Source organism: Phycicoccus mangrovi, assembly GCF_018729305.1.
Classification (GTDB): domain Bacteria; phylum Actinomycetota; class Actinomycetes; order Actinomycetales; family Dermatophilaceae; genus Phycicoccus; species Phycicoccus jejuensis.
This window is the reverse complement of the sequence record NZ_JAHHWP010000009.1, coordinates 56,804-112,537: the sequence shown is the minus strand read 5'-3', so window position 1 is coordinate 112,537 and position 55,734 is coordinate 56,804. Positions and strand designations below refer to the sequence as shown.

General features: G+C 72.8%; 59 protein-coding genes and 2 tRNA genes (2 of these 61 only partly in view). 46 read left to right on the top strand and 15 right to left on the bottom strand.

Annotated elements, in window-relative coordinates; genetic code table 11:
• The 23 genes from KMZ30_RS07325 to KMZ30_RS22020 form a co-directional block, all read left to right on the top strand.
• Positions 1-201, top strand: partial view of a phage portal protein gene (locus KMZ30_RS07325; RefSeq protein ID WP_215519958.1) — the 3' portion only. The gene continues 1,071 nt to the left of window position 1, outside the view; the window shows 201 of its 1,272 coding nt (coding positions 1,072-1,272); its start codon lies beyond the left edge, outside the window; the stop codon is at positions 199-201.
• Positions 201-899: an HK97 family phage prohead protease gene (locus KMZ30_RS07320; protein ID WP_215519957.1), complete on the top strand. Its 699-nt coding sequence runs from the start codon at positions 201-203 to the stop codon at positions 897-899. The genes KMZ30_RS07325 and KMZ30_RS07320 overlap by 1 nt, the downstream gene beginning before the upstream one ends.
• A 150-nt stretch (positions 900-1,049) precedes the next feature.
• Positions 1,050-2,462: a phage major capsid protein gene (locus KMZ30_RS07315; protein WP_215519956.1), complete on the top strand. Its 1,413-nt coding sequence runs from the start codon at positions 1,050-1,052 to the stop codon at positions 2,460-2,462.
• A gap of 83 nt (positions 2,463-2,545) precedes the next feature.
• Complete coding sequence (locus tag KMZ30_RS07310; RefSeq protein WP_215519955.1) at positions 2,546-2,866, top strand: hypothetical protein; 321 nt, start codon at positions 2,546-2,548, stop codon at positions 2,864-2,866.
• Positions 2,867-2,869: 3 nt separating this feature from the next.
• Positions 2,870-3,436, top strand: a complete 567-nt coding sequence (locus KMZ30_RS07305; protein ID WP_215519954.1) for a hypothetical protein — start codon at positions 2,870-2,872, stop codon at positions 3,434-3,436.
• Between the two features lie 20 nt (positions 3,437-3,456).
• Entirely contained in the window at positions 3,457-3,897 is a 441-nt protein-coding gene (locus KMZ30_RS07300; RefSeq protein ID WP_215519953.1) for a hypothetical protein, read from the top strand.
• An 11-nt stretch (positions 3,898-3,908) separates the two neighbouring features.
• Positions 3,909-4,127, top strand: coding sequence for a hypothetical protein (locus tag KMZ30_RS07295; protein WP_215519952.1), 219 nt, complete (start codon positions 3,909-3,911; stop codon positions 4,125-4,127).
• Positions 4,124-5,125: a phage tail tube protein gene (locus tag KMZ30_RS07290; RefSeq protein ID WP_215519951.1), complete on the top strand. Its 1,002-nt coding sequence runs from the start codon at positions 4,124-4,126 to the stop codon at positions 5,123-5,125. Before KMZ30_RS07295 ends, KMZ30_RS07290 begins: the two co-directional genes overlap by 4 nt.
• A 2-nt stretch (positions 5,126-5,127) precedes the next feature.
• Positions 5,128-5,568: a hypothetical protein gene (locus tag KMZ30_RS07285; protein ID WP_215519950.1), complete on the top strand. Its 441-nt coding sequence runs from the start codon at positions 5,128-5,130 to the stop codon at positions 5,566-5,568.
• Complete coding sequence (locus KMZ30_RS07280) at positions 5,565-6,050, top strand: hypothetical protein (protein ID WP_215519949.1); 486 nt, start codon at positions 5,565-5,567, stop codon at positions 6,048-6,050. Before KMZ30_RS07285 ends, KMZ30_RS07280 begins: the two co-directional genes overlap by 4 nt.
• A 138-nt stretch (positions 6,051-6,188) precedes the next feature.
• Positions 6,189-7,964 (top strand): phage tail tape measure protein, encoded by a 1,776-nt coding sequence (locus KMZ30_RS07275; protein ID WP_215519948.1) that lies wholly within the window; start codon positions 6,189-6,191, stop codon positions 7,962-7,964.
• A 2-nt stretch (positions 7,965-7,966) separates the two neighbouring features.
• Positions 7,967-10,858, top strand: coding sequence for a hypothetical protein (locus tag KMZ30_RS07270; RefSeq protein ID WP_215519947.1), 2,892 nt, complete (start codon positions 7,967-7,969; stop codon positions 10,856-10,858).
• A gap of 17 nt (positions 10,859-10,875) precedes the next feature.
• Positions 10,876-11,430 carry a hypothetical protein gene (locus tag KMZ30_RS07265; protein ID WP_215519946.1) on the top strand — a complete coding sequence of 185 codons (555 nt, stop codon included), beginning with the start codon at positions 10,876-10,878 and terminating at the stop codon, positions 11,428-11,430.
• Positions 11,430-11,783, top strand: coding sequence for a hypothetical protein (locus tag KMZ30_RS07260; protein ID WP_215519945.1), 354 nt, complete (start codon positions 11,430-11,432; stop codon positions 11,781-11,783). The genes KMZ30_RS07265 and KMZ30_RS07260 overlap by 1 nt, the downstream gene beginning before the upstream one ends.
• A gap of 2 nt (positions 11,784-11,785) precedes the next feature.
• On the top strand, positions 11,786-11,980 hold the full coding sequence (locus KMZ30_RS07255; protein ID WP_215519944.1) for a hypothetical protein: 195 nt from the start codon (positions 11,786-11,788) through the stop codon (positions 11,978-11,980).
• A 3-nt stretch (positions 11,981-11,983) separates the two neighbouring features.
• Entirely contained in the window at positions 11,984-12,358 is a 375-nt protein-coding gene (locus tag KMZ30_RS07250) for a phage tail fiber protein (protein ID WP_215519943.1), read from the top strand.
• A 1-nt stretch (position 12,359) separates the two neighbouring features.
• Positions 12,360-12,620, top strand: coding sequence for a hypothetical protein (locus tag KMZ30_RS07245; RefSeq protein WP_215519942.1), 261 nt, complete (start codon positions 12,360-12,362; stop codon positions 12,618-12,620).
• Complete coding sequence (locus tag KMZ30_RS07240; protein WP_215519941.1) at positions 12,617-13,510, top strand: glycoside hydrolase family 26 protein; 894 nt, start codon at positions 12,617-12,619, stop codon at positions 13,508-13,510. The genes KMZ30_RS07245 and KMZ30_RS07240 overlap by 4 nt, the downstream gene beginning before the upstream one ends.
• Before the next feature lie 10 nt (positions 13,511-13,520).
• The gene (locus KMZ30_RS07235; protein WP_215519940.1) at positions 13,521-14,981 is read left to right on the top strand and encodes a hypothetical protein; all 1,461 of its coding nucleotides are present in this window, start codon (positions 13,521-13,523) and stop codon (positions 14,979-14,981) included.
• Complete coding sequence (locus tag KMZ30_RS07230) at positions 14,978-15,262, top strand: hypothetical protein (RefSeq protein ID WP_215519939.1); 285 nt, start codon at positions 14,978-14,980, stop codon at positions 15,260-15,262. The genes KMZ30_RS07235 and KMZ30_RS07230 overlap by 4 nt, the downstream gene beginning before the upstream one ends.
• Positions 15,263-15,276: 14 nt before the next feature.
• On the top strand, positions 15,277-16,263 hold the full coding sequence (locus tag KMZ30_RS07225; protein WP_215519938.1) for a hypothetical protein: 987 nt from the start codon (positions 15,277-15,279) through the stop codon (positions 16,261-16,263).
• Positions 16,260-16,481, top strand: a complete 222-nt coding sequence (locus KMZ30_RS07220; protein ID WP_215519937.1) for a hypothetical protein — start codon at positions 16,260-16,262, stop codon at positions 16,479-16,481. The genes KMZ30_RS07225 and KMZ30_RS07220 overlap by 4 nt, the downstream gene beginning before the upstream one ends.
• 2 nt (positions 16,482-16,483) lie before the next feature.
• Positions 16,484-16,615, top strand: a complete 132-nt coding sequence (locus KMZ30_RS22020; protein ID WP_264319254.1) for a hypothetical protein — start codon at positions 16,484-16,486, stop codon at positions 16,613-16,615.
• A gap of 117 nt (positions 16,616-16,732) precedes the next feature.
• Here KMZ30_RS22020 and KMZ30_RS07215 read toward each other — a convergent pair whose 3' ends face one another.
• The 4 genes from KMZ30_RS07215 to KMZ30_RS07200 form a co-directional block, all read right to left on the bottom strand.
• Positions 16,733-17,110, bottom strand: coding sequence for a hypothetical protein (locus tag KMZ30_RS07215; protein ID WP_215519936.1), 378 nt, complete (start codon positions 17,108-17,110; stop codon positions 16,733-16,735).
• Positions 17,111-17,201: 91 nt separating this feature from the next.
• Positions 17,202-17,438, bottom strand: coding sequence for a hypothetical protein (locus tag KMZ30_RS07210; protein WP_215519935.1), 237 nt, complete (start codon positions 17,436-17,438; stop codon positions 17,202-17,204).
• A gap of 20 nt (positions 17,439-17,458) precedes the next feature.
• A complete protein-coding gene (locus tag KMZ30_RS07205) occupies positions 17,459-18,193 on the bottom strand; it encodes a hypothetical protein (protein WP_215519934.1) in 735 nt (244 codons plus the stop codon).
• 79 nt (positions 18,194-18,272) lie between these two features.
• Positions 18,273-18,343, bottom strand: a tRNA-Gly gene (locus tag KMZ30_RS07200).
• 96 nt (positions 18,344-18,439) lie between these two features.
• On the opposite strand from KMZ30_RS07200, the gene dcd reads away from it, so the two are divergent.
• The gene (gene dcd / locus KMZ30_RS07195; RefSeq protein WP_030527024.1) at positions 18,440-19,015 is read left to right on the top strand and encodes a dCTP deaminase; all 576 of its coding nucleotides are present in this window, start codon (positions 18,440-18,442) and stop codon (positions 19,013-19,015) included.
• A gap of 177 nt (positions 19,016-19,192) precedes the next feature.
• Positions 19,193-19,942 (top strand): alpha/beta hydrolase, encoded by a 750-nt coding sequence (locus KMZ30_RS07190; RefSeq protein WP_215511941.1) that lies wholly within the window; start codon positions 19,193-19,195, stop codon positions 19,940-19,942.
• Here KMZ30_RS07190 and KMZ30_RS07185 read toward each other — a convergent pair.
• Together KMZ30_RS07185 and KMZ30_RS07180 are read right to left on the bottom strand one after the other, a co-directional pair.
• Entirely contained in the window at positions 19,905-21,320 is a 1,416-nt protein-coding gene (locus tag KMZ30_RS07185; protein ID WP_308279611.1) for an MFS transporter, read from the bottom strand. The genes KMZ30_RS07190 and KMZ30_RS07185 overlap by 38 nt on opposite strands.
• Before the next feature lie 48 nt (positions 21,321-21,368).
• Positions 21,369-23,150, bottom strand: a complete 1,782-nt coding sequence (locus tag KMZ30_RS07180; RefSeq protein ID WP_215511943.1) for a chloride channel protein — start codon at positions 23,148-23,150, stop codon at positions 21,369-21,371.
• A gap of 26 nt (positions 23,151-23,176) precedes the next feature.
• On the opposite strand from KMZ30_RS07180, the gene KMZ30_RS07175 reads away from it, so the two are divergent.
• The 5 genes from KMZ30_RS07175 (at position 23,177) to KMZ30_RS07155 (ending at position 27,390) form a co-directional block, all read left to right on the top strand.
• Positions 23,177-23,695, top strand: coding sequence for a MarR family winged helix-turn-helix transcriptional regulator (locus KMZ30_RS07175; RefSeq protein WP_215511944.1), 519 nt, complete (start codon positions 23,177-23,179; stop codon positions 23,693-23,695).
• 85 nt (positions 23,696-23,780) lie between these two features.
• Positions 23,781-24,923: an ABC transporter ATP-binding protein gene (locus tag KMZ30_RS07170; RefSeq protein ID WP_215511945.1), complete on the top strand. Its 1,143-nt coding sequence runs from the start codon at positions 23,781-23,783 to the stop codon at positions 24,921-24,923.
• A 1-nt stretch (position 24,924) separates the two neighbouring features.
• A complete protein-coding gene (locus KMZ30_RS07165; protein WP_215511946.1) occupies positions 24,925-25,572 on the top strand; it encodes an ABC transporter permease in 648 nt (215 codons plus the stop codon).
• Positions 25,569-26,348, top strand: a complete 780-nt coding sequence (locus KMZ30_RS07160) for an ABC transporter permease (RefSeq protein ID WP_215511947.1) — start codon at positions 25,569-25,571, stop codon at positions 26,346-26,348. Before KMZ30_RS07165 ends, KMZ30_RS07160 begins: the two co-directional genes overlap by 4 nt.
• A 118-nt stretch (positions 26,349-26,466) precedes the next feature.
• Positions 26,467-27,390: an ABC transporter substrate-binding protein gene (locus tag KMZ30_RS07155; RefSeq protein ID WP_215511948.1), complete on the top strand. Its 924-nt coding sequence runs from the start codon at positions 26,467-26,469 to the stop codon at positions 27,388-27,390.
• Positions 27,391-27,764: 374 nt separating this feature from the next.
• Here KMZ30_RS07155 and KMZ30_RS22290 read toward each other — a convergent pair whose 3' ends face one another.
• Positions 27,765-31,682, bottom strand: a complete 3,918-nt coding sequence (locus KMZ30_RS22290; protein WP_215511949.1) for a heterodisulfide reductase-related iron-sulfur binding cluster — start codon at positions 31,680-31,682, stop codon at positions 27,765-27,767.
• Positions 31,683-31,887: 205 nt separating this feature from the next.
• Here KMZ30_RS22290 and cysK point away from each other — a divergent pair, with 205 nt between their 5' ends.
• Both cysK and cysE read left to right on the top strand, forming a co-directional pair.
• Positions 31,888-32,817: a cysteine synthase A gene (cysK, locus tag KMZ30_RS07145; protein WP_215511950.1), complete on the top strand. Its 930-nt coding sequence runs from the start codon at positions 31,888-31,890 to the stop codon at positions 32,815-32,817.
• A 1-nt stretch (position 32,818) separates the two neighbouring features.
• Positions 32,819-33,415 (top strand): serine O-acetyltransferase, encoded by a 597-nt coding sequence (gene cysE / locus KMZ30_RS07140; RefSeq protein ID WP_215511951.1) that lies wholly within the window; start codon positions 32,819-32,821, stop codon positions 33,413-33,415.
• A 31-nt stretch (positions 33,416-33,446) separates the two neighbouring features.
• Here cysE and KMZ30_RS07135 read toward each other — a convergent pair whose 3' ends face one another.
• Positions 33,447-35,723, bottom strand: coding sequence for a CHAT domain-containing protein (locus KMZ30_RS07135; protein WP_215519933.1), 2,277 nt, complete (start codon positions 35,721-35,723; stop codon positions 33,447-33,449).
• On the opposite strand from KMZ30_RS07135, the gene KMZ30_RS07130 reads away from it, so the two are divergent.
• Entirely contained in the window at positions 35,703-36,020 is a 318-nt protein-coding gene (locus KMZ30_RS07130; protein ID WP_215511953.1) for a hypothetical protein, read from the top strand. The genes KMZ30_RS07135 and KMZ30_RS07130 overlap by 21 nt on opposite strands.
• On the opposite strand, the gene KMZ30_RS07125 is transcribed toward KMZ30_RS07130, so the two are convergent.
• From KMZ30_RS07125 to KMZ30_RS07110, 4 genes are all read right to left on the bottom strand, one after another.
• Complete coding sequence (locus KMZ30_RS07125) at positions 35,998-36,501, bottom strand: carboxypeptidase regulatory-like domain-containing protein (RefSeq protein ID WP_215511954.1); 504 nt, start codon at positions 36,499-36,501, stop codon at positions 35,998-36,000. The genes KMZ30_RS07130 and KMZ30_RS07125 overlap by 23 nt on opposite strands.
• A complete protein-coding gene (locus KMZ30_RS07120; RefSeq protein WP_215511955.1) occupies positions 36,498-37,088 on the bottom strand; it encodes an RNA polymerase sigma factor in 591 nt (196 codons plus the stop codon). Before KMZ30_RS07120 ends, KMZ30_RS07125 begins: the two co-directional genes overlap by 4 nt.
• Complete coding sequence (locus tag KMZ30_RS07115; protein ID WP_215511956.1) at positions 37,088-38,674, bottom strand: S8/S53 family peptidase; 1,587 nt, start codon at positions 38,672-38,674, stop codon at positions 37,088-37,090. The genes KMZ30_RS07120 and KMZ30_RS07115 overlap by 1 nt, the downstream gene beginning before the upstream one ends.
• 503 nt (positions 38,675-39,177) lie before the next feature.
• Complete coding sequence (locus tag KMZ30_RS07110) at positions 39,178-39,543, bottom strand: protoporphyrinogen oxidase (protein ID WP_226901866.1); 366 nt, start codon at positions 39,541-39,543, stop codon at positions 39,178-39,180.
• Positions 39,544-39,700: 157 nt separating this feature from the next.
• Between KMZ30_RS07110 and KMZ30_RS07105 the strand changes: the two genes are divergently transcribed.
• The 4 genes from KMZ30_RS07105 to KMZ30_RS07090 all read left to right on the top strand — a co-directional run bounded on the left by KMZ30_RS07105 (position 39,701) and on the right by KMZ30_RS07090 (position 41,810).
• Positions 39,701-39,787: transfer RNA gene (locus tag KMZ30_RS07105), tRNA-Ser, on the top strand.
• A gap of 221 nt (positions 39,788-40,008) precedes the next feature.
• Positions 40,009-40,401 carry a cupin domain-containing protein gene (locus KMZ30_RS07100; RefSeq protein ID WP_308279612.1) on the top strand — a complete coding sequence of 131 codons (393 nt, stop codon included), beginning with the start codon at positions 40,009-40,011 and terminating at the stop codon, positions 40,399-40,401.
• The gene (locus KMZ30_RS07095; RefSeq protein ID WP_215511957.1) at positions 40,398-41,363 is read left to right on the top strand and encodes a DUF1206 domain-containing protein; all 966 of its coding nucleotides are present in this window, start codon (positions 40,398-40,400) and stop codon (positions 41,361-41,363) included. Before KMZ30_RS07100 ends, KMZ30_RS07095 begins: the two co-directional genes overlap by 4 nt.
• A gap of 30 nt (positions 41,364-41,393) precedes the next feature.
• Positions 41,394-41,810, top strand: coding sequence for a GNAT family N-acetyltransferase (locus tag KMZ30_RS07090; protein ID WP_215511958.1), 417 nt, complete (start codon positions 41,394-41,396; stop codon positions 41,808-41,810).
• A 30-nt stretch (positions 41,811-41,840) separates the two neighbouring features.
• On the opposite strand, the gene KMZ30_RS07085 is transcribed toward KMZ30_RS07090, so the two are convergent.
• The gene (locus KMZ30_RS07085; RefSeq protein ID WP_226905175.1) at positions 41,841-42,839 is read right to left on the bottom strand and encodes a LacI family DNA-binding transcriptional regulator; all 999 of its coding nucleotides are present in this window, start codon (positions 42,837-42,839) and stop codon (positions 41,841-41,843) included.
• A 167-nt stretch (positions 42,840-43,006) separates the two neighbouring features.
• Between KMZ30_RS07085 and KMZ30_RS07080 the strand changes: the two genes are divergently transcribed.
• The 5 genes from KMZ30_RS07080 to KMZ30_RS07060 all read left to right on the top strand — a co-directional run bounded on the left by KMZ30_RS07080 (position 43,007) and on the right by KMZ30_RS07060 (position 46,883).
• Positions 43,007-44,113, top strand: a complete 1,107-nt coding sequence (locus KMZ30_RS07080) for a substrate-binding domain-containing protein (RefSeq protein WP_215511960.1) — start codon at positions 43,007-43,009, stop codon at positions 44,111-44,113.
• A gap of 2 nt (positions 44,114-44,115) precedes the next feature.
• Entirely contained in the window at positions 44,116-45,138 is a 1,023-nt protein-coding gene (locus KMZ30_RS07075; protein ID WP_215511961.1) for an ABC transporter permease, read from the top strand.
• Positions 45,135-45,968, top strand: a complete 834-nt coding sequence (locus tag KMZ30_RS07070) for an ATP-binding cassette domain-containing protein (protein WP_215511962.1) — start codon at positions 45,135-45,137, stop codon at positions 45,966-45,968. The genes KMZ30_RS07075 and KMZ30_RS07070 overlap by 4 nt, the downstream gene beginning before the upstream one ends.
• 114 nt (positions 45,969-46,082) lie before the next feature.
• Positions 46,083-46,475 carry a universal stress protein gene (locus KMZ30_RS07065; RefSeq protein ID WP_215511963.1) on the top strand — a complete coding sequence of 131 codons (393 nt, stop codon included), beginning with the start codon at positions 46,083-46,085 and terminating at the stop codon, positions 46,473-46,475.
• Positions 46,476-46,679: 204 nt separating this feature from the next.
• On the top strand, positions 46,680-46,883 hold the full coding sequence (locus KMZ30_RS07060) for a cold-shock protein (protein WP_030527001.1): 204 nt from the start codon (positions 46,680-46,682) through the stop codon (positions 46,881-46,883).
• A 75-nt stretch (positions 46,884-46,958) separates the two neighbouring features.
• Here the strand turns inward: KMZ30_RS07060 and KMZ30_RS07055 are convergent, their stop codons facing one another.
• Positions 46,959-48,836 (bottom strand): penicillin-binding transpeptidase domain-containing protein, encoded by a 1,878-nt coding sequence (locus KMZ30_RS07055; protein ID WP_215511964.1) that lies wholly within the window; start codon positions 48,834-48,836, stop codon positions 46,959-46,961.
• 159 nt (positions 48,837-48,995) lie between these two features.
• On the opposite strand from KMZ30_RS07055, the gene KMZ30_RS07050 reads away from it, so the two are divergent.
• Both KMZ30_RS07050 and KMZ30_RS22285 read left to right on the top strand, forming a co-directional pair.
• Positions 48,996-50,447: an LCP family protein gene (locus KMZ30_RS07050; RefSeq protein ID WP_308279613.1), complete on the top strand. Its 1,452-nt coding sequence runs from the start codon at positions 48,996-48,998 to the stop codon at positions 50,445-50,447.
• Positions 50,448-50,622: 175 nt separating this feature from the next.
• A complete protein-coding gene (locus KMZ30_RS22285; protein ID WP_215511966.1) occupies positions 50,623-52,089 on the top strand; it encodes a mannitol dehydrogenase family protein in 1,467 nt (488 codons plus the stop codon).
• A 22-nt stretch (positions 52,090-52,111) separates the two neighbouring features.
• Here the strand turns inward: KMZ30_RS22285 and KMZ30_RS07040 are convergent, their stop codons facing one another.
• Positions 52,112-53,143: an AraC family transcriptional regulator gene (locus tag KMZ30_RS07040; RefSeq protein WP_308279614.1), complete on the bottom strand. Its 1,032-nt coding sequence runs from the start codon at positions 53,141-53,143 to the stop codon at positions 52,112-52,114.
• A 258-nt stretch (positions 53,144-53,401) separates the two neighbouring features.
• Between KMZ30_RS07040 and KMZ30_RS07035 the strand changes: the two genes are divergently transcribed.
• Positions 53,402-54,766 (top strand): ABC transporter substrate-binding protein, encoded by a 1,365-nt coding sequence (locus KMZ30_RS07035; RefSeq protein WP_215511967.1) that lies wholly within the window; start codon positions 53,402-53,404, stop codon positions 54,764-54,766.
• Positions 54,767-54,871: 105 nt separating this feature from the next.
• On the top strand, positions 54,872-55,734 hold the 5' portion of the coding sequence (locus KMZ30_RS07030) for a carbohydrate ABC transporter permease (protein WP_030526996.1). Its footprint extends 70 nt past the window's final position; 863 of the gene's 933 nt are visible here — the first part of the coding sequence; its start codon is at positions 54,872-54,874; its stop codon lies beyond the right edge, outside the window.

The following is a 55,734-nucleotide window of genomic DNA, read 5'->3' as shown; positions in this document are numbered from 1 at the left end:
CTCGCGCCGCTCACCGACGAGCAGCTCGCCAAGGAGGCGAAGGTCACCGGCGGCAACTCCAAGGAGTCCCTCGCCCGCACCCTCCAGCAGCTCTACCTCGCCGTCGGGAAGGTCATCACCACCGACGAGGCGCGCGTCATCGCGAACGAGATGGGCGCCAACCTCTCCGTCCCCGGTCCCGACTTCACAGGAGCGAAGTGATGAACCTCGAGATGATGGCCCGTGCTGCCGAGGCGCGCGCGGCAGGGGTGGAGCAGCGGTCGCACCGGCCGCGGCAGCGCCGCTCGTCCGAGCACGCGCTCGAGGGCGTCGCGCCCCGGGTCGCGTTCCGGTCCGAGATCGAGCTCCGCGCCGCGGACGCCGGGTCGGACCTCCTGCACTTCACCGGCTACGCCTCGGTCTACGAGCGCGGCTACGAGATGTGGGACTTCTTCGGCCCGTACACGGAGGTCGTGTCGGCCGGCGCCGCCGCCGACACCCTCTCCCGCGACGGCCTCGACGTCCCCCTCGTCCTCCAGCACGACTCGCTCCGGCGGATCGCGCGCACGACCAACGGGACGCTCACCCTCTCCGAGGACGAGACGGGCCTCCTCGTCGACGCGCCGGCGCTCGACCAGGCCGACGCGGACGTCGCGTACATCGCGCCGAAGCTGCGGTCCGGGCTGATCGACGAGATGTCGTTCATGTTCCGGATCACCTCCGGCGTGTGGTCCCCGGACTACACGGAGTACCGGATCTCGAGTTTCGACATCCACCGCGGGGACGTCGCGATCGTCGGGTACGGCGCGAACCCCGCCACCGCCGGGTCCGGCCTCCGCGCCGCGGCCCCGCCCGCCGAGACCCGGAGCGACGTCTCCCGGTCCCGGATGATCCTCGACCTCGCCCTCGCGCGCCACTGAGGATCCCTCTCTCGTACCGCCCCCGTGACGGGGCGGTGCTTCGTCATGCCCTCGCTCGTCCCTGCCGCCTCGTCGAGGCCAGCGCGGCACACCAGACCAGAGGCCGGACGGTCACCCCCTCCTGCGAACCAACCGAAAGGACACGTCACCATGACGCTCGCAGAGCTCATCACGGCGCAGCGGGCGACCCTCCAGGGTCTCCTCGCGCAGCGCCAGTCGGCGACCGACGCGCTCACCACGATGCGCGCCGCCCTCGACGGCGACACCCCGCCCTCCGAGGCCGACGTCACCGCCGCGGTCACCGCGCGCGACGCCTTCGACCCGCAGATCGAGCAGGCCCGCGCCCGCCTCGACGAGCTCGAGCGCGAGCTCGAGCGCGACAACGCCGCGACCGCCCTCGCCGAGCGCATCGGCGGGTCCGGCCCGGTCGAGCACCGCTCGCCGACGACCGTCACCCAGGAGCCGGAGGTCTACCGCCGGCACGGGGAGCAGTCGTACTTCCGCGACCTGTGGAACGCGACGGCCTACGGCCGGCGCGACGCCGTCGAGCGGCTCGTCCGCAACGACGCGCAGGTCGCCCACGCGATCCGCACCGACTCCGCGGTCGCCCAGCAGATGCGCGCCATCGGCACCGCCGACGGCGCCGGCGGCGAGTTCGTGCCCCCGGTCTGGCTCGTGAACGAGTTCGAGCGCAAGGCCCGCCCCGCGCGGGTCGCCGCGAACCTCGTCGGCAACGAGCCGCTCCCCCAGGGCACCGACTCGATCTCGCTCCCGCTCGTGACCGGTGGGTCCTCGACGGCCGAGCAGACCACGCAGGGCAACGCCCTGTCCGAGACGGACATGACCACGTCGTCCGCGACGTCGACGGTCGCCACCATCGGTGGTGTCCAGACGGTCAACCTCCAGCTCGTCGAGCAGTCGCCGATCAACATCGACACGATCGTCCTCGACGACCTCGCCGCCGACTACGCGGTGCGGATCGACACCTTCGTCCTCGCGAACAACGCGACGGGCAAGAAGGGCCTCCTCTCCGTCGCGGGGAACGCGATCACCTACACCGACGCGACGCCGACGGTGCCGGAGATCTGGCCCAAGATGGTCGACTCGGCCCGCCAGATCCACACGAACCGGTTCAAGCCGGCGCGTGCGGTCCTGATGACGCCGACCCGGTGGGCGTGGTTCCAGGCGCAGCTCGACGCGAACGGCCGCCCGTACGTGTCGGACGACGTCGCCACGGCGCTGCCGCTCCTCGGCATCACCAACGGCGCGATCCCCGAGGGTCTCGCCGGCACCATCCGCGGCCTGTCGCTCCCGGTGTTCCTGGACGCGAACATCCCCGCGAACCTCGGCGCCGGCACCAACGAGGACCGGATCCTCACCCTCCGGCCGGAGGACTTCGTCCTCTACGAGTCCGCGCGCAAGGCCGAGGCCTTCCGCGAGACGAAGGCGAAGGAGGCGCAGGTCGTGTTCCGCCTGTACGGCTACGCGGCGTTCATGTCGGAGCGCGCCCCCAAGTCGGTGTCGGTGATCTCCGGTACCGGCCTCGTCCAGCCGACCTTCTGACCGGCTCTCTCACCTCCCGGGGTCTCCCCGGGGGGTGGGGGTGCCGACCAGACGGCGGCGATCCATGAGACAGGAGGCACACCATGTCCCAGCCCTTCGAGACGGTCCAGACCGTCACCGACGAGGAGGCCGCCGCGCAGCGGCAGGCCTACGTCGACGCGCTGCACCGCGAGCGCGACGGGTACCTCACGCGCGGCGAGAAGGACCGCGCGAAGGCCGTCGACACCGAGCTCGCCCGGTTCCAGAAGGCCCCCGAGGGGCGCGGCATCACGCCGACCCAGACGGCGACCCCGTCCGGGGCCGCTGCGGGCACGAACGAGCCCCCGGCGTCCCAGAACACCACCCAGGCCGCGAAGGGCCGCCAGCGCGCCGGGACGACCCGGCGACAGGGCAAGAAGGACTGACCCGTGGCGACGACCGACCTCCTCACCCTCGACGACGCCCGTCGAGCGTGTCTCATCCCCGACGGGGTGACCGACCGCGACAGCGACCTCGCCGGGACCTACGTCCCCGCGGTGACCGACGTCGTCGAGGATGTCGTCGGGCCGGTCGTCGCCCGCACCTTCACCCGGACCGAGCTCGGCGGCGGTGAGGCGGTCGTCCTCCCGCACGTCGGTGTCTCCGCGGTGTCCGTCACCGTGGCCGGGGCGGCGGTCGCCTCCACCGGGTTCGTCGTCGACGAGGCAGCCGGGATCGTCTGGGCGTCCTCCGGGGCGTTCGGCGGCACCACGGACGAGGTCGTCGTGACCTACACGGCCGGGGTCGCGACGAGCACCGCCGACGTTCCCGCCCCGATCCGGCTCGCGGCCCGGATGATCCTCGCGTGGATGTGGCGCCGCGACGTCAACGGCCGCCCTGACCAGGCCTCCGGGGACAAGACGACGTCGAAGACGCCGTCCGGGTACGACATCCCGCAGGCCGCGCTCTCCCTGCTCCGGCCCTCCGCGGCCGGCCGCGCCCCCGGGTTCGCGTGATGAGCCTGTCCGCGCCTGGCGTGAAGTCGGCAGTCGTGACGGTCTGCCGCGCCCTGTTCCCCTCGCCGGTGCTCGTCGTCTACGGCCGGCCCGGCCCCTACACGGCCGACGACATGGTCCTCGTCCTCGGGCAGACCCTCGTCGCCGATGTCGCGACCATGACGCCGTCGCGGACCCAGGAGGAGACGGTCACCACGACGGTCGTCTTCTCGGTCTTCCGGGGCGGCGAGGTCACGACGGTGCAGCAGCAGGCGACGGAGCGCGCGTACGAGATGGCGACGGCGTTCGCCGACCACTTCAAGACCCGCCCCAACGAGACCCTCGCCGGCGCGTGCCGCGAGGCCCGCGTCACGGGAATGTCCCTCGCCGAGGCGCCGATGACGGCGGCCGACGACCGGACCGTGATCCTCGGTGCCCTCGCCGAGGTGACGGTCACCCTCACCAGCAAGGCCCGGACCTGATCGGAGCACCGATGCGCCTCGTCAACATCTCCCCCCTCGGCCCCCTCGACGTCCCCCTCCTCGGCCGCCAGCTCGGCGCCGGGGAGGAGTTCGAGGTCGACGACGAGCAGGGCCGTGCCCTCCTCGAGCAGGAGGGCGTCTACGCCCTCGCCGCCAAGCCGCGCAAGCCGCGCCGGCCCCGGACCCCCGCGACCCGCGCGGGTGACACCAAGAAGGAGACCGTCCAGTGACCACGTTCCAGGACTGCTCGATCGGCTTCGCGAAGGAGTCCACGTACGGGACCGGCGTCACCCCGACCCGGTTCCTGGAGTTCGTCGACGAGTCGCTCGACTTCAACAAGACCATCGTCCAGGGCAAGGGCCTGCGCGTCGGATCCCGCGTCGCCCGCTCCGGCCGGCGCGTCGTCCCGACCGCGGACGCCGGCGGCGACTTCTCGCTCGAGGTCGCGTCGAAGGGCCTCGGCCTGCTCTGGGAGTTCCTCATGGGCTCCGGCGCGTCGGCCCTCGTCTCCGCGTCGACCTACCAGCAGGTCTTCACCTTCGGCGACACGATGCCGTCGGCGACGTTCCAGAAGGGCCTCCCGCGCGTGGACGGCACCGTCGACGCGTACACGTTCCTCGGGTGCACCTGCGACTCGTGGGAGCTCGAGTTCGGCAACGCTGACATTCCGCTCCTCAAGGTCACGACCGACGCGAAGGACGTCACGACCGGCACCGCGTACGCGACGCCGTCCTACCCGTCGGGGGCGAACCTGTTCACGTTCGCCGGCGGCGCGATCTCGACCGGCACCCTCACCGCGCCGACGTCGACCGCCCTCGCGTCGGCCGCGACGCCCCTCGCCAACGTTCGCTCCGGCTCGGTGAAGGTCTCCCACAACCCCGCGACGAGTCGCTTCAACTTCGGCGGCGGCGGCCGGAAGGCCAAGCCGACCACGGGGATGCGCGAGATCACCGGCTCCCTCACCGTCGAGTACGACTCGACGGCGTTCCGCGACGCCGTCCTCAACGAGACCCCGATGTCGCTCGTCCTGACCTACACGGGCGGCGCGCTCGGCACCGGCAACGAGACCCTCCAGGTCGTCATCCCCGAGGCGAAGTTCGACGGGAAGCTGCCGGCCGCGAACGGCGGCGAGCTGATCACGGTGGACATGGGCTTCACCGGTCTGGACAACCTCGTCGCGGCCCAGCCGCTCTGGGTCGTCGCCCGCACCGCCGACAACGCGCTCTGACCGTGGCCCGGATCGACGTCTCCGACTTCGACCGGGCCGCGCGCGACGTCCGCCGCCTCGCCTCGGACCTCGTCGACGAGCTCGGGCAGGGTCTCCGCGACCAGGCCCCGCTCGTCGGCCGCGGGATGGTCCGAGGCGCGGCGGCCGTCTTCCCTCGCCGTGGCGGTCTCGCCGCGGACCTCGCCGACACCGACGTCGACGTCGAGGCGTCCGGGTTCGGCGGCACCCGCCGGATCACCGTCGGGTTCCGGCAGCGCGACGGGTACGACCTCGCCGCCCTCGACGACGGCACCATCCACCACCCGGTCTACGGCCGTGGCCCGATCGTGGCGCAGCGCGGGCCGCGCGACAGCTTCCAGCGCGCCCTCGACGTCGCGACGCCGGCCATCGCCGGCGAGCTCGCCGACCGTCTCGACCGGGCCATCCGTCAAGGAGTGCAGTGACCACCACCGACACCACCCGGGGCGCCCGGTTCCGGATCGGCCCGAACGTCTACCCCGTGGCGACCGTCGACCGGCTGACTCTTCGCGACCTCCTGCTCCTCGAGCGGCAGACCGAGGAGTTCGGCAAGCCGATGACGTGGTCGGAGATGCAGGGCATCATCCGCACCGTCCAGGAGGCCCTCGTTGAGGCGAAGACCGAGCGGGAGGTCGTCGAGCTCGACGACTTCCCGTGGTTCCTCGGGATCCTCGTCTGGACCGCTCGTCGGGACGCGGGGGAGCAGATCACGTTCGGCGACGCCGTCGACTTCCCGATGGGCGAGTTCGAGTTCATCCGCCCCGTGGACCCCCGCAAGGCCCGGCCGGTGAAGAAGCGACCCCGCAAGGGTTCCGGTCGGGCCGACGCGCGCGCCAAGGCGGCCGCGGTGCAGGCCGCGAAGTCCTCGACCGTGAAGACCTCCGAGCCTCCGTCGAGCGACGACTGACCGTCGTCTCGCACCTGTGGCCGGGGATCACCCCGATGAACGTCTGGGACATGACCTATGGGGTCTGGCTCACGTACGCGGCTGAGGCCGACGCGTGGGTCGAGGCCGTGAAGAAGAACGCACGGAAGGAGTGACCGCGTGTCCGACGTCACGTTGAAGGCCGTCCTCATGGCCGAGGACCGCGGCGCGTCCCGCGGCCTGCGCCGCTTCGGCGACGACATCGACGGCGTCGGCGGGCGGGCGAAGGGCTCGTCGAAGGAGATCGGCAAGGTAGGGAACGAGATCGGCGGTGTCGGCGCGAAGGCGGGGATGGCCGGTGGGCTCCTTGCCGGCGCGAAGGGCTTCGCGGGTGGGCTCGGCGTGGCCGGTCTCGCCGTCGGCGGGCTCGTCGCCGGGCTCGAGCCGCTGATCGGGTTCCTCGGTGACTCGGTGCAGGCCGCGTCTGACCTCAACGAGACCGTCTCGAAGGCGAAGGTCATCTACGGCGACGCCGCCGACCAGATGATGACGTGGGCCGAGGGCGCGTCGAAGGCGGCCGGTCTGTCGAAGCAGGCCGCGCTCGACACCGCGTCGTCGTTCGCCGACATGTTCCTCCAGCTCGGGTTCGCCAGCTCGAAGGCCGTCGACATGTCGACCGACGTCGTCCAGCTCGCGGCCGACCTCGGCTCCTTCAACAACCTGGACACCGACGACGTCCTCGAGCGGATCGCGGGCGGCTTCCGCGGTGAGTACGACGCCCTCCAGAAGCTCATCCCCAACATCTCCGCCGCGCGGGTGGAGTCGGAGGCGATGAACCTCGGGCTCGTGAAGAACACAGTCAGTAGCCGCGAGCTCGCGCGCGCCCGGGAGCGGCAGTCGCTCGCGGAGAAGGCCTACACCAAGGCGGTCAGCGAGCACGGGAAGAGCTCCGATCAGGCCCGCCGGGCGGCGCTCACGCTGAGCACCGCCGAGGACGGCGTCGCGAAGGCGGCCAAGGGCGCGAAGGGCGACATCACCGCGCAGGCGAAGGCGCAGGCCGTTCTCTCGATCCTCCACAAGGACGGGTCGCGCGCGGCCGGTGACTTCGCCCGCACCTCCGACGGGCTCGCGAACCGGCAGAAGATCCTCACGGCCGAGATGGAGAACGCGAAGACCGAGATCGGGGATGCCCTCCTGCCGGTGATGAACGAGCTCGCCGGGTGGTTCCTGCGTGAGGGCGTGCCGGCGATCAAGGAGTTCACGAAGTGGGTCAAGGACCACAAGACGGAGATCATGCAGGCGGCGAAGGCGATCGGTGCCGTCGTGAAGTGGCTCGCTGAGTCGTGGATCGGTCAGCTCGACCTCATCATGCGGGCGATCGCCTGGACGAAGTCCGCGTGGCAGGCCTTCAAGCACGCCGTCAACGTCGGCATCGCGGCGATCGTGTCCGCGATGTCGGTCCTCATGCGGACGTGGGCGGGCGTCCTGCGCGGCCTGTCCAAGGTCCCCGGGTTCGGGTGGGCACGCGACGCCGCGAACAAGATGGACAACGCCGCAGACCAGGCCGACCGCCTCGCGCGGCACCTTCGCACGATCCCCGACCGGAACGTCCGCGTGAACGTGAGCTTCACGCAGACCGGGCAGGTCCGCCTCCCCGGCGGTGGAGCGGTCGACATGGGCCAGTACCGCGCCCGCGCGGGCGGTGGCCCGGTCCTCAAGGGCACGTCCTACCTCGTCGGCGAGAACGGCCCGGAGATCTGGACCGCGCCGGGCACGGGCTCGATCGTGCCCGCCCGGCAGACGGCCGCGCTCATGCGCTCGACCAACGGCGGGTCCACTGCCGGCGGAGGCGGCGACGAGCGTCCCGTCCTCGTCCAGCTCATGCTCGACGGGCGCGTGCTCGCCGAGTCCCTCGTCCGTCACCGCCGCCAGACCGGCGTCCCCCTGGGGATCTGACCATGCCCACCGCACTCGACGACGTCCGGATCGAGGTCTCGTTCGACGCGCCCGGCGTCGCGGACCCGACCTTCGTCGACCTCACCACCCGCGTCGAGATGAGCTCGAGCATCGGCATTTCGCGGGGCCAGACGGACCCGTTCTCGGAGGGCGTGTCCCCGGGCCGGTGCTCCCTCGTGTTCGACAACACCGACGGCGCGTTGACGCCCGGGAACCCCGCCTCCCCGTACTACCCGAACGTGCGCCCACAGAACCGCCTCCGCGTGACCTACCGCCCGTCGACGTCCCCGGGCAACCTGTTAGGCGCGGAGTCGGCAGCATTCGAGGGCGGCACGACTGGGGAGTGGTCGCCGGCTGGCTCTCCCGCCCCGACGATCACCTCGTCCACCGTTCGGGCGAAGTCGGGCACCCGCTCGATGCTGATCACCTGGAACGGGGCTGGCTTCCTCCCGCTCGTCGGGATCAACGTCCCGACCGTCGTCGGACGCCGCTACGCCGTGAGCCTCCAGGTGTGGGTTCCCTCGGGTTCACCGAGCATCGTCCCGGTCATCGGTGGTATCGGTCTTGGCTCTGGGTCGACCACGAACGGTCAGTGGCAGCGGCTCACCATGACGTGGACGGCCACCTCGGGCACCTCGAGCGTGCAGCTCTGGCCGGGCTCGACCGCGACCGCCGGGACGCAGGCTTGGGTCGACGAGGTGATGGTCGACGAGTACGTCCGTGACGAGGTCGTGCAGCGGACCAACCTCATGCTCGACCCGAAGGCGACGAACGGGGCGAACCCCGACGGGTGGACGACCCCAATCGCCGGCGGACTCACTGCCGCAAGCCAATACACGGCCAACAAGGATGCCACGGCCGGCTCGACGTGGGCGGTGACCGCCGTCGTGGAGAACGGCAGCGCCACCTCCGACAATTTCGACATCAACCTCCGGGGCACCCTCGGGGGTTTGTTCGGGTCGATCGCCTACACGCCTCAGAACGTGACGCTGGGTGCAGGAGAGACGCAGACCGTGACCTTCACCCGGACCCTCCCGGCCTCCGGGGTCGACGGCTTCCGTCTCCAGATCGCGAGCGTCGGCATCACCGACGGGTCGCTCAAGATCCGGAACATCGCAATCACCCAGGGCACCACGACGACCTACTTCGACGGCGACACCGTCGCCCCGATGGGCACCCCCTCCTACCGGTGGACCGGCCCCCCGGACGCGTCGACGGCCGAGGAGTACCTGCCCGGGTTCGGGCCGTTCACCACGGCCGCTCTGCCCATCACCTACCGGTTCACCGGGTACGTCGAGGAGTGGCCGCTCGTGTGGCCCGATGGTGGGCAGGAGCGTGCGCTGTCTCCGGTCGTCGCGTACGACATCGTCTCCCGCCTGTCCCGGGCGCCGGAGTTCCGGTCCGTCATCGAGGAAACCCTCGACCTCACGGGCCGCGTGTGGCACTACCCGCTCTCGGAGGGGTCGGAGTCGATCACCGCCGGCGACGTCGTCGGCAACGGGTCGGCACCGCTGACCCTCCGCACGATCGGCACCGGGTCGACGGTGACGTTCGGAGGCGGCACCGGCCCGGACACGGACGGGTCGACCGCCGTGTCGTTCGCCGGCGCCACCCCGGGGAACAGCACCTACCTCACGACGACCCTTAACGCCGAGAACCTGGCCGCTCCGCCCCCCAACTTCGGCCTCACCTACTTCTGCACGTTCGCCAGCGAGACCGCCGCCGCGCAGACGGTGATGTACGCGAAGGACCCCTACGGCGCGTCGGTCGAGATCGGCGTCTCTGCAACGGGATACGTCTACGGGACGATCGTGTTCCCGTGGGGCGCATGGCTGGGGACCGGCGTCGTCAAGACGGTTCGCACGACCCCGACCTCGTTCCTCAACGGCAAGACGCACGTCGTCGAGCTGTCGATCGACGACAACGGGACCGGGTTCGGACAGACCCGGATGCGCCTCTATGTCGACGGCACCCTCGCCGACACCCTCACGTGGTCCGGCTGGTACGGCATCGCCCCCACGAACCTCGACGTCGGCCTGGGCTTCACGGGCACGATTTCCCACGTCGCCCTCCTGTCGACGGGCATCGACGCGACGACCGCGGCGTCCCACAACGCCGCGTGCACCACCGGATTCGCGGGCGAGAACACCGGGACGCGGATCTCCCGCGCCCTCGATTGGGCCGGCGTCCCGACCGCGCTGCGGAACATCGGGGTCGGTGCATCCGGGGTCGACCACATCGACCCGCGCGGCATGACGCCGTGGACCTACATCGCTCTCGTGGCGAACACGGAGGGCGGGCTGGCCGCGGCCGACACGCTCGGCCGCGTGTGGTTCCGTGACCGCACCGCCGGCTACGACACCGCGCAGGCCGTCGCGGTCACTGCGTCGAGCGATGACCTCGGCGGCGGTGTCGAGGTTCGGACCGGGCTGGACTCGATCGCGAACGACGTCCGGGTGACACGGCAGCGCGGCGCGTCCTCGCGGGCTGCCGATGCGACGTCCATCGACACCTTCGGCGCGTTCGGGTACGACCTGACGATCGCCTGTCCGACGGACCGGGAGGCGTACGACCGGGCGACGTGGGTCCTCGCGATCCGCGGCACCCCGGCGCCGACGATCCCCTCACTCGACCTCGACGGCTTGACGGGCGACGCGGCTCCCGCGGTGCGTCAGATCGACCTCGACGACCGGATCGCCGTCTCGTCCTTCCCCTCCCAGGTGCCGGCCTCGGCGTCCCTGAGCGACCTCCGGGTCTACGGCTACACCGAGTCGATCGGGTCGTCTGGGTGGTCGGTGTCTGCGAACACCGGGACGTTCCTCTACATCCGTCCGATGATCGCCGACGACGACGTCTATGGGTTGGCGGACGGCGACAACCGAGCAGTCTACTGAGAGAAGGGTATTCGTCGATGGGTACGATCCCCACGATCGCCTCCTTCCCGTCGGGGGGGAAGGTCACGTCCTCCTACCTCAACTCCTTGAAGGCGGCGAACGACTTCTGGGCCACCCCGCCCGAGTGCTACATCTACCCGTCGGCGGCGCAGTCCCTCGCGTCTGCGGCGTGGACGGTCCTCGGCTTCGACACCGAGCTGTCCGACGTCGTCCAGGCCGGTGACCCGCCTTCTCACGACAACGTGACGAACAACTCGCGGCTCTACATCCGCACCACCGGGAAGTACGAGATCTCCTCGCAGGTGCAGTTCGTCAACAACAACACCGGGTCCCGTCAGTCCAACGTCCGGCTCAACGCGGCCGGGAACATCGCCGCCGGGACCCTACTCGTGCAGAACGCCCAGAGCGCGGTCCTGACCTTCGGCACGTCGGTGATGACGCCGACGATCCGGGTCCCCCTCACCGCCGGCGACTACCTCGAGCTCTTCGGGTACCAGAACAGCGGCGGCGCGCTCAACGTGCAGCAGGGGCAGGCGTTCACCTTCCTGCGGGCCGTGCTGGTGTCGGCGTGATGGGCACCGGGACGCTCATCGCCGCCGGGGTCGTCGCCCTCTCTGGCCTGACCGTCGTCGAGACCGTCACCCAGAACGCGGCCCTTGTCGCTGCCCTCGCCGCCGGAGTCGCCGGCCTGCTCTACCTCGCGAAGGCCGCAGTCGGTTTCGTCCGGCGCGCCGCCGACTTCGTCGACCGCGTCAACACCCTCGTCGACCTCACCGACCGCGAGCTCCGGCACAACGGCGGGTCGACGATCAAGGACGCCGTCTCGCGAATCCCGTCGCTGGAGAACCGGTTCGCGCGAGTCGAGGCCGACGTCGTCGAGCTGAAAGAGAACGTCGACCAGATCAAGACCCAGCAGGAGGCATAGCCGTGACCGACACCACCCCCGCACCTGAGCCGTTCCGGTTCGAGGTCCGCGTGACTGCGACCGGCGAGGTCCGCGACGCCGACGGCGCCCTCATCTCCTCGACCCCTGTCGAGGCCGTGCTCCACCTCACCGAGCAGGAGCTCGACGAGCTGGGCATCCCCCACCCGGTCCACCCGGACCACGCACACGAGGAGTAACAGATGGCAACCGGATTTGCTGCCGCCCTGGTCAACGGGTGGCTCGACGCGGCCTTCGCGACGGCGTCGTGCTGGGTCAAGCTGCACACCGCCGACCCGGGAGCGTCGGGTGCGACCGCCGCCGCCGCCGGCGACACCTCCCGCAAGCAGGCGACGATGGCCGCCGCGTCGGGCGGGTCCAAATCGGCGTCGGGGTCAGTCGGCCCGTGGACGAACGGGGGGACCACCGAGACGATCTCGCACATCTCCCTGTGGTCCGCGTCGACCGCCGGCACCTTCAACGCCTCCGCTGCCCTCTCGGCGTCGCAGTCGTGGGCGTCGACGAACACCTTCACGCTCATTTCCCTGTCCATCTCCGTCTCCCCCGTGGCGGCCTGACATGGGCGCCCCGACGGTCACCTTCTCCCCGGCCGAGGCAGCGCCGGGCGACGTCGTCCACGCGACGATCACCAACGACCCGCACGCCCGCGACCTGACCTCGTCGGAGACGGTGCAGGCGTCGTTCACGGCTGGCGACCTCTCGGCCGTCGGCGAGTTCACGGTGACCCGTGTCACCGGCCTGGAGCCGTGGGTCGCGGCCGGGTGGGATGTCGTGTCCGACGACGGCACCACGGCCGTCCTGCGGACGACGATCTCGTGACCGAGCGGTCGGTCACGTTCCGGGCCGGCGCCCTGAGCGTGACCGGCTCGCTCGTCGTGACGGAGCGCCGGATGCTGCTCGGCACGACCGAGCTCGCGTACGACGCCCTCGCTGCGGCGGTCGGGCCGATGACGGTCCGCCGGTCCTACGACGGGCCGATGCCGACGAACATCGCCGCGTCGAAGGCGCAGGCCGACCTCACCGCCGGCCGCGTCCCGTGGATCTCGTTCACGACGGCGTCTGCGTCGGCCATGCGCCCGTTCTTCGCGTCGTGCGTCGGCAAGGGCCGGGTGATGGTCACCGTCGCCCACGAGGTCGACCTCGGGACGAAGGGCCTCACGGCGTCGCAGTTCCGCGCCCTGTTCGCCGACCTCGCGGCGGCGCGCGATCTCGAGGGTGCGACCAACGTCCAGCTCGTCGTCATCCTGACGGCGTCCCCGTTCCGGTCCGGGACCTACGTGCCGTTCATTCCGGACCCCGCGCACTTCGACGTCGTCGCGGCGGATGCCTATCGCTTCTGGCGCCCGCCGGGGTCCCCGCCGGACCCGAAGACCGGGAACCTGAGTCAGTCGCGGCCGATGTCGTGGATCGTCGGCGAGCTCCCCGCGTACGCGGCCTCGATCGGCAAGCCGTGGGCGCTCGGCGAGTTCGGGGCGCACCCGTTCCCGGGCGACCCGTCGAACCGGCCGACGTGGATCACGGAGACGGTGACGTGGTGCCGCGCGAACGGGTGCACGGCGCTCGTCTACTTCCATTCGGGCAACGGCGAGAGCGGCCCGTGGTGGCTCGACCGCTATCACTTCCCCGAGGCGACCGGGACGACCGCCGCCATGCTCGCCGCCGGCGGCGACCAGGCCTCGCTCGCCGCGTGGCGGGCACAACTCACGTAGGAGGCTGATCGTGTCGATCGGGACCGTCGTCGGGTTCGGCAACACCCCGGGCTCGAGCCAGAACAACGCCCTATCGGCGACGCTCCCGACGATCACCGACGACGGCGTCGCGTACATCGTCCTCGGGATCAACCTCACGACCGCGACCCTGACGTCGGAGCCGGCCGGGTGGACCCTCGTCGAGGGTCCGGTGAACAACGCGAACAACAACATGCGGGTCTGGCTCTACAAGAAGTCGGTCACGTCGGCCGACTCCGGGGCCTCGATCTCGGCAACGTCGTCGGCGGCCGGCCGGTGGACCGTCGTCGGCCTGTACGCGCCCGGCGCGGACGACCTCGGCGTCGTGCAGCAGTGGACAGACGGGTCGGCCGACACGACCCTCTCGATCGACGCGATCACGCCGTTGGTCGACGACACCTTCCGGGCGATCCTCATCTTCGACCGCTACTCGTCCTCGACCGGGTCGGTGACTCCGCCGACCGGGTGGACGGAGCTGGCGGACCTGTGCACGACGAACACCTCGGGTGCCCGCTTCGGCGGGTACGCGGCCGGGGTGCAGCTCGTCGGTCAGGCCGGCGTGTCCCAGGCGGCGACGTCGGCGACCTACACGGCAGCGGCGCAGAACATCGGGTGGCAGTTCACGATCCGCCCGGCGGCAGCGACCGGAGTCTCCGCCGACGCTGCCCTCGCCGGCTCGGGCGCGGTCACTGCGGCCGGCGTGGTCGGTGACCAGGCCGGGGCGTCCGTCGACGGCACGGCCTCCACCACGGCGTCGGCGGTGGTGGGGAAGGTCGCGACGGCCGTCGTCGCCGGGGTCGCGACCATCGCGGCGGCCGGTGTCGTCGGGGTCGCGGCCTCCTCGAGCATCACCGGGACCGGCTCGGTCTCGGCGGCCGGGGTGCGGGGCGTCGTCGCTGCGGCCACGGTCGCGGGTACAGGGTCGACGTCGGCCGATGGCGCGGTCGTCGCTGCGTCAGGCTCCGGCGCGGCTCTCGCGGGCACCGGCACCGTCACGGCGGCCGGCACGGTCGGGGCCTCGTCGACGGCCGCGCGCACCGGCACCGGCACGGTCGCGGCGGCCGGTGTCGTCGGCAAGGTCGCCGCGGCGTCCCTCGCGGGCACTGCCACGGTCACCGCGGACGGGACGGTCGGCACCGCCGCCGAGGCGACCGCGTCCGTCGACGGCGTCGCCACCATCACCACGACCGGTGTCGTCTCGAAGACCTCCCCGACTTCCCTGTCCGGGATCGGGTCGATCACCGCGACCGGCCGGGTCGGGGTCCGCGCCGGCGCGGCCATCGCCGGGAACGGGACGGTCGCCGCCGGCGGCACGTCAACCGGCCCCGTCGTCGACGTCACCGTCGAGGGGATCGTCGAGCACCAGCGGCTCGTCACCGCCCGCGAGCACCGCCTGGACGTCGTCGTCACCGAGCAGCAGCGCACCGTCACCACGAAGGAGAAGTCCGGATGATCCTCAAGCGCGCAGGGCGCGAGTTCTACAACCTCGCGATCTCCACCACCCCGGCCGTCGCGTCGTGGGAAGCGTCCTTCGACGGCGGCGCGACGTGGTCGGCCGGCACCGCCGGGACCGTCGACGGCGTCGCGGTCATGCAGTGGCTCATCGCCGGGCCGTCCGTCGCCAAGGAGACCGCCGTCGCGCAGCTCTCCGGCCCGGTCGTCCCGCAGATCCGGGCCACCTCCAACCCCGAGATCGTCGTCCGGGACGCTCCCCGGATCGACCTCACCGACTGACCGCGGAGGTCGACATGACACGTTCCCTCTGGCTCCCCGGCGCGGACCGGTCCTCGCACTACTTCGGCGACGACTACCCCGGCCTCTCCCAGAAGAGCATCGACAAGCTCGTCGCTCACTCCACCGAGACCGACAAGCGGTGGGGGTGCCCCGGCTACCAGGGCGGCGCGACGGCGCCGACGATCACGGTCAACCCGTGGCCGGGCTACCAGCAGACGTGGCAGCACTTCCCGGCCAACACCTCGGCCCGCGCCCTGCTCAACCCGACGTGGACTCCGGTGTCGGAGAACAAGGACGACGTCGCGCAGGTCGAGATCATCGGGTACTCCGAACCGAACCTCGGGAAGGCCCGCGGGTGCTACCTGCCCGACCTGCCGCTCGAGGGCCTGGAGTACGTGGCCCGGATCCTGCGGTGGTACCACGACGAGTGGGGGGTCCGCCTCGTCCGGCCCGCGACGTGGCCGTGGTACCGCGTGAGCAACGAGGCGGCGTTCCGGGAGGCCCGGATGAGCTCGGGGGAGTACGACCGGTACGCGGGCGTGCTCGCCCACCTCCACGTCTCGGGCAACGAGCACCGCGACGTCGCGATCGACATCGACCGACTCCTGTCGATCGCCAACGGCCGCGCCGGGTCCGGCGCCGGTCACACGACCCCGCCCCCCGTCTCGGCGGGCGGCACCTCACACACCGTCCCCGAGGAGGACATCGTGGCATCCATCGAAGACCTCGAGCGCATCGTGCGGCAGCAGGTCGACCGCGGGGCGAAGAACATCGTCGCCAAGATCGCGTCGGAGGTGTGGGACGACTACCGCACCCCCACCAAGCGGTCCCCCATCGGCCTCCTCCAGCAGGCCGCCGGCCTCACCGAGGCGGTGCGGGCCGCCATCCGCGAGGAGGTCGCGAACCTCCCCGAGGGTGGGACCGTCACCGAGGCGACCATCGAGACCGCCCTGCGGAACGTCTTCGGCTCCCTCGGCACGACCCCGGGCGGTGCGGAGTGAAGCGCTGGCAGCAGCTCCGGTTCGTGCTCTACATCGCGTACGCGATGGGCGGGCCGATCCTCAAGTACACCGAGGCGAAGGGGTGGACCGGCGCGCCGGAGTACGACCTCTGGCTCGGCATCGGGACGGCCGTCGGCGTGACGGCCGCGGCCAACGTGCCCCGGATCCGACAGCGGGTCACGGCCTGGGTCAAGCCGAAGCAGGACGACGGGGCCTGACGATGGCTCTCGTCGACCAGCTCGCGCACCGCACGGACGCCCAGATCGCGATCGGCCTCGTCGAGGTGCTCGTGGTCGGTGTCGTGCTGATGGTGGCCGGGCGTCGTGCTCGTCGGCGGTGGTCCGTCGGCTGACGCTGCCCTGCTCGCGAAGAGGCCCCCCGTCTCGACCTCACGGTCGGGGCGGGGGGCCTCTTCGTCGTTCACGGCGCGGCGTTGAGGATGCGACGGCCCATCACGGCTCGTCGGCGGTCATCGCGCACCGCCGAGGTACATGCCGAGCGGGTGGCGCGGCCCGGGGTGCCGCGGCGAGCCGTCGGCGAGCGTGTCGTTGGCGGCGCTCATCGACTGGATCTGGAAGTCGATGCGCAGCCCGGTCGCCTTGACGTAGTGCTCGGTGATGGCGACCTGCACGAGGTGGCGCAGGGCATCCCGACCCGCCTTCTCGAAGAGGCGCCGGTAGCGCTTGTCGTCGAGGATGACGCGAATGTCGACGTCACGGTGGTCGGGCGTGGTGAGGACGGACCCGACGAGGTAGGGCTGCCCCACGGCCTCACGAACGAGGATCGACGCCATGTCGAGGCGGTCGAGGTCGGGCGCGTCGAGGTAGCACCACGGGTTGGCACCCATCACGCACCCGCCTCGGGTGTGGGGTGCGGCTGGTCGGCGGGCTCCACGGCGTCCAGAATGTCACGCAGGTCGGCCAGCTCGTCGGTGTTGCTCATCGGGCGAGGCCGCCGTGGTCGACGACGACGGCGCGGTGCTTCGTCGCGTCGATCCGGGGCGCGACCGGGAGCGGGCACGGCTGCGGGACGTAGACGACCCGGCCCTTGTAGATGATCGTCTTGTAGCAGGGCGTCCCGCCGGGCAGCGGGTACGCCTGGGCTGACGGGGCGGCAGCGGCGAAGAGCACGCCGACGACGGCGAGCGGGGCGAGGAGTCGGGCGGTGCGGGACATGGTGGTTCCTCTCGGGAGGGTCAGGACTCGGTGAAGATGGGGCGGTACTCGACGAGCGGGTGGAGCACGCCGTCGTCGTAGTTCTGGCAGGTCGTCGTGAGCGTCTTCCCGGACGCGAGCCGCGCCCAGGGGTGCGTCGACCGGGCGTAGCCGAAGTGGCCGGGCCGGTCGGACAGGTGGTAGAGCGGGCCGGGGTCCGGTGCGGGGGCGATGCGGAGCGGGCTCCGCCAGAGCGGGACGAGGTCGCCGGCGGCGGTGACGCGGACGATGGTGGTTCGCCACGCGCCGCCGTCCTCGAAGGCCCACGTCCCGGTCCCGGTGAGGCGGACGAGGCGGGCGCGGATGGCGACCGTCCCGTTGCTGCGCTGCGTCGCGTCGTGGATCCAGTAGATCTCGGTGGGGGAGTCGTCACGGAGGATCTGGGCGCCGCCGTTGGCGACGCGGAGGCACCCGCGCGTCTGGACGATGGCCGAGGAGTGCACGAACCGGCCGCCGGTCGACATCGTGTCGCCGTAGAGCCAGAGCACCCGGCCGTCGCGGAGGGGGACCGAGATCGAGACGTCCCCGGCGCCCCACTGGTCCGTCGGGAGGGTGGCCCAGAGGGCGGCGTACCCGGCGGCGGAGGTGGGGAAGGGCTGGGCGCACGCGGCCGACGAGGCGCGCGTGGCGGTGGCCGGGGCGGCGCCGGGGGTCGGGGTGAGGGGGCGCGCGGCGGAGCTGCCGGCGACGCTCACGACGGCGGCGAGGGCCGCCACGATGGCCCCGATTCGGGCGATTGTGCGCGTGACGTGCGTGTGACGGGCGGCTTCGGGACGAACCCGCAGGTCAGATGGGAGCCGATGACGGGAATCGAACCCGCGTGTCCAGCTTGGGAAGCTGGCGCTCTACCATTGAGCTACATCGGCGTGCCGGGTCGAGTGACCTCCCCGGCGCCCGGGAAGTCTAGCCCACCACCGCGGCCGCCTCGCACGGGGTCCGCCCCGTCCCGGTAGCCTGACGCCGTGCTCCTCTCCGACCGTGACATCCGCGCCGAGGTCGACGCCGGTCGGGTGGCCCTCGACCCGTGGGACCCGGCGATGATCCAGCCGAGCAGCGTCGACGTCCGCCTCGACAAGTTCTTCCGGCTGTTCGACAATCACAAGTACCAGGTGATCGACCCCGCGCAGGACCAGGCGGACCTCACCCGCCTCGTCGAGGTCGACGCCGAGGAGGGCTTCGTCCTCCACCCCGGCGAGTTCGTCCTCGGCTCCACCCTCGAGACCGTGAGCCTGCCGGATGACCTCGCGGCCCGCGTCGAGGGCAAGTCGAGCCTCGGCCGCCTCGGCCTGCTGACCCACGCGACCGCCGGCTTCGTCGACCCCGGCTTCACCGGGCACGTCACGCTCGAGCTGAGCAACGTCGCGACGCTGCCGATCATGCTGTGGCCCGGGATGAAGATCGGGCAGCTGGCGTTCTTCCGGCTGACGAGCCCCTCCGAGAACCCCTACGGCTCCGAGGCCTACGGATCCCATTACCAGGGCCAGCGGGGTCCGACGGCCAGCCGCAGCTTCCAGAACTTCCACCGCGCCGACGTCTGAGCCGTTCCGAGGTGGCCATCCGGTGAGACGGAGGGCGCCGAACACCCCTCGACACGCCGATCTTCGCCCGTCCTGCGTGCGGAATCGGTCGTCACGGGGTACGCATCGTGGGTGCGGCTCTCCGACCGTCCCTGTCCCACGGCTGGACCCGCCCGACCCGCAAGGGGGGAACGAACGATGGACGAGCGCGCCGCCCACGGCCGGTCCCGCAGTGCCGCCCGCACCTCCCGCACGCCCCGCACCCCGGTGCGCCGCCCCCGCCGACGCACCCTCGAGTCCCTCCTCCTCGCGCCCGACGGGGGTGGTGGTGCTCGCCTGCACGGGCACGTCCCCGACCGGCCGAAGGCCCTCGTGCTCGTCCTCCACGGCGGTCGCGAGCGCAGCCGCGCCAAGGTGACGCGCTGGCAGCTCGCCGTCCTGCGGATGCTGCCCTTCGCCGGCTCGCTGCGCCGGGGCCTCGGCGACCAGGTCGCCGTCGTCCGCCTCACCTACCGGGTGCGCGGCTGGAACGGTCACGCCGCCGACCCCGTCGTCGACACCCGCTGGGCGCTGGAGCGCATCCGCCGCGTCCTGCCGGGCGTCCCGGTGGCCGTCGTCGGGCACTCGATGGGTGGCCGCGTCGCCCTGACCGTCGCCGCGGACGCCGGCATCGCGGCGGTGGCGGCCCTCGCCCCGTGGGTCGAGGGCGACCTGCGCGCGCCGCGCGACGGCCGACCCGTCCTCCTCATGCACGGCTCGGCCGACCGCACGACCGACCCGCGGCGGACGGCCCTCGTCGCGGAGCGCTGGCAGGAGTTCGGCGTCCCCGTCACGTGGGTCCGCGTGCCGGGCGAGCGCCACGCGATGCTGCGTCGCGCCCGCCGGTGGCACGACACGGTGACGGAGTTCGTCAGCGGCGCGCTGCCGGTCGCAGACCGAGCCAGCTGACCGCCGCGCCGGCCACGAGCAGGCCGGCGCACCAGAGCATCGCCCCGCGGTAGCCGGCGGTCATGGCGACGGGGTCGAGGTACTCCTCGCCGGTGAGCCCGACCACGCCGGGGAGCGCCGCGACGGCGAGCAGCGACCCGGCGCGCGCCACCGCGTTGTTGACGCCGCTCGCCACCCCGGCGTGCCGGTCGGGCGCGGCGCCCAGCACCGCGGCCGTCAGCGGCGACACCAGTCCCGCGAGGCCGAGGGCGAAGACGAGCATCCCCGGCAGCACGTCGAGCCACTCGGCGGAGGCGTCGACCCGCAGCAGCAGGAGGCTGCCCGCGGCGCACAGCAGCGGGCCGGCGGTCATCGGCAGGCGCGGCCCGATGCGGTCGGCGAGCGCCGCAGAGCGTGACGACAGCAGCATCATGACCAGGGTCAGCGGGAGGGCCGACATGCCGGCGGTCAGCGCGCTCCATCCGGCCACCTGCAGCTCGAGCACCACGAAGAGCGTCACCGCGCCGAGCGCCCCGTACACGAGGAGCGTCATCGCGTTGGCCGCCGAGAAGACGCGAGATGCGAACAGCGACAACGGGACCAGCGGATGGGCCGAGCGCCGCTCGACGACGACGAAGCCCACGGCCGCGGCCGCCGCCAGTGCCCAGCACCCGACGAGGAGGGCGGGCGGCAGCGTGCCGGCAGCGGTCAGCGCGTACGTCGTCGTCCCGAGTGCGAGCACCGTGAGCACCGCGCCGGCGACGTCGAAGCGCCGGCCGGCGGCCCCCGGGTCGCGGCTCTCGGGGACGCGCCGACCCGTGAGGAGGACGACGGCCACGCACAGCGGGACGTTGACCGCGAACACCCAGCGCCACGAGGCGTGGTCGACGAGCCAGCCGCCGACGAACGGCCCGAGCGCGGCGGCGACGCCCGAGAAGCCGGCCCACGTGCCGATGGCCGCCGCACGGTCCGCCGGGCGGAACGTCGTCTGGATGATGGCGAGCGCGCCCGGCGTCAGGAGGGCCGCCCCGACCCCCTGGAGCACCCGCAGCCCGACGAGCTGGAGCGGGGTCTGCGCCACGGCGCACGCCACGGACGCCAGCGCGAACCACACGACCCCGACCTCGTAGACGCGCCGCCGACCCCAGCGGTCGCCGAGCCCGCCGCCGACGAGCACGAGGGAGGCGAGGGCCAGCAGGTAGCCGTTGACGACCCACTGCAGCTGCGCGAGCGAGGCCCCGAGGTCGGCGCCGATGGTCCGCAGCGCGACGTTGACGACGCTGCCGTCGAGGATGGCGACCCCCGTGCCGAGCACCAGCCCGGCCAGCACCAGCCGTCCCTGCGCCGAGCGGCGGTCGAGGTGCTCGTCGGCGGGGACGGGCTCGGCGGCGGTGGTCACGGGGGTCGCAACACCGGCGCGGCCGCCGGGCATCCCGGCGTTGCTGGATCAGCTCGGTCGGGCGGCCCGGATGCCGGTCAGCGCGTCGCGGTAGGTGACCCAGCCGACGGGGTCGACGCCGTCCGCGTCGAGCACCGGCATCCCGCCGACCCCGCTGTGGTTGAGCGCGTCGAGGACGCGGTCGAGGGTGTCGGTGACCCGCAGCGGCTCGGGCAGCTCGGTGACCATCGACGCCGGCTCGACCTCGTGCCGTCCGTCGACGAGGGCCTCCGACACCGCCCGCGCGGTGACGACGCCGTGGTAGCCGCCGGCGGCGTCGACGAGCGGCAGCACCCCGTAGCTCGCGCCCGACAGCCGGGCCGCGACCTCGCGCAAGGGTGTGCCGGCCTCGACCGGGGTGGGCAGCGGGCGCATCACGGTGCCGACCGGGGTGCGGGCCGCCCCGGACTCCGGCGGCGCCGTGAGGTCGACCCCGCGCCGGCGCAGCTTGAGGGTGTAGACCGAGTCGGCGGAGAGGCGGTGGCTCACGAGCGTCGCGACGACGATGGCCGTCATGAGCGGGAGGATGATCGAGTACTCGTTGGTCAGCTCGAAGAGGATGACGACCGCGGTGATCGGGGCCCGGGCCGCGCCGGCGAAGACCGCCCCCATCCCGATGAGGCCGTAGGCGCCGATCGGGCCGGCCACCCCCGGCAGGGCCGCGTGCGCGACGGCACCGAAGGCCGCACCGAGCATCGCCCCGATGAACAGGCTCGGGGCGAAGACGCCGCCGGAGCCGCCGATGCCGATGGTCAGCGAGGTCGCGACCATCTTCCCGACGAGCAGGACGACGAGGAACCCCAGCGCGTAGCGGCCGTCGACGGCGTCGCCGAGCACGGGGTAGCCGACGCCGTACATCTGCGGGAGGACGAGGAGGACGAGGCCGAGCAGCAGGCCGCCGACCGCGGGGCGGGCCCACTCGGGGCCGCGCCAGACGGCGTCGCAGACGTCCTCGACGCGGTAGAGCACCTTCGTGAAGGCCACGCCGACCGCACCCGCGACGACGCCCAGGACGGCGAAGAGCAGGTACTCGGTCGGGTGCCCGACCGTGAAGGCCGGCAGGGTGAGGAAGGGCTCGTCGCCGAGCACGGCGCGCCCGATGGCCGAGGAGGTGACGGCCGCGAGCACGACGAGGCCGAAGGACTGCGCGGTGAAGTCGGCGAGGATGAGCTCGAGCGCGAAGAACACGCCGGCGAGCGGGGCGTTGAAGGTCGCCGCGATGCCGCCGGCCGCGCCGCACGCGACGAGCACGCGCATCCGGGGCTCGCTGACCCGCACGACCCGCCCGACGGTCGAGCCGAGCGCCGACCCGATCTGCACGATCGGGCCCTCGCGGCCGACCGAGCCCCCACCGCCGATGGTCAGGGCCGACGCGAGCGCCTTGACGCCGGCCACGCGCGGCTTGATGCGCCCGCCGTTGCGCGCGACGGCGAACATCACCTCGGGCACGCCGTGCCCGCGGGCCTCGCGGGCGAACCGGTGGACCAGCGGTCCGTAGACGAGGCCGGCGACGACGGGCGTGAGGACGACGAACCAGCGGCCGAGTCCCGGCAGGTGCGGGTTGGCGGCCCCCGGGACGGCCGCGTAGTCCTCGTGGCCGGTCAGGAGGAGGGTGGCGCTGCCGACGAGCCAGCGGAAGGCGACCGCCGCGCCCGCGGTGCCGGCGCCGACGACGAGGGCCATCGCGAGGAGCCCGCCGCTGCCCAGGCGGAGCCGGTCGAGGCGGACGGCGAGCCGCCGACGGACGTCCGGGCGGGCAGGAGTGGAGGGCGTGGCGGAGGCGGCGGACATGTTTGCAGTATGCAATAGTTGCACTCGTGAGTGAAATTCCCCCGGCTGTGCCGCCCCCCGCCCCCGGGGCCGAGGACGCCGACGAGCTCGACGCGATCGTCGGCGCGGTGCTCGTCTCGTCGCGGGTGCTCGTCGCCGTCTCGGCGCGCTCGCTCGCGGACGTCGAGGACAGCCTGACGCTCACCCAGTTCCGCGCCCTCGTCGTCCTGAGCGGCCTGCGCGAGACGCGCCTGAGCGCGCTCGCCGAGCGCCTCGGCGTCGGCCCGTCGAGCGCGCTGCGCACCGTCGACCGCCTCCTCGCCGCCGGCCTCGTCACCCGGCAGGAGGATGCGCGCGACCGGCGCGCGGTCGTCCTCGCGCTGACCGAGCGGGGTCGGGAGGTCGTCGACACCGTGACCGACCGGCGCCGCGCGGCCATCGCCGAGGTCGTCCGGCGGATGCCGGCCGAGCGCCGCACGGGTCTCGTCGCGGCGCTCACGGCCTTCGCCGAGGCGGCGCACGAACCGCTGCCCGACCCAGCCCGTGAGCCCGCCGACAGCTGGTGAGCCCGGGTCTCGATCCGGTCTCGGTCCGTCGAACGTGCGTCATCGAGGGCGGTCCACCCGCGGTTGCGCGCACTAGGGTCGACGGATGATCCGCTTCGACGGCGTGACCAAGCAGTTCCCCGACGGCACGGTGGCCGTCGACGACCTGAGCCTGACGGCGCCGACGGGCAAGATCACCGTGCTCGTCGGACCGTCGGGGTGCGGCAAGACGACGAGCCTGCGCATGGTCAACCGGATGATCGAGCCGACGAAGGGGTCCATCTCCCTCGACGGTCAGGACACCGGCCGGATGAAGCAGTCCGAGCTGCGGCGCGGCATCGGCTACGTCATCCAGCACGCGGGGCTCTTCCCGCACCGCACGGTCCTCGACAACATCGGCACCGTGCCCCGGCTGCTGGGCTGGGACCGCAAGCGCACGCAGGAGCGCAGCCACGAGCTGCTCGAGCGCGTCGGGCTCGACCCCGTGCTCGGCGACCGCTACCCGGCGCAGCTGTCCGGCGGGCAGCAGCAGCGCGTCGGCGTCGCCCGGGCGCTCGCGGCGGACCCGCCCGTCATGCTCATGGACGAGCCGTTCTCGGCCGTCGACCCCATCGTCCGCGACCAGCTCCAGGACGAGTTCCTCCGCCTCCAGGACGAGCTCGGCAAGACGATCATCTTCGTCACCCACGACATCGACGAGGCCATCAAGCTCGGCGACCAGGTGGCCGTCCTGCGGGTCGGCGGTCAGCTGGCGCAGGTCGCCGAGCCCTCGTACCTCCTCGCCCACCCGGCGGACGACTTCGTCGCGGACTTCGTCGGCCGCGACCGCGGCTACCGCGCCCTGCAGTTCCAGCCCACGCCGCGGCTGCCGCTGCGCTCGGAGCGCACCATCGTCCTCGGCGAGCAGCCCGCGGCCGGCAGCGGCGCCTGGCTGCTCGTCGTCGACGAGCAGCGCAAGCCGCTCGGATGGGTCGAGCCGGAGCGCATCGGCTCCCGGGGCGTCGAGGACGCCGACCTGCACCGCGGTGGCACCGTCGCCCGCGACGGCGGCACGCTGCGCGGAGCGCTCGACGCGGCGCTGTCCTCGCCCTCGCGCCGCGGCGTGGTGGTCGACGACAGCGGCGTGCTCGTCGGCACGGTGCTGGCGCACGAGGTGCTCAGCGCCATCGAGGACACCGACCGGCCCGAGCGCGACGAGGAGGACCCCGTGCACGGCGGGGCCGTCGCCCTCGCGGAGGAGGGGGCCTGAGGTGGACTGGCTCGCGTCGAACTGGCGCACCGTCATCGACCTCGCGGGGCAACACCTCTACCTGTCCGGGGTGCCGCTGCTGCTCGGTCTCGTGCTGTCGCTGCCGCTCGGCTGGCTGGCCAAGCGCTGGCGCGGGGCCTACCCGGCGGTGGTCACGACGAGCGGGCTGCTCTACACGATCCCGTCGCTGGCCCTGTTCATCATCATGCCGCTGGTCCTCGGCACGAAGATCCTCGACCCGTTCAACGTCGTCGTCGCGATGACCGTCTACACGGTCGCGCTGCTGGCCCGCACCGTCGCCGACGGCCTGATGTCGGTGCCCGACCACGTCGAGCAGGCCGCGACCGCGATGGGCTACCGCGGGCTGCGCCGGCTCGTGGGGGTCGAGCTGCCGCTCGCCGTCCCCGTCATCGCGGCCGGCCTGAGGGTCGCCGCCGTGAGCAACGTGAGCATCGTCAGCGTCGCCTCGCTCGTCGGGGTGCCGCAGCTCGGCTCCCTGCTCGTCGACGGGTGGCGACGCATCATCTGGGGCGAGCTCGTCACCGGCATCGTCGCCTGCCTCGTGCTCGCGCTCCTGCTCGACGGGCTCATCCTCCTCCTCGCGCGGGCGCTGACGCCGTGGCGCCGGGTGGCGGGGGGCACGGCATGATCGCCTCCCTGCTCTCGTGGTTCACCGACCCGGCCAACTGGTCGGGCTCCGACGGCATCCCCACCCGCCTGCTCGAGCACCTGACGTACGCCCTGATGACGATGGTCATCGCCGCCGCGGTCGCGCTGCCGCTCGGCCTGTGGATCGGCCACAGCGGCCGGATGCGCTGGCTCGTCACCACGGCGAACGCGGCGCGCGCCGTGCCGACCCTCGGCCTGCTCTTCGCCGCGTCGCTGCTCGTCGGGCCGATCCTCAGGGGCGACGCCGCCTTCCTCGCGCCCAGCGTCGCCGTGCTCGTGCTGCTCGCCATCCCGCCGCTGCTCGCCGGCACGTACGCGGGGGTCGAGGCGGTCGACCCGGCCGCGCGCGACGCCGCCCGCGGGGTGGGGATGACCGGCTGGCAGGTGCTGCGCCAGGTCGAGCTGCCGTGCGCGCTGCCGCTCGTGATGTCGGGCCTGCGCACCGCCGTGCTCCAGGTCGTCGCCACCGCGACGATCGCGGCGTACATCGGCCTCGGCGGGCTCGGGCGCTACCTCGTCGACGGCATCGCCCTCGCCGACTACCCGCGGGCCGCCGGGGGCGCGCTGCTCGTCGCGCTGCTCGCCATCGCCCTCGAGGGCCTGCTCGCGCTGCTCCAGCGGCGGCTCGTCTCGCCCGGCCTCACGGGTCGGGGGCGGCGTGTCGGTGGGTCACGAAACGATGACGAATCCGTCTCCGCGGAAGCAAACGCGCGGACGCCTGTTGGTCCGGGTGGGATGTCGGGGACGAGCTCCTGACCCGACCTGCCCCCGAGCCCACCCGGACGCCACGAGCCGGCGTCCCCCACCCCGTGCACCACCGACCCAACACCGGCCCCGGCCACCGAGCCCGGCCACCACGAAAGGGACCGACCCGATGAAGCGCAGAACCGTCCTCACCTCCGTCGCCGTCGCCGCCGCCCTCGGGCTGTCGGCCTGCGGTGGTGGCAGCGACCCGCTCGCCAGCGAGAGCCCGGCCGCCGGATCCTCCTCCGGGGGTGCCTCGTCCGGCTCGATCGTCGTCGGCGGCGCCGACTTCTCCGAGTCCACCCTCCTCGCCGAGGTCTACGCCGGGGCGCTGCGCGCCAAGGGCATCGACGCGTCGACGAAGACCAACATCGGGGCGCGCGAGATCTACCTGCGCGCGCTCGAGGACAACTCCGTGCAGGTCTTCCCCGAGTACACCGGCGCGCTCGCCGTGTACTACGACAAGGAGTACTCCGGCACCGACGCCGAGGAGGTCTACGAGAAGGCCAAGGAGGTCGTCCCCGACACCCTGACGGTGCTCGACAAGTCCGCCGCCGAGGACGTCGACTCGCTCGCCGTCACGAAGGAGACGGCCGACTCGAAGAACCTCACGACCATCGAGGACCTCAAGGCCGTCGCGGGCGACATGACCCTCGCCGCGCAGCCCGAGTTCAAGGAGCGCCCGCAGGGGGTCGTCGGCCTCGAGAAGGTCTACGGCATCACGTTCGGGTCCTTCCGGCCGCTGACCGGCCAGGCCGTCCTCCAGGCGCTCGTCAACGGCCAGGCGGACGTCGCGAACGTGTTCTCGACCGACCCCGGCATCGCGGCGAACAACCTCGTCGTGCTCGAGGACACCAAGCGCGTCTTCGGGTCGCAGAACATCGTGCCGCTCGTGCGCGCCGACAAGGCCGACGAGGTCAAGGACGCCCTCAACGCGGTCTCGGCCAAGCTGACGACCGACGCGGTGACGCAGATGCTCAAGCAGACCGACATCGACAAGAAGGACCCCAAGACCGTCGCCGCCGAGTTCCTCTCGAGCAACGGCCTGGGCTGAAAGACCGTCCGCGGGGCGCGACCCCGCGGGTGGTCGACCGTCCGCGGGGCGCGACCCGCGGGTGATCGACCGTCCGCGGGGCGCGACCCCGCGGCTGAGCGACCGGGCCCCCGGTGACCGACCAGGTCACCGGGGGCCCGCTCGTCGTCGGGGGCGGCCTGTGCGCTGACCCTCGCCGCCCGCCCGACCTCCGTTTCCCGACTTCTTGCGAGTTGAGCCGGTCAACGCGCCGCTGGTGGGCGTGTCGAGCGGCGGAACTCGCAACAAGTCGGGTGGTGAGGGTGACTTCTTGCGCATCCGCCACCTCGGAGGGGCCTCTGGGGCGCTTCTGAGGTGGCGGATGGGCAATCAGTCGGGATGGGTCGAGCCGGCGGTCAGTCCCAGGGGTCGGGCTCGTCGAGGAGCGAGGCGTCGCCGCCGAACGACGCGGGGGTTGCACCGGGCTTGCTCGCCGGCTTCTGCTCCTCGGTGGTCGGCGCCTCGGCCGTCGGCTGCTCGTCGACCGGCTCCTCGCTGGGCTCCGGCTCGTCAGCAGCGTCCGGCTCCGGGGTGGCGGACGGCTCGGTGTCCTCGGTCTCGTGCGACTCCTCCGTCGGCGCCTGGGCGTCGGTCGTCTCGTCGGCGACCGCCACGTCCTCCTCGGCCGGCTCCGCATCCGTCGACGAGGAGCTGTCGGGCGCAGCACCGTCGGTGACCGTCGCCGGCGCCGCGTCCACGGCGGGCGCGTCGACCGGCTCGTCCCACGGGTCGGGCTCGTCGAGCAGTGATGCGTCGCCGCCGAACGAGCCGCTCGCAGCTGCCGGTGCCGCCGGTGCCTCTTCCGCGACGGGCTCCGCCTCGGGGGCCGGCTCATCGTCCGCCTGCTGCACGGCGTCCGGCTCGGTGGCTGTGTCCGGCTCCGGCGCCGGAGCGTCGGTGGCAGGCGCCACCGAGTCGGCGGGCTCGTCCCAGGGGTCGACGTCGTCGGCGTCCGTGGTTGCAGCGGCGGGCTGGTCGGACGTCGACGCCTTCGTCGGTTCCTGCACGTCGGCGGCGGGCTCGTCCCAGGGGTCGACGTCGTCGTCCGTGGTGGCTGCCGGTGCGGGGGCGGGGGTCGACGCGGTCGTCGGCTCCGGCTTCGGGACGTCGCTGGCGGGCGCCGCCGAGTCGGCGGGCTCGTCCCACGGGTCGACGTCGTCCGCGTCCGTCTCTGCAGCGACGGGCTGGTCGGAGGTCGACGCCTCGATCGGTTCCTGCACGGGCGACGCGGCCGGGGTGGTGCCGGCGGCGGGCTCGTCCCAGGGGTCGACGTCGTCCGCGTCCGTGGTCGTCGCGGTGGCCTGATCAGAAGTCGACACGTTCGTCGATTCCTGCACGGGCTGCGTGGCTGGCGCGTCGGCCGGCTCGTCCCACGGGTCGACCTCGTCGGTCGAGGCGGCGGCATCGGCCTTGGCCTTCTCCTCGGACGGCTCGCCCTGCGAGCGGCCGGGCTCCGGGTCCGCGACGGCAGCGGGCTCGTCCCATGGGTCGGGCTCGGAGCCGTCGACGACCGCCTCCGCCGTCTCGGCGTCGACCGCGACCTCGGGCTCCGCGGCGCGCTCGGACGTGGCCGGCGCAGCGGGCTGGTCGTCCCAGGGGTCAGCCTCGTCCTGGTCGGGAGTCGACACAGTCGTCGATTCCTGCACGGGCTGCGCAGCGTCGGTCCTGGGTGCGGCAGCGGGCTGGTCGTCCCAGGGGTCGGCCTCGTCCTGGTCAGGAGCCGACACGTCCGTCGACGCCTGGACGGGTGCGGCGTCAGCAGCCGGGGCGGGCTCGGGCTCGGTGACGGTGGCGGCTGCAGCAGCGGTCGCCGCAGCGGCAGGCGCCGTGACCTCCGGAGCGGCCGACGCGGCCTCCGCCGAGACCGCGGCCTCGGGCGCCTCCTGACCCCGGCGGACGGCCGCGAGCAGCATCTGCGCGACGTCGACGACCTCGACCTCTTCGCCGACGCCCTGCGCCTGCTTGGCGGTGAGCCCGTCCGAGATCATCACGCGGCAGAACGGGCAGCCGATGGCGATGCGCTCCGCGCCGGTGGCCAGGGCCTCGTCGGTGCGGTTGGTGTTGATGCGGGTGCCGAGCTTCTCCTCCATCCACATGCGCGCACCGCCGGCGCCGCAGCAGAAGGACTTCTCGCCGTGCCGCGGCATCTCGCGCAGCTCGACGCCGGGGAGGGCTCCGATGAGCTCGCGCGGCGGGGCGTAGACGTCGTTGTGCCGGCCGAGGTAGCAGGGGTCGTGGTACGTGACCGACGGCGCGGTCGACGCGGCGTTCTTCGCCGACGACATGCCGGGCGCCTCGTCGGGCCGGGCGACCGGCACGAGCTTCTTCTCGCGCACCAGCCGGTTGAGCAGCTGCGTGTGGTGGACGACCTCGTAGCTCCCGCCCAGCTGCGGGTACTCGTTCTTGATCGTGTTGAAGCAGTGGGCGCACGTGACGACGACCTTGGTGACGCCGAACTCGCCGAAGGTCTCGACGTTCTGCGCGGCGAGGGTCTGGAAGAGCAGCTCGTTGCCGGCGCGGCGGGCCGAGTCGCCGGTGCAGGTCTCGCCGTCCCCGAGGACGGCGAACGAGACGCCGGCCGTGTCGAGCAGCTCGGCGACGGCGCGGGTCGTCTTCTTCGCGCGGTCCTCGTAGGCACCGGCGCAGCCGACCCAGAAGAGCCACTCGACGTCCGAGGCCTTCTCGACGTCCTGGCCGAGGATCTTGACGTCGAACGGCAGGTCCTTGGCCCAGTCCAGGCGCGCCCGGGCGCCCATGCCCCACGGGTTGCCCTTGCCCTCGAGGTTCTTGAACAGGCCCCCGAGCTCCTGCGGGAACGCCGACTCGATGAGGGTCGCGTACCGGCGCATGTCGATGATGTGGTCGACGTGCTCGATGTCGACCGGGCACTGCTCGACGCAGGCGCCGCACGTCGTGCACGACCAGAGCACGTCCTGGTCGATGACGGCGTCGGGGCCGTGCGGGTTGTACGCGGTCAGCGGGGCCGCGGGGTCGTAGCCGGTGTCGCCGACGAGGGCCATCGAGGTCCAGTCGACGACGTCGACCGAGCCGGCGGGCTCGACGCCGTCGGTGGGGACGGTCGCGGCCGCGCTCGCGACGGAGGCCATCGCCTTCTCCTGGTCGCCGTCGGCGGCCGACAGGGCACGCAGGTACGGGGCCTTGGCGTCCGCGTGGTCGCGCAGCGTCATCATGAGCAGCTTGGGGGAGAGGGGCTTCTCGGTGTTCCACGCGGGGCACTGCGACTGGCAGCGGCCGCACTCGGTGCAGGTCGAGAAGTCGAGCAGGCCCTTCCACGTGAAGTCCTCGACCTGGCCGACGCCGAGGACGTCGCCCTCCTCCATCTCCTCCATGGCCTCGATGTCGAACGGCTTGCCGCCGACCGTCATCGGCTTGGCCGGGCCGAGCGCGGTGCGCCCCGACGACTCGCGCTTGAACCAGATGTTCGGGAAGGCCAGGAAGCGGTGCCAGGCGACACCCATGGTCGGCTGGAGCGCGATGGTGATCATCCACGCGAACGAGATGAGGATCTTGACGGTGGCGACGACCTGCACCCAGGCGGCGAGCCCCGCCGGTGTGGTGCCCGACCACCAGCCGGCCATCCAGCCGGTCAGCGGGAAGTGGGCGACCAGCGAGGTGTCGGGCTCGAAGCGCTGCACCATCGCCGCCTCGAGGCCGCGCAGCAGGAGGATGCAGAACGTGACGAAGAGGATGGTCAGCTCGACGTAGTAGGCCTGCCAGAAGGTCGAGCCGTAGAACCGCGAGAAGCGCCCGCCCTCGCCGCGCGCCCGCCGCGGGTGGTTCTTCTGGCGGATGGCCATGAGGACGACGATGCCGACGAGCCCGCCCCACGCGAAGATCTCGACGACCCACTCGAACGGTGCGAAGTGCCCGAGGACCGGCAGCCGGTAGTCGGGCTGGACGAGCTGGAAGAACGCGTTGACGAGCGTCGTGAAGAGGATGATGAACGCCAGCGCGGTGAACCAGTGCGCCGCCGCGACGACCTTGAGCCGCGACATCCGGGTGTGGCCGAGGAACTCCTTGGCCAGCGTCCAGGTGCGGGCCGCGGGCGCGTCGGTGCGCGAGCCGTCGGGCTGCCCGAGGCGGTAGAGCGTGACGAACCGCCCCACCTGCCGGAAGAGCAGCGCCCACCCGATCGTCGGGACGACGAGGCAGAGGACGATGGCGACGACCTGCAGGGCGGTGACCCCGCCGAACCGGTCGTCGAACGACGGGATGACGTCGCTGGCCAGGGCGGGCGCGAGGGCAGCAGGCATGCGGGTCAGCGTACCCGTGGGTAAGCAAGCGCTCACCGGTCTGTGACGACCGTCAACAGGGCCTGCGCGGCCGCGAGAGCTCGTTGTCCGGCCCGATAACGGCGTGTTGGAATACGCATAAGGACTCCGGGGTTGGCTCGGAGCAGGCTCGACGCGCCGCACCCCGCCTCCCGGGACCGGCGCCCACCGACAGAGAGGCGACCCGATGCCCATCCTCGACGACGTGACCCAGGCCGTCGGCAACACCCCGCTCGTCCGGCTCAACCGGATCATCGACGGGGACGCCACGGTCGCGGCGAAGCTGGAGTTCTACAACCCGGCGAGCTCGGTCAAGGACCGCATCGGGGTCGCGATCGTCGACGCCGCCGAGGCCTCGGGCCAGCTCGAGCCCGGCGGCACGATCGTCGAGGCCACCTCCGGCAACACCGGCATCGCGCTCGCGATGGTCGGCGCCGCGCGCGGCTACAAGGTCGTCCTCGCGATGCCCGAGTCGATGAGCAAGGAGCGCCGCGCCCTCCTGCGCGCGTACGGCGCCGAGCTCGTCCTCACCGACCCCTCCACGGGGATGAAGGGCGCGGTCGCCAAGGCCGACGAGATCGTCGCCGAGCGCGAGGGCGCCGTCCTCGCCCGGCAGTTCGCCAACGCGGCGAACCCCGAGGTGCACCGCCGCACGACCGCCGAGGAGATCTGGAAGGACACCGACGGCGCCGTCGACATCGTCGTGGCCGGCATCGGCACCGGTGGCACGATCACCGGCGTCGGAGAGGTCCTCAAGTCCCGCAAGCCGGACGTGAAGATCATCGCGGTCGAGCCGGAGGAGTCCCCGATCCTCAACGGCGGCCAGCCGGGTCCGCACAAGATCCAGGGCATCGGTGCGAACTTCGTCCCCGAGATCCTCAACACCGAGGTCTACGACGAGGTCATCGACGTTAACGCGCAGACCTCCGTCGAGTGGGCCCGCCGGGCCGCGACCGAGGAGGGCCTGCTCGTCGGGCTCTCGTCCGGTGCCGCCCTCGCCGCCGCCAACCAGGTCGCGAGCCGCCCCGAGAACGCCGGCAAGACGATCGTCGTCATCATCCCGAGCTTCGGCGAGCGCTACCTCTCGACGATCCTGTTCGAGGGTCTCGTCGACTGACATGTCCCTCCTCCAGCAGGCGCGCGCCGCGGTCCGCGAGGACCTCGATGCCGCGATGCGGCGCGACCCCGCCGCCGAGACCCGGGCCGACGTGGCCCTGAACTCCCCCGGGCTGCACGCGATCTGGTCCTACCGGCTCGCGCACCGGTTGTGGCAGAAGGGCCCCCAGTGGCGCCCGGCCGCGCGCCTGCTGTCGACGGCCACCCGCGCGGTGACCGGCGTCGAGATCCACCCCGGAGCCCGCATCGGCCGGCGCTTCTTCATCGACCACGGGATGGGCGTCGTCATCGGTGCCACCGCGGTCGTCGGCGACGACGTGATGCTCTACCACGGGGTCACCCTCGGCGGCCGGTCGCTGGCGCGCGGCACGAAGCGGCACCCGACGCTGGGCGACCGCGTCGTCGTCGGCACCGGTGCCCGCATCCTCGGCGACATCGAGATCGGCGACGACGCGCAGGTCGGGGCCAACTCGGTCGTCGTCAAGGACGTCCCCGCCGGTGCGGTCGCGACCGGTGTGCCCGCGCGCGTCCGGATGCCGCAGCTGCCCGGCGAGGACCCCTACGACGCGCTCTTCGCCGAGCCGGCCATCTTCATCTGACCTGCGCGAGAACCGTTCCGGTCTTGCGAGGTCACGGGGTGGCGCACCACTCGGAGCCGTAGAGGCAGAACACCCCGGCCCCGGGGTGCTCGACGACGACCTCGGCCCACGCCTGTGCGGCGTCGACCCCCGCCGCGATGCGCCGGTGGTGGGCGACCATCGCGTCGTGTGCCACGTCGTCCGCGACCGGGGCGACGGCGGCCAGCACGCTCGTCGCGCCCAGCGAGAGCAGGGCGATGGCCAGCCCCAGCGGCTCGTCGCCCGGGCGGGTCGAGAACTGTCCGACGTCGCAGGCCGACAGCGCGACGTGCTCGGCGGCCACGGGCCGCGGGAACTCGTGGGCGAAGACGGGACCGTCGGCCATCCGCACCGACGAGAAGAGCGGGCTCTGGCCCTGGTGCAGGCCGTGGGCCGCGAGGTGCACGACCCGCGCCGATCCGAGGGCGTCGAGGACGTCCGCGCTGGTGGCCGGCCGCTCGGCGACCTCCCCGGCGACGACGCCCCAGGCCCCGGCGACGGCCCGGATCTCCGGGAGGGTGCGCGCCAGGCCGGGCCCGTAGAGGGCCGCGACCGGGGCCGTCGGCCGGGCCGGGGCCACGCGGGCGGGGCCCCGTACCCAGCGGGTCAGGCTGGGCGCCACCGTGACCGGTCGACCGCGCAGGCTGGGCATGAGGCTCCACGGCATCCCGGCGAGCGTGCGTGACGGCACGACGACGACCCGGCGCTCGTCGGCGCCACCGGGGTTGAGGAGCGTGTCGGCCGCCGCGAGCGACGAGACAGTGGCGCGCTCGAGGACGGCGGCCATCGGCGACCCGGGGGCGATCGTCGCCCGGGCGCGCAGGTCGCGCCGCAGCCGCGTGACCGCCTCGACGACCGCGGCCACCGGCCCGACGTGCACGACCTCGGCCCCGGACGCGCGGAGCACCACCTGGTGCAGCTCGCCGGCGGACTCGAAGAACTCGACGACCGTCGTGCCGTCGTCGAGGGCTCCGCGGGCCTCGTCGGCGTCGACGGGATGCACCGCACCGCTCGCCGTCCCGTCGAGCGCGAGGCTCCACTCCCGCTGTGCGACAAGGGTCTCGAGCTCGTCGACCCGGGGGGTCAGCGTCGCTGCCTGGTCGCCGTCACTGTCGGCGAGCAGCTGCCGCAGGCGGCGCAGCTCGCGCGTGGCCTCGGCGAGGTCGGGGTCGTCCGGGTCGGTGACGGGGTTGATGCGGTGCGAGATCGCCCGCCAGCGCTCGACCGTCGCGAGCACCTCGTCGGCGGGGTCTTCCGCGAGGGCGCGCTCGGTGTCGAGGGCCGCGAGCCGCCGGCCGTGGAGGGCCAGGGCGGCGCGCACGTCGAGGCTGGCCGACTGGACCTGGTGCGCCGCGAGGACGCGGTTGCCGTCCTCGAGCCGGGCGCGGGCCTGCGGGCCCCGGCCGCGGGCGAGGTCGAGACGGGCACGGACCAGCACCTCGTGGAGGGTCGCGGAGAGCGACCGCTCACCGTCCTCCCCGAGCGCCTCGAGCCGCCGCTCGGCCCCGTCGGCGTCCCCGAGCAGCAGGCGGGCCTCGGCCTCCAGCCGCACGGCCTCGCGGCCCGAGGTGCCGAGCGCCGGGGCCCCGGGCTCGCCGGCCCCGTGCTCGGTGTGCCGGACGAGCCGCTCGACGACGGCCGGCAGGTCGCGCCCCTCGGCGACGTCGACGCCGGCCCGCAGGAGCTCGGCCTCGCGCACGAGGTCGTCGGCCTGTCGGGCACGGTAGGCGGCGGTGGCGTCGCGGATCCGGTCGCGCGCCCGCTCGAGGTCACCGACGAGCAGGTCGCAGCGCGCGAGGCGCAGGCTGATCTCCCCCTCCTCGATGCGGTGCGCGGAGGAGTGGGCCGTCGAGAGCGCGGCCTCGAGCTCGGACCGCGCCCCGTCGACGAGCCCTGCGGCGAGGAGCACCTCTGCGTGGTCGAGTCGGGCCCGGTCGCGCGCGACCGCGACGTCCATCGCGTCGGCCTCGCGCATGAGGGTGAGGGCGCGGGGCAGGTCGCCGTCGACGAACGCGACGACCGCCCGGTTGTGCCGGGCCTTGAACTCGAGCTCCGGGTAGCCGTTCGCGACCGCGATGTCGCGCGCCAGGTCGAAGTTCTCGGCGGCGTCCTTCGCGCGGCCGACGCCGAGCCAGGCCTGCCCGAGGTTGAGGTGGTAGGCCCACCGCTGGGCGGGCTCGAGCCCGGAGCCCTCGACGTCGACCGCCAGCAGCGCCTCGACGCACGACGGCCACGCCCCGACCCGCCCGTGGAGCGTGCCCTCCTGGATGTGCGTGAGCGTGACGAGCAACGGGTCGTCGAGCTCGAGCGCCTCGGCCCGCGCCGCGCGGAGCGTCCGCAGCGCCGGCTGGATGCCGTCCGCCTCGAGCTCCGACCACGCCCGCGTGATGCGGATGCGGACCCGCAGCCAGCGCGCGTCGTGGTCGGTGCGACCCTCCAGCAGGCCGAGGGCCTGGTCGAGCTGCTCCGCGGCAGAGGCGAACTCGCCGATCTCGTTGTCGGCGCGCGCAGCATCGAGCAGCCCCCCCGCAGACTGCAGCGGGTCGCGCTCGATGGCTCCTCCTCTAGAGGTCGATGGCCGGTGTGATGACCGGCGGCGCGTCCGGTCGCCCGCGTCGCCGCAGGACGAAGTTCACCAGACCGCGCTCGACCCCCGCAAAGGTGAACCGCCCGTCGGGATCGGTGCCGGTGGTGCGGGTCCGGCTGCGCTCGCGCAGCTCGACGTCGACCTCGCCCTCGCTGGCCCAGCCGACGACGTCGACCCGCCCCGGGCCGGCCGGCTCGAGGCTCACCATGACGCTCAGGCCGTCGCTGGCGAAGGTCACGGTGTCGGCCCGGTCGTAGTCGGCGCCGCGCACGCTGGTCAGGGCCTCGGCGTCGGAGACGATGCGGGCCACCTCGGCCTCGAGCGAGGCGACGCTCATCGCGAAGGTGATGCGATCGACGAGGCCGGGCGGCACGGGGTCGAGCGCGTCGTGGGCGGCGCGCACGGCGGCGAGGACGCGCAGGTCCGTGGCGTCGACCGGCTCGCCGGCCAGGCGCTCCTCGTGGTCGGGTGCAGGGTTCATGAGGTCATCTCCCAACGGGGATCGGAGGTCAGGGCGGCGCGCAGCTTCGCGAGACACCGGCCCCGGGTCGGGCCGATCGACCCGACCGGCATCCCGAGGGCGTCGGCCACCCCCGCGTAGTCGGGTCGGTCGGCGTACGCGATGGCGCGCAAGAGGGTCTGGCAGCGGTCGGACAGCAGGTGGAAGTGCTCCCAGACGACGCGCTGCTCGTCGTGGGCGAGGACGGCGTCCTCGGGGGAGGGGGCGGTGTGGTCGGACTCGACCTCACGGACGTCGTCGTGGGCGTCGGGCTCCTCGCGGTGGCCGCGCGAGCGCAGCCGCCACGAGTCGCGGCGCGTCGTCGTGAGCAGCCACTTGAGGACCGAGCGGGGGTCGTCGACCGACCCCGCGTGCTGGACGAGCTTGAGCCAGGTGTTCTGGACGACGTCCTCGGCGGCCTGGTGGTCGAGCCCCGACTGGCGCGCGACGGCCCACAGGAGGGGCGTGACCTCGCCGACGAGCAGGGTCATCCCCGCGCCGTCGCCGTCGCGGAACGCCTCGAACGCGGCGGCCGCCCGGACGGCGAGGCCGTCGGCGTCGGTGTGCATCACGGTGCTCCTCCCAGGGTCTTGGCGACCGCCTCCGCGACCGAGCCGCAGGCCTTCGTGGCGAGCAGCTGCGAGATGCCGCCGGCACAGCACGGGGCGGCGAACGAGGTGCCGCTCCAGACACCGAAGCCGGTGGCGTAGCAGTCGGGGTCGGGGGTCTCGCGGGCCGGCGACCCGTGCCCCGCGGGCACTGCCAGGTCGCCGCGCAGCGACCCCTCGAGCGTCGTCGGCATCGTGCTGACGACGGCCACGCCGGGGTGCCAGTGGGTGACCCACTCGCCGGTGTTCGAGAACGTCGCCGCGGCCTTGCCCGTCGGGTTGAGGGCGCCGACCGCGGCCACCGGGACGGCACGGTTCGGGTTCTGCGAGAGGGCGGCCGGCCAGAAGTGCTCGGTGGTGGCGCCGTTGCCGGCGGCCGCGACGACGGCGACGCCGTCCTCCGCGAGCATCGCGATGACGCGGAAGAGGGCGTCCTCGTCCGAGACCGTGTCCGGACGCTCGTGGTAGTAGCCCATCGAGAGGTTGACGACGCTCAGCGGGTCGTGGTCGGCCCGGCCCTCCTGCGCGGCCCAGTGGTAGAGCGCCAGCAGTCCGAGCGCCTCGACGACGTCCTGCTCGTCCGCCGCGCCGTCGCCGTACATGACGGGGACGACGACGAGGCGCGCGTCGGGGCACTGCTGCCGGATGACGCCCGCGACGAAGGTGCCGTGGCCCGCGAGGGCATCGAGGGTTCCGTTGACGGTGTCGACGGTGACGCCCCGGCCCTCGGGGTCCCGGTCGGGCGCGAAGCGCAGGCCGATGGTCTGGCCCGCGACGGTCGGGTCGCGGTCGACGAGCGGCGAGCCGTCGAACCACGGGTGGGAGCCGAGGCCGGTGTCGAGGACGGCGACGACGGGGGACGGGCCGCCGGTGGGCTGCGGCGCGTCGACGTGGAGCGAGACGGGACCGCGCCCGGCGGCCACGCCCGGCGCCCCCACGCCGCCCATGTACCCGACCCCACCCATGTAGCCGACCCCGCCCATGTACCCGACCCCGCCCATGTAGCCCACCCCGCCCATGTACCCGACGCCACCCATGTAGCCGACGCCCTCGAGGCCGCTCGACATCATCACGTGGTTGAGGCTGAAGCCGGCGGCGGCCTTGCGGTCGACGCCGCGGGCGCGCTGGACGACGTCCCAGGCGGTCAGCGGTGCGCCGACGCGGCCGGGGTTGGGGCGCAGCTCGACGAGGCGGTGCGTCGAGCGGCCGAGGCGCTCGGCGTAGCCCAGCTCCTGCGCGGCGGCGGCGACACGGCTCGGGAGCACGTCGACCTGGAAGTCCATCTCCTCGCCGATCCGGCGCAGCAGCTGCAGCGGACCCTCCTCGAGCTGCTCGTCGGTCAGCCCCGGCACGAAGAGGCGGTGCGGGACGTACGCGACCGCGCGCGGCGCCGGCTCGTCCCCGACGCGCGTGGCGGTGCGGGGGTCGAGGACTGTCGCACCGAAGCGCCGCAGGGCCGTCTCGGGCACCGCGAAGACCGGTGGGACGGGCGGCCGGGGCGGGCGGCCGTCGTCGCCGGTCGGGCGGTCGGGGTCCTTGCCGTCCATGGGTGCTCCTGGGGGAACCGGGCCGGATGGGGTGTCCGCGCCGGTCCAGCGTAGTGAGGATCGTCAACGCTGAGAAGGAGCCGTCGGGGGCCGGGGTGATACCTCGGACCGTGTGACGTGGATCTCTTCGTCCGGGACGTATCAGGAGGGCCTCGCGGTGCTCCTGACGCACGTGAGCCCCTCCGGGCCACGACGATCGGGTCCCGCCGGGGAGCTGCCCCGGTCGCCGTGACCCGGAGCCGGTCCGCCGCCGCAGGTGGTGGACCGGCGGTCCCCGGGGCTGACCGGGCGGACGGTCCACGTGGCCGACCGACCGAGCGGGGCCGACGGCCCCGGTGCCTCACCGCCCGGACCTGCGGTGTCGTACCGGCCGGAGGACCCGCGCACCCGGGGGACCGGTCACGCCGCGCGGCGCCCGCAGGGGGGCGCCACCGGGTGCTTCCAGAGGGCGCCCGGACGGTGTGGCCGGTCTCCCACCGATGGTCCGGGCCGCGGAGGGGCGGTCAGTCGGGGGTGCCGGGGGCCCGGGTCGCGGCCGCCCAGGCGTCCGCGTGCTCGGCCTGCTCGGAGCGCGGGCGCTCGGGGGCGGTCGTCGGGTGGCCGTTCGGGGCGATGGCCTCCGAGGCGACCGTGCGACCCTGGCGCAGCCGCTCGCCCGTGGCGCGCGCGGCGTCCGCGACGAGGTCGGCGACGACCGGCGCCGCCTTGGTGCGCGCGGCCTCCTTGGCCTGCGCGACCTGCTTCTGCACCGGTCCGGAGTTCCACACCTTGCTCGAGGTCCGGCGGATCTGCTCGTACCGCTGCGTCCCCGCCTTGGCCCCGAGGACGTAGCCCGCGGCCAGCCCGGCCATGAAGGTCAGCTTGCCCATGAGGGCTCCTCTCGTCGGCCTCCGACCTTACCCATGGCCCGGTGGCACCACGCAGCCGCGCACCCGGCGGATGCCGACCGCCCGCGCCCCGCACGAGCGACGGGCCGGGCGAGCCCTACGCTGGGCGGGCGGTCCGGGCGTGATGCCCAGGGCCGTTGGAGGGCTCGCATAGTGGCCTAGTGCGGCGGTCTTGAAAACCGCTATGGCGGCAACGTCATCGTGGGTTCGAATCCCACGCCCTCCGCCGGCTCCCCGCGGGAGCCTGCGACCGCCGGGAGCCGGCGGAGGTGGGGGATGACGGGGAGGCCCGCGCCGAGGGACGAGGCGCGAGCCGGAGTCCCACGCCCGCCTACATCCCGACTGGTTGCGAGTTGAGCCGGTCGACGCGCCGCTGGAGGGCGTGTCGGGCGGCGGAACTCGCAAGAAGTGGGGTGGCTGGGGGAGCGGGGTGGCTACCGTGGGTGGGTGGACCACCAGCCGGTGCGCGTCGTGACCGACGCCGAGCTCGTCGACGCCGACCCGACCTCGGGGATGCTGCGTCGGCGGGCCTTCGAGCTGCCGGGGCTGTGGGCCGGCCAGGTCGTCACCGAGCCGGGTGCCGTCTCGGGGTGGCACCACCACGACAGCAACAGCAGCGTCCTCTACGTCGTCCGTGGCGTGCTGCGCCTGGAGTGCGAGGGCGTCGAGGGATGGGTCGACGCCGTGCCGGGCAGCTACGTGCAGGTGCCGGCGTTCACCGTCCACCGGGAGTCCAACCCCGGGCGCGAGCCGTCGCTGGCGGTCATCGCCCGCGCCGGGACGGGCATCCCCACGGTCAACGTCGACGAGGCGCCGCCGCCCCACCGGGGACGCGGGTGAGCGCGACGCCGACCCCGCCGGGCGGCACGGCGGTGCCCGACGACTCGGGGCCCCTGGACCAGGTCCGCGGGGCGGCGGCCGACCTGGCCGCGCCGGTCGTCGACGCGGCCCACGACGCGCTCGACGCCGCCCACGACGCCGTCGACGTGGTCGCGGAGACGGCGCACCAGGTGGCGGAGGTGACCGCGCAGGCCGCGGAGGTCGCCGAGACCCACGCCGCGGTGAGCACCGGTGCGCGCCTGGGCTTCTTCCTCGACGGCCTGCTCCACGCGGCGATGGGGTGGGCCGGCCTGCAGATCGTCTGGCTCGGGCACAGCCGCAGCACCGCCGACGAGTCGGGCGCGCTCACCTCGATCGCGACGTCGCTCGGCGGGCGGGCCGTCCTGTGGGTCGGGGTCGTCGGCTTCGCGGTCGTCACCGTCTGGAACCTCGCCCGCGCCCTGACCGGCCGTCACTGCCACACGCGGCTCAAGCGTCTGGAGCACGCCGCCGACGGCATCGCGTACGCGACGGTGGCGTGGGCGGCCGCGGCCTTCGCGATCGGTGCGGGCCAGACGAGCCGCGACTCGACGGTCGGCATCACGCGCACCCTGCTCGGGCTGCCCGGCGGCGTGCTCCTCGTCGTCGGCACCGGCATCGCGGTCGCGGGGGTCGGCGCCTTCAGCATCTGGTCGGGCCTCTCGCGCGACTTCCTCGTCGACCTCGCGCGCCGGCCGGGCCGGGCGCTCGTGCTCGTCGGCATCGTCGGGTTCGTCGCCCGCGGCGTCGCGTTCGGCATCGTCGGGCTGCTCTTCGTCATCGCCGCGTGGACGCACGACGTCCGCGCCTCGACCGGCATCGACGGTGCGCTGCGTTTCCTCCAGGAGGCGCCGGCCGGCCGCTACGCGCTCGCCGTCGTCTCCCTGGGACTCGTCGCCTTCGGCGTCTACCTGATGACCCGCGCCCGCCACCTCCTGCGCTGACGCGCCGCGTCCATCGGCGAGGATGGCCGGATGCGCCTGACGACCGGGACCGCCGACGCCGCCCTCGACCAGCGGCTCTCCGACGAGCTGGACCGCGTGAACGCCGCCGCGACACCGGGACTCGCCCCGGCGGAAGAGCTGACCGTCCGCGTCACCGACGACGACGGCGAGCTCGTGGCCGGTGTCTCCGGCTGGACCTGGGGTGTCGCCGCGGGCATCGGGATGACCTGGGTGCGCGAGGACCAGCGCGGCACCGGCGTCGGCCGCCGGCTGCTCGACGCGTTCGAGGACGAGGCCCGCCGGCGCGGTTGCGCGCACGTGTACGTCACGTCCTTCACGTTCCAGGCGCCGGCGTTCTACGAGCGCGCCGGCTACCGCGAGCTCTTCCGCTGGGACGACGTGCCGGCCCGCGGCATCGCGGACGTCCACCTGCGCAAGGACCTCTGACAGGCCGAACGGCCTGTGCCGCAACCGCCCTCAGGCGCGGGGCGGGATCTCCCCGGAGCCGCGGCTGACGAGCGTCGGGTCGACGACGAGGTGCTGCGGCGGCGAGGTGTCGCCGCCGATGCGCGCGAAGAGCCGCTCCGCGACGAGCCGGCCGATCTTCGTCACGTCCTGGCGGACGACGGTGAGCGGCGGGTCGAGGAGGTCGGCCAGCGGGAAGTCGTCGAAGCCGACGAGCGCCACCTCGTGGTGCACGCCGCGCTCGCGCAACGCCCGGACGGCCCCGGACGCGAGGATGTTCCGGCCCGCGAAGACCGCGGTCGGCGGGTCGTCGAGGTCGAGGAGCCGGTGCACGACCTCGCTGGCCTCGTCGGTGGAGGCGACGCCGTCGACGACGAGCCGCGGGTCGGGCCGCAGGCCGCGGTCGGTGTGCGCGGCGGTGAACCCCTCGCGCCGCAGCTGCGCGGTCGTGAGGGTCGGCAGGTGGAAGAGGGCGGCGATGCGCCGGTGCCCCCGGTCGAGCAGGTGCTCGGCGGCCATCCGACCCCCGAGGAGGTTGTCGATGACGACCGAGTCGACGTCGACGCCGCGCGGCGGCCGGTCGACGAAGACCGCCGGGGTGCCGGTGCGCAGCTCGGCGACGAGGTAGTCCTGGCGGTCGCTCGCCGGCATGAGGACGAGGCCGTCGACCCGGCGCGTCACGAGGTCGTGGACGAGCTCCTGCTCGCGGTCGACCCCCTCGTCGAGGCTCGCGGCGAGGACGCCGGTGCGGTGCGAGCGGGCGGCGTCCTCGAGCGAGCGGAGGAGCCCGGCGGAGAACGAGTTCGAGACGTCCTGGACGAGCGCGCCGATGAGGCCGGACCGCGCGCCGGTGCGCCGCAGGTTGCTCGCGGCGAGGTTGGGCCGGTAGTCGAGGCGCTGCACGGCGGCGGCGACGCGCTCGCGGACGTCGGGCGAGACGCCCGCCTCCTCGTTGACGACGCGGGACACCGTCTTCAGGCTCACCCCCGCCAGGGCCGCGACGTCACGCATGGTCGCCCGGGGGCGACTCTCTCCTGACAACGATGTCACGGCCATGTCACAAGGTGTAGCCCATCTCTTGACCTCGGCGCAAGCAGCCGGTACAACTGTGGCTTGACAACGTTGTCACCCGGCAGCGTCGTTCGGTCCAGCCCAGCACTCAAAGGAGAGTCACGGACATGCAGCTCCGTCAGATCCCCACGACGCGCACCGCTCGCCGCGCCGTCGTCTCGGCCGCGATCGTCGGCCTCGCCCTCACCAGCACCGCGTGCAACCGCGGCAGCGACGCCGACACCGGCTCCGGAGGGGAGGCCGCCGTCGGCGTCACCCTCATCACCAAGGACTCCACCAACCCGTTCTTCGTCGCCATGCAGAAGGGCGCCCAGGCGGACGCGAGCAAGAACAACGTCAAGCTCACCGTCGCCTCCGGCAAGCAGGAGGGTGACGACCAGGGCCAGATCACGGCCATCGAGGACGCGATCGCCCGCGGCGACAAGGGCATCCTCATCACCCCGATGTCCACGGGCGTCAACGCGGCGATCAAGAAGGCCCGCGACGCCGGCCTCTACGTCATCGCCCTCGACACCCCGCCGGACCCCGCCGACACCGTCGACATCACCTTCGCCACCGACAACCGCTCGGCCGGCAAGCTCGACGGCCAGTGGGCCGCCGCCACGCTCGACGGCAAGCCCGCCGTCATCGCGCTCCTCGACCTCTTCGACGACAAGATCGTCTCGGTCGACTACAACCGCGACCAGGGCTTCCTCGAGGGCATGGGCATCGACGTCGCCGACGGCAAGAAGAACGGCGACGAGGCCGCGACCGGCAAGTACACCGGCGGCAAGGGCGGCGACTACACGATCGTCTGCAACGAGGCCAGCAACGGCGCCGAGGACGGCGGCCGCACCGCGATGGAGAAGTGCCTCGCGAAGAACCCGAACATCAACCTCGTCTACACGATCAACGAGCCGGCCGCCGTCGGCGCCAACGCCGCCCTCAAGGCCGCGGGCACCCAGGCGACCATCGTCTCGGTCGACGGTGGCTGCGCCGGCGTCAACTCCGTCAAGGAGGGCGTCATCGGCGCCACCGCCCAGCAGTACCCGCTGAAGATGGCGACCCTCGGCATGGAGGCGATCGCCAAGATCGCCCGCGGCGGCGAGAAGCCGCAGACCACCGAGGGCCTCGACTTCTTCGACACCGGCGTCGCGCTCGTCACCGACAAGCCGGTCGACGGGGTCGAGAGCATCGACTCGACCAAGGGCTCCGAGATCTGCTGGGGCAACTGAGCATGAGCTCCACCACCGGTTCTGCTGCCGCCGAGTTCGCTCGGCGGCAGCAGTCGCCCCTCCAGCGCGTGCAGGGTCTCCTGCACAAGCGGCCGTGGCTCAGTCCGCTGTTCCTGCTGTTCGTGGCGTTCCTCGCCTTCTTCATCGCGACCCCGACGTTCCTGACGCCGAGCTCGATGGGGATCCTGCTGCAGCAGACCGCGGTCGTCGCCGCGCTGGCGGTCGGCCAGACCATCGTCATCCTCACCGCGGGCATCGACCTTTCGGTCGGCGCGATCATGGTGCTGTCGATGATGGTCATGGCCTCCCTCGCCCGTGACGGTGGGATGCCCGGCCTCCTCGCGCTGCTCATCGGCGTGGCCCTCGCGACGCTCGCCGGCCTCGTCAACGGTCTGCTCGTCACGCGGATCAACCTGCCGCCGTTCATCGTGACGCTCGGCACCCTGAGCATCTTCACGGCCATCGCGCTGCTCTACTCGGGAGGCGAGAGCATCCAGGCCGAGCACCTGCCGCGGCTGCTCAACTTCCTCGGTGAGGGCTTCGGGATCGGGTCCTTCCGGTTGACGTGGGGGATCGTCGTCGTCGTGCTCATGTACGCGGTGATGGCGTTCGTGCTGTCGCAGACCGCCTGGGGGCGCTACGTCTACGCCGTCGGCGACGACGCCGAGTCCTCGCGGCTCTCCGGCGTCCCGAGCCGGCGCATCCTCCTCGGCGTCTACACCGTGGCCGGCCTCATCTACGGCCTCGCGGCGTGGATCCTCATCGGCCGGGCGGGCGCCGCCACCCCGAACGCGGTGCCGGACGCGAACCTCGCGTCGATCACCGCGGTCGTCATCGGCGGCACGAGCCTCTTCGGCGGCCGGGGCCGGCTCATCGGCACCCTCATCGGCGCGCTCATCGTCCAGACGTTCTCGTTCGGGCTCTCGCAGCTCGGTGTGAACCAGCAGTGGCGCTACCTCGCGACCGGTGTGCTCGTCGTCGTCGCGGTCGCCATCGACCAGTGGATCCGGAAGGTCAAGGCATGAGCACCATCGACAAGCTGCCCCTCACGGTCGACCACATCCCGGAGGACCGTCGGCACATCTACGACGCCGAGCCGATCCTCTCCGCGCGCGACCTCGTCATCACCTTCGGGCGCGTCGTCGGTCTCGACGGCGTGAGCCTCGACCTCTACCGGGGCGAGGTGCTCGCGGTCATCGGCGACAACGGCGCCGGCAAGTCGACGCTCATCAAGTGCCTCACCGGGGCGTACCTGCCGGACTCCGGCCGGCTGCGGCTCGACGGCAAGGACGTCGCCTTCCGGCGGCCGCAGGACGCCCGCGAGGCCGGCATCGAGACGGTCTACCAGCAGCTGGCCGTCATCCCCGCCCTCGACATCGCGAGCAACCTGTACCTGGGTCGTGAGGAGCGTCGCAAGGGCATCCTCGGCTCGGTGTTCCGGATGCTCGACAAGGGGGGCATGGAGAAGCGCGCCGGGAAGTCGGTCCAGGACCTCGGCATCCAGACGATCCAGAACATGGGTCAGGCCGTCGAGACGCTCTCCGGTGGGCAGCGTCAGGCAGTCGCCGTCGCCCGGGCCGCGGCGTTCGGGTCCAAGGTCGTCGTCCTCGACGAGCCAACGGCCGCGCTCGGCGTCAAGGAGTCGGGGATGGTCCTCGACATGGTCAAGCAGCTGCGCGACAGCGGCCTGGCCGTCATCCTCATCAGCCACAACATGCCGCACGTGTGGGACGTCGCCGACCGCATCCACATCCAGCGGCTCGGGGGCTGCGCCGGTGTCATCACGCCGCAGTCGCACGACATGGGGGAGGGCGTCGCGATCATGACCGGCGCCAAGACCCTCTCCCGGTCCTGACCGCGTGGCGCCGCACCTGCACCTGTCACCAGGTGCGGCGCCACGTCCCGGGGCGAGCACCCGCCGGGTACCCCTGCCCACCATGGGTTCTCCTCTCCCCGAACCCGACCGGCGATGACCATCGTCGTGGGCTACGTCCCGCGCAGCGACGGGCTCGCCGCCCTCGAGGCCGCGCTCGCCGAGGCCGCACGGTGTGACGAGCCGCTCGTCGTCGTCAACGCCGGCGCCGACGCCGACCCCCGCGCACGCGGGCGCGCAGAGCGCCGCGACATCGAGGCGATGTGCGCCGACCTCGCCCGCCGCGGGGTGCCCGTCGAGGTGCGTCAGCCGGCGCGCGGCCTCGCCCCCGCCGACGAGCTGCTCGAGGCGGCCCGGGCCTGCGGGGCACGGCTGCTCGTCGTCGGCCTGCGCGACGGGGGGCGCCCGGGGTCCGGCGACACGACCGTCGTCCGGCTGCTCGTCGAGGCCGAGTGCGACGTCCTCGTCAGCCGCTTCGTCCGGGGCTGAGCGGCACGGGCTCCCGGTCCGTGGACGACGGCGGCGCGGACCCGGCACGGCCCGGCGCGCTCTGCTAGTTTCGTGACCGGTTGCAGCAACAGCAGTACCTCGAAGGTCGAACTACCCTCGCGCCACAGGGGGCTGGAGTCGCATCCACGGCCGGTGCGCAGTGTGCCGGGCGAGTGACACACAGGAAAAGGAAGTACCCCCCACATGGCACAGGGCACCGTGAAGTGGTTCAACGCCGAGAAGGGCTTTGGTTTCATCGCCCAGGACGGTGGCGGCCCCGACGTGTTCGTTCACTACTCCGCCATCGACACCCAGGGCTACCGCAGCCTGGACGAGAACCAGAAGGTCGAGTACGAGGTCACCCAGGGCCCCAAGGGCCCGCAGGCCGAGCAGGTCCGCCCGATCTGACGCCGGTCTCCTCCGACTGACGACGACCCCGCCCGGGTGCACCGGGCGGGGTCGTCCGCGTCCGGGGGCCTCCGGTCAGCGGTCGGCGAGGGCGGTGAGGAAGCGCTTGGCGACCGGCGCCGCGGTCTGCCCGCCGCTCACGCCCTCCTCGACGAGCACGGCGAACGCGACCTGCCCCTGGTAGCCGGTGAACCACGTGTACGGCTTCTCGTCGACGCCGTGGTCGGCGGTGCCGGTCTTGCCGCGGACGGTCCCACCGGGGGTGCCCCGCAGCGTCGTCGCGGTCCCGGTCGCGACGACCTCGGCCATCATCGCCCGCAGCTGCGCGACGGCCTGTCCGTCGAGCGCGGTGGGCCGCGGGGTCGTGCCGCTGCGGACGAGCACCGGGGGCACGTAGGTGCCGCGCGCGACGCTGCCCGACATCACCGCGAGCGCGAGCGGCGAGGCCTCGGTCCGGGCCTGGCCGATGACCGCCGCGGCCTGGTCGGTGCCCTTGCGCGTCTCGGGGATGCTGCCGTCGAAGGCGCCGTCGACGCCGAGCGTGGACGCCCAGCCGGCCCCGATCCCGAGGGCCTTCGCCGCCTCGGTCAGGTCGGTCGTGCCGAGCCGCTGGGAGAGCGAGATGAAGGCGGTGTTGCACGAGTGCGCGAAGTCCTGCGCGAACGGCACCGAGCCGGGGATGGACTCACCCGCGTAGTTGCGGAACGAGCGGCCGTCCACGGTGATCGTCCTCGGGCAGGGGACGGTGCTCGTCGGCGTGGTGAGCCCCCGGGTGAGGTAGGCGTAGGTCGACGCGATCTTGAAGGTCGACCCGGGCGGGTACTTGCCGGTGATCGCGCGGTCGAAGCCGTTGCTCGGCGAGCTCGCGGCGGCGAGCACCTCTCCGCTGCGGACGTCGACCGCGACGACCGCCCCGGGGACGGTGAGGTCCGACTCCGCGAGGGCCTGCTCGGCGGCCGTCTGCACCGTCGGGTCGAGCGAGGTCGACACGTCGTCCCCGCCGGTCGGGGCGACCTCGAGGACGCTGGTGTCACCGGCGCGGACGACGAGACCGGGGCGTCCGGCGAGGCGGCCGTCGTACTGGCGCTGGAGGCCGCTGACCCCCGCCCGGTCACCCGCGACGTACCGGCCGTCGCTCCCGTCCACGACCTCGGCGGTGACCTCGCCGACGGTACCCAGCAGCGGCTGGCCGAAGGTACGCGTCGGGCCGAGCGGCTGCGTCGCCGTGGGGGCGATGACCCCGGTGATGGCGTCGAGCCGCGCCTCGCGCTCGCGGTAGTCGGAGTCGCGGTAGGTGATGACCGGGATGGGCGCCTGGGACCCCGACCTGCGGCGCTGGGCCAGCGCCTCGACGACCGAGCCGGGGCGCACCCCGGTCACCTTCTCGACGGCGGCCGCGTCGGCCGCGTCGGCCTGCACCGGGTCCAGCTGCACCTGGTGGACGGTGCCCTGCGGCATGAGTGGCTCGCCGTCGCGGTCGAGGAGGTCCCCCCGGGTCGGGGTGGTCCGCTCGAGGGTGAGCCGGGCACCGGCGGCGAGCGAGGGGTGCCAGCGCGAGCCGTCGTCCGGACCGGTGACGAGCCAGCGGCCGTCCCGCTCGACGAGACGCGCAGGGGTCGAGTAGCGCCAGGGGACGTCGCCCGGGAGCGTCCAGGCGACGTCGAGCGAGGCCGTCGCGCTCGTCCCGTCGCGCCGCAGGGCCCCCGGCCGGGCGGTGACGGTCGACCCGCCGAGGCCCTTCACCGCCGCGGCGAAGTCGGCCGGTGCGCCGGTGGCGGCGAAGGGCACGGACGAGAGGTCCTTGCCGTTCCAGGCCGCGGCGTAGCGCGCGAGGGCGGACCGCGCGGCGTCGTCCTCGGCGTCGCCGCGGGCGAGCACCCACCACGCGCCGCCCCCGGCCGCCACGACCAGCGCAGCGACCACTCCCAGCACCCACCCCGTGCGTCGTCCCATGGGGCCATCCAACCCGATGCCGCCGACGTCCGCCGGATGCGTCGGTCGAGGGTCCTCGCGTTTCCAGCCGCCGCACAGGTGCCGTCCGTACACTCGGACGGTCGTCCGTCTCTTTCGCCCGGCGCCCGCCCGGACACGGCGACGCCGAAGGAGCACACCGTGTCGCAGCCCACCCGGAGGGCGCGCGCCGAGCGCGCGCGGGCGACGCGTCGCCCGCGTCGGCGGCGGATCGTCACCGTCGCCGTGGTCTTCGTCGTCGTCGCGACGCTCGTCGGCGGGGCCGCCTGGTGGCGCCTGGACGGCAACATCAGCCGGCTGGACATCAGCGGTGCGCTGTCGAGCGACCGGCCGACCCCGGTCGACGCCGACCCGACGAACATCCTCCTCATCGGGTCCGACACCCGAGCGGGGCAGGGCACCTCGGACGCCGGCTCGGTGTCCGGGGCACGCTCGGACACGACGCTCATCGCGCACCTCTCGGGCGACCGCAAGCACGTCACCGTCGTGTCGATCCCGCGCGACTCGATGGTGCCGATGCCGCCCGGCTGCGACGCGAAGGTGCCGAAGCAGCAGTGGCCGGTCCAGCAGTTCAACGCCGCCTTCAGCATCGGCGGCCCGGCGTGCCTCATCAACACGATCGAGGCCAACACCGGCATCTTCATCAACCACTTCGCGGTCGTCGACTTCAACGGCTTCAAGGGCATGGTCGACGCGCTGGGCGGGGTGCCCGTCTGCACCCCGGTGGCCATCAGGGACCCCAAGGCCCACCTCACGCTCTCGGCCGGCCGGCACACACTCAACGGCACGCAGGCCCTCGGGTACGTGCGCACCCGGTACACCGAGGGCGACGGGTCCGACCTCGGCCGGATCAAGCGCCAGCAGGCGTTCCTGTCCTCCATCGTCCAGGAGGCGACCCGCACCTCGCTGCTGCTGCGCCCGGACCGGCTCTACGGCTTCCTCGACGCCGCGACCAAGTCGCTGACGACCGACGAGGACCTCGGGCTCGGCACGATGCGTGACCTCGCGACGTCCGTCCAGGACGTCGGGATCAAGAACGTCGCCTTCGTCACCGTCCCGGTCGAGCCCTACGTCTCGGACGCCAACCGCGTCCAGTGGACCTCGGCGGCGGAGCAGCTCTGGAGGACCATCCGCACCGACCAGCCGGTCAACGAGCCCACGAAGAGCCCGACGCCGACCGCGAGCCAGGCCGCGCTGACGGTGAGCCCGGCCGACGTCGCCGGTGTCGTCGTCGTCAACGCCACCGGCGTCGACGGGCTGGCGAAGCAGGAGGCCGACGCGCTGCGCGTCCAGGGCTTCCCCCAGGTGACGACCGACTCGACCTCGGAGCGTCCCGACGGCGTGCTCGTCCAGTACACCTCGGGGCAGGAGCAGGCGGCCCGCACGGTCGCGGCCGCCTTCCCGGGTGCGAGGACCGAGAAGGCCGACGGCCTCGGCACGACGATCCGGGTGGTCGTCGGTCCCGGCGCGAGGACCGTCGTGGAGCTGCCGAACCGTCTCGGCTCCGACCCGATCCCGACCCCCTCGGTCACCCCGCCCTCCCCGCAGAAGTCGATCGAGGCCCGGACGGCCGACCAGGACATCTGCGCCTGACGCCCGAGGGGGCCCCGCCGGTGCGGACCGATACGAAGTCCTCGGGTGCTGGTGCTTTCGTTCCCGTCCCCGCCCGGGGTCTCCCCACGCGGCCCGAACCTTGGTTTCATGCGGGACGGACCCGCGACGTCGCGCGTGACAGCGGCGGCGGGCCGCGCGCGAAAGGACCCCTCCGGTGACCGCACTCACGACGACCGCGCCCGACGCGGGCGTGCCGAGCCCCACGTACGACCGCACGACCGCCACGGTCGGCATCGTCCACTTCGGCTTCGGCAACTTCCACCGCTCCCACCAGGCGATGTACCTCGACCGCCTCATGGAGCGGGGCGAGGGCCTCGACTGGGGCATCTGCGGGGTCGGGGTGCTGCCGCAGGACGCCGCGATGCGTGACGCGATGCGCGCCCAGGACTGCCTCTTCACGCTCGTCGTGCGCCACCCGGACGGCTCGCTGGAGCCGCGGGTCGTCGGGTCGGTGCTCGAGTACCTCTACGGGCCGGAGGACGCCGAGGCCGTGTACGCCCGGCTCTGCGACCCCGCGGTGCGGATCGTCAGCCTCACCGTCACCGAGGGCGGGTACCTCAAGAACGCCGCGACGGGGGCGTTCGACGCGACCGACGACGCGGTCGTCCACGACGTCGACCACCTCGAGAACCCGCGGACGGCCTTCGCCTACGTCGTCGAGGGCCTGCGCCGCCGCCGCGCGGCCGGCCTGGAGCCGTTCACCGTCCTGTCCTGTGACAACCTCCAGGGCAACGGCGAGGTCTGCCGCCAGACCGTCACCGGCTTCGCCCGCCTCGTCGACCCGGCGCTCGCGGACTGGATCGAGGCGTCCGTCGCGTTCCCCAACTGCATGGTCGACCGCATCACCCCCGCGACGACCGACGCCGACCGCGAGTCGCTGCTCGCCGACTTCGGCATCGAGGACCGCTGGCCGGTGCCGGCCGAGCCCTTCACGCAGTGGATCGTCGAGGACGAGTTCCCCCTCGGGCGACCGGCGCTGGAGGAGGTCGACGTGCAGTTCGTCGACGACGTCAAACCCTACGAGCTGATGAAGCTGCGCCTGCTCAACGCCAGCCACCAGGCGCTGGCCTACCTCGGCGCCCCGGTCGGGTACACGCTCGTCGACGAGACGATGCGCGACGAGCGCATCCGCAGCTACCTCGAGCGCTACATGGCCGACGAGGCCGCGCCGACGCTCGGCGAGCTGCCCGGCATCGACCTGCCGGGGTACATGGCGACGCTGCTCGAGCGGTTCGCCAACCCGGGCATCCGCGACACCCTCGTCCGCCTGGCCACCGACGGCGCGAACCGGATGGCGACGTTCACCCTCCCGGCGGTGCGCGCCAACCTGGAGGCCGGGCGACCGGTGACCCTCGGCGCGCTCATGGTCGCCGCCTGGGCCGAGTACTGGGCCCTCATCGCGCGGGGTGGCCTGCCGGAGAGCGAGATCCCGCCGGAGGTGCACGCGCGGGCGCTGCGTGACGCGGCGTCCGACGACGACCCGGCGGCGTTCCTGCGCATCGAGGCCGTGTTCGGCGACCTCGCCGACGACGAGCGCTTCCGCGACGAGTTCTTGCGGATGCGCAGCGCGCTCGCGGCCGAGGGCGTGCCGGCCACGCTCGACGAGGTGCTGGGGGGCTGAGCGGGCCGGGCGCCGTCGGACCTCAGGGGTCGACGGGGGCCCGCAGGCCGAGGCTGAAGACCTCGGGCGGCGGCTTCTGCGACGACTCGAGCTTGCGGTAGGACGTCGGCGTCGTGCCGACCTCGGCGAGGAACTGCCGGTTGAAGTTCGCCATGTTGTGGTAGCCGCTCATCGCCGCGACCTGCGCGATCGGGTGCTCGGTGGTGTCGATCAGCCTGCGCGCGTGGGCGATCCGCAGCTTCTTGACCATGTTGCTGAAGGTCATCCCGGTCGCCGACTTGAAGTACTTCGAGAAGGTGGGCTCGGACATGTAGGCCATCCGCGCGGCCGTCGAGAGCCGGATGTCGCCGGTGAGGTTCTCGAAGATGTACGCGAGGCCGGCCTCGACCGCGCCGAGCGAGCCGGCGTCGGTCGGCCGGCCGAGCCACTCGCTCGCGACGACGTCGCGCTCCTCCGCGGGAGCGGCCGCGAAGAGCCCCAGCAGGCGGAAGAAGTGCGCCATCTGCTCGGCGCCCTGGGTGCGCGTCACCTCGAGGATCGTCTCGGCCGCGCGCCACGCCGTGGCCCCGGAGAACACGAGCCCGCGCGTCGACAGGCGCAGCACCTCGTCGACCTCCTGGAGCTCCGGGATGAGCTGCATGCACTGCCGGATCCAGTCGTCGGAGAACTGGACGACGGCGTCGCGGTCGACGGCGACCTGGCCCGGCTCGAGGTCGCTCACCCAGTCGTGCGGCAGGTTCGGCCCCATGATGCTCACGTGGCCGGGGGAGAAGGTCCCGACGTGGTCGCCGGCGATGAACGACCCGTGGGACTTCGTGATGAGGTGGATCTCGTACTCGGGATGCGCCCCCCAGCCGCAGATCTCGCTCGGGAAGTCGTGGGTCAGCACGCGCAGGGCGTGCTGGGGGTGCGGCGGGATGATCTCGCGCCGCGGCGCGTCGGGGTAGGGGCCGCGGACCAGGGGGGTGTCGGGCTCGGTGCCCTCGACGGCCAAGGAGGGGAAACCCGCGAGCTTGAGCCGCGGCGTGCCGGTGGACTGATACGAAATCGTCACCACTCCTCGTTGACATCCTCGTCAGGACCCCGCTCACGGTGCCGCGTGCAGCGGGGCCGCTCAGCCGTACGGGCACCCGCACGGGTGAGCACGGAAAAATAGTACCGAAACGACGCGGTGCATGGTCCTTGTCGCCCGGCGCGCCCGCCTTCTACGTTGCCGGTGTTCCACCGCGGCAAGGCGACGCGGAACGCTCCCCGGGCTCGGGGACCTCCTCCCGGGGACGGGCGGGGGAAAGACCTACCAAAGGAGTTAGGCATGCTCACCACGAAGCGCGCCCTGACCTTCGGCGCCGGTGCGCTGGCTTCGGCCCTCGCCCTGGCCGCCTGCTCGTCGGGGAACGTCTCCACGGACTCGGGCTCCGCCGGTGGCGGGGGCGGCAACGTCACCCTCAACGTGGCCACCGTGAACAACGGCCAGATGAAGGACATGGAGAAGCTCAAGTCCGAGTACGAGAAGGCCAACCCGGGCACGACCGTCAACTTCCAGGTCATGGAGGAGGGCGACCTGCGCGCCGCCGTGACCGCGGACGTCGCGAGCGGGGCCGGCCAGTACGACATCGTCACCATCGGCGCGTACGAGACGCCGCAGTGGGGGGCCAACGGCTGGCTCGTCGACCTCACGCCGGACCTCGAGTCCGACTCGGCCTACGACGTCAACGACCTGCTCCCGCCGGTGCGCGACGTCAACACCTACGACGGCAAGCTGTTCGCGGTCCCGTTCTACGGCGAGTCCTCCATCCTCATGTACAACAAGGAGGTCCTCGACAAGGCGGGCGTCACGCTCGGTGACACCCCCACCTGGCAGCAGGTCGCGGACGCGGCCAAGAAGGTCAACTCCGCCGACATGGCCGGCATCTGCATGCGCGGCAAGCCCGGCTGGGGTGACCTCTTCGCCCCGCTGACGACGGTCGTGCAGACCTTCGGTGGCAACTGGTACGACGAGCAGTGGAACGCGACGGTCGACACCCCGGAGTGGAAGCAGGCCGTCACCTTCTACAAGACGATGCTCGACGAGTCCGGCGAGAAGGACCCGGTGTCGTACAGCTTCAACGAGTGCCTCACCGCGCTCAAGGAGGGCAAGGCCGCGATGTGGGCCGACGCCTCCGTCGCCGCGTCGATGCTCGAGGCCGACGACTCGCCGGTCAAGGGCAAGATGGGCTACGCGCACATGCCGGTCGAGAAGACCCAGCAGTCCGGCTGGCTCTGGAGCTGGAACCTCGCCATCCCGTCCTCGACCAAGCAGAAGGACGCCGCGCTGAAGTTCGTCAAGTGGGCGACGAGCAAGGACTACATCAAGCTCGTCGGTCAGCAGATCGGCTGGTCCAACGTGCCCCCGGGCTCGCGCACCTCGACGTACGAGATCCCGGAGTACAAGGAGGCCGCGGCCGCCTACGCCCCGATCACGCTCGACGTCATGAGCTCGGTCAACCCGAAGCAGCCGGGCGTCAACCCGCAGCCGTGGGTCGGCATCCAGTACGTCTCGATCCCCGAGTTCCAGGACGTCGGCAACCAGTGCGCCCAGCTCGTGGCGGACTACCTCGCCGGCCGCTCGTCGGTCGACGACGCCCTCGCCAAGTGCCAGTCGCTCGCCCAGGCCGCCGGCGACAAGCACAAGAGCTGACCCGCAGCACCCCGTGAGCGACGGGTGCCGGGGCCGGTCCCTCCGGCCGGCCCCGGCACCCGTCGCCACACCCCCGCCAGACCGCTCGCACAAGGGAGTGCCCAGATGACCGTGACCGAGCTCGACACGGTGGAGGCCGAGACCGCCACCGAACCCAGGCGGGTGAACAAGAAGGAGCTGCGGACCGCACGCGGGCTGCTGCTCCCCGCCGTGATCTTCCTGATCCTCCTGACGCAGGTCCCGTTCGTCGTGACCATCGTCTACTCGCTGCTCCGCTGGAACCTGCTCTACCCCAACGACCGCGGGTTCACGGGTCTCTCCAACTACGCGTCGGCGCTGACCTCGGGGGACCTCTGGCCCTCGGTGCTGGCGACCGTCCTCATCACGGCCTTCTCGGTCATCCTCTCGGTGGCCCTCGGGATGATCTTCGCGATCCTCCTCGACCGGCCCTTCCGCGGCCGGGCCATCGCCCGCACGCTGATGATCACGCCGTTCCTCGTCATGCCGGCGGCGGCCTCGCTCATCTGGAAGTACTCGATGTTCGACACGAACATCGGCATCCTCAACTGGCTCTCGCGGACGCTGGGGCTGCCCGTCGTGTCGTGGTCGACCGAGCACCCGATGCTCTCGGTCGTCATCGTCCTCACGTGGCAGTTCACCCCGTTCATGATGCTCATCCTCCTGGCCGGGCTGCAGGGCCAGGACAAGGGCATCCTCGAGGCGGCGCAGGTCGACGGCGCCGGCACGTGGCGCACCTTCACCTGGATCACGCTGCCCCACCTGCGGATGTACGTCGAGATCGGCGTCCTCTTGGGGTCGGTCATCATCCTCCAGGTCTTCGACCCCATCGCCATCCTCACCAAGGGCACCGGCGGCACGAAGACGCTGGCCTACCTGCTCTACGAGCGGGCCTTCATCGGCCTCGACGTCGGGCAGGCCGCGGCCTACGGCGTCGTCACGGTGATCCT

Bases quoted from the DNA above. Each gene is read 5' to 3' on its own strand.
- KMZ30_RS07110 (WP_226901866.1), bottom strand. From the start codon at position 39,543: ATGGGCAAGCTGACCTTCATGGCCGGGCTGGCCGCGGGCTACGTCCTC.
- KMZ30_RS07170 (WP_215511945.1), top strand. From the start codon at position 23,781: ATGATCCGCTTCGACGGCGTGACCAAGCAGTTCCCCGACGGCACGGTG.
- KMZ30_RS07065 (WP_215511963.1), top strand. From the start codon at position 46,083: ATGACCATCGTCGTGGGCTACGTCCCGCGCAGCGACGGGCTCGCCGCC.
- KMZ30_RS07215 (WP_215519936.1), bottom strand. From the start codon at position 17,110: ATGGGTGCCAACCCGTGGTGCTACCTCGACGCGCCCGACCTCGACCGC.
- KMZ30_RS07060 (WP_030527001.1), top strand. From the start codon at position 46,680: ATGGCACAGGGCACCGTGAAGTGGTTCAACGCCGAGAAGGGCTTTGGT.
- KMZ30_RS07125 (WP_215511954.1), bottom strand. From the start codon at position 36,501: ATGAACCCTGCACCCGACCACGAGGAGCGCCTGGCCGGCGAGCCGGTC.
- KMZ30_RS07320 (WP_215519957.1), top strand. From the start codon at position 201: ATGAACCTCGAGATGATGGCCCGTGCTGCCGAGGCGCGCGCGGCAGGG.
- KMZ30_RS07230 (WP_215519939.1), top strand. From the start codon at position 14,978: ATGATCCTCAAGCGCGCAGGGCGCGAGTTCTACAACCTCGCGATCTCC.
- KMZ30_RS07115 (WP_215511956.1), bottom strand. From the start codon at position 38,674: ATGGACGGCAAGGACCCCGACCGCCCGACCGGCGACGACGGCCGCCCG.
- KMZ30_RS07260 (WP_215519945.1), top strand. From the start codon at position 11,430: ATGGGCACCGGGACGCTCATCGCCGCCGGGGTCGTCGCCCTCTCTGGC.
- KMZ30_RS07155 (WP_215511948.1), top strand. From the start codon at position 26,467: ATGAAGCGCAGAACCGTCCTCACCTCCGTCGCCGTCGCCGCCGCCCTC.
- KMZ30_RS07180 (WP_215511943.1), bottom strand. From the start codon at position 23,150: ATGTCCGCCGCCTCCGCCACGCCCTCCACTCCTGCCCGCCCGGACGTC.
- KMZ30_RS07225 (WP_215519938.1), top strand. From the start codon at position 15,277: ATGACACGTTCCCTCTGGCTCCCCGGCGCGGACCGGTCCTCGCACTAC.
- KMZ30_RS07265 (WP_215519946.1), top strand. From the start codon at position 10,876: ATGGGTACGATCCCCACGATCGCCTCCTTCCCGTCGGGGGGGAAGGTC.
- KMZ30_RS07085 (WP_226905175.1), bottom strand. From the start codon at position 42,839: ATGCGTGACGTCGCGGCCCTGGCGGGGGTGAGCCTGAAGACGGTGTCC.
- KMZ30_RS07310 (WP_215519955.1), top strand. From the start codon at position 2,546: ATGTCCCAGCCCTTCGAGACGGTCCAGACCGTCACCGACGAGGAGGCC.
- KMZ30_RS07035 (WP_215511967.1), top strand. From the start codon at position 53,402: ATGCTCACCACGAAGCGCGCCCTGACCTTCGGCGCCGGTGCGCTGGCT.
- cysK (WP_215511950.1), top strand. From the start codon at position 31,888: ATGCCCATCCTCGACGACGTGACCCAGGCCGTCGGCAACACCCCGCTC.
- KMZ30_RS07075 (WP_215511961.1), top strand. From the start codon at position 44,116: ATGAGCTCCACCACCGGTTCTGCTGCCGCCGAGTTCGCTCGGCGGCAG.
- KMZ30_RS07055 (WP_215511964.1), bottom strand. From the start codon at position 48,836: ATGGGACGACGCACGGGGTGGGTGCTGGGAGTGGTCGCTGCGCTGGTC.
- KMZ30_RS07070 (WP_215511962.1), top strand. From the start codon at position 45,135: ATGAGCACCATCGACAAGCTGCCCCTCACGGTCGACCACATCCCGGAG.
- KMZ30_RS07270 (WP_215519947.1), top strand. From the start codon at position 7,967: ATGCCCACCGCACTCGACGACGTCCGGATCGAGGTCTCGTTCGACGCG.
- KMZ30_RS07295 (WP_215519952.1), top strand. From the start codon at position 3,909: ATGCGCCTCGTCAACATCTCCCCCCTCGGCCCCCTCGACGTCCCCCTC.
- cysE (WP_215511951.1), top strand. From the start codon at position 32,819: ATGTCCCTCCTCCAGCAGGCGCGCGCCGCGGTCCGCGAGGACCTCGAT.
- KMZ30_RS07210 (WP_215519935.1), bottom strand. From the start codon at position 17,438: ATGTCCCGCACCGCCCGACTCCTCGCCCCGCTCGCCGTCGTCGGCGTG.
- KMZ30_RS07160 (WP_215511947.1), top strand. From the start codon at position 25,569: ATGATCGCCTCCCTGCTCTCGTGGTTCACCGACCCGGCCAACTGGTCG.
- KMZ30_RS07315 (WP_215519956.1), top strand. From the start codon at position 1,050: ATGACGCTCGCAGAGCTCATCACGGCGCAGCGGGCGACCCTCCAGGGT.
- KMZ30_RS07080 (WP_215511960.1), top strand. From the start codon at position 43,007: ATGCAGCTCCGTCAGATCCCCACGACGCGCACCGCTCGCCGCGCCGTC.
- KMZ30_RS07245 (WP_215519942.1), top strand. From the start codon at position 12,360: ATGGGCGCCCCGACGGTCACCTTCTCCCCGGCCGAGGCAGCGCCGGGC.
- KMZ30_RS22290 (WP_215511949.1), bottom strand. From the start codon at position 31,682: ATGCCTGCTGCCCTCGCGCCCGCCCTGGCCAGCGACGTCATCCCGTCG.
- KMZ30_RS07190 (WP_215511941.1), top strand. From the start codon at position 19,193: ATGGACGAGCGCGCCGCCCACGGCCGGTCCCGCAGTGCCGCCCGCACC.
- KMZ30_RS22020 (WP_264319254.1), top strand. From the start codon at position 16,484: ATGGCTCTCGTCGACCAGCTCGCGCACCGCACGGACGCCCAGATCGCG.
- KMZ30_RS07250 (WP_215519943.1), top strand. From the start codon at position 11,984: ATGGCAACCGGATTTGCTGCCGCCCTGGTCAACGGGTGGCTCGACGCG.
- KMZ30_RS07090 (WP_215511958.1), top strand. From the start codon at position 41,394: ATGCGCCTGACGACCGGGACCGCCGACGCCGCCCTCGACCAGCGGCTC.
- KMZ30_RS07120 (WP_215511955.1), bottom strand. From the start codon at position 37,088: ATGCACACCGACGCCGACGGCCTCGCCGTCCGGGCGGCCGCCGCGTTC.